Annotated in this window: 55 protein-coding genes (1 of these 55 running past the window's edge); 33 read left to right on the forward strand and 22 right to left on the reverse strand. The window is 46.3% G+C overall.

Annotated elements, in window-relative coordinates; genetic code table 11:
- From P3C17_RS15775 to P3C17_RS15785, 3 genes are all read right to left on the reverse strand, one after another.
- A partial coding sequence (locus P3C17_RS15775) for a transposase (RefSeq protein WP_300929847.1) occupies positions 1–178 on the reverse strand: 178 nt, incomplete at its 3' end.
- A gap of 132 nt (positions 179–310) precedes the next feature.
- On the reverse strand, positions 311–1,351 hold the full coding sequence (locus P3C17_RS15780; RefSeq protein ID WP_300930333.1) for a patatin-like phospholipase family protein: 1,041 nt from the start codon (positions 1,349–1,351) through the stop codon (positions 311–313).
- A gap of 24 nt (positions 1,352–1,375) precedes the next feature.
- A complete protein-coding gene (locus P3C17_RS15785; RefSeq protein WP_300930334.1) occupies positions 1,376–2,647 on the reverse strand; it encodes an anti-phage deoxyguanosine triphosphatase in 1,272 nt (423 codons plus the stop codon).
- A 135-nt stretch (positions 2,648–2,782) separates the two neighbouring features.
- Here P3C17_RS15785 and P3C17_RS21260 point away from each other — a divergent pair, with 135 nt between their 5' ends.
- The 9 genes from P3C17_RS21260 (at position 2,783) to P3C17_RS15830 (ending at position 10,150) form a co-directional block, all read left to right on the forward strand.
- Positions 2,783–3,145, forward strand: a complete 363-nt coding sequence (locus P3C17_RS21260; protein ID WP_346015672.1) for a YebG family protein — start codon at positions 2,783–2,785, stop codon at positions 3,143–3,145.
- A 357-nt stretch (positions 3,146–3,502) separates the two neighbouring features.
- Entirely contained in the window at positions 3,503–3,652 is a 150-nt protein-coding gene (locus tag P3C17_RS15795; protein ID WP_186435240.1) for a hypothetical protein, read from the forward strand.
- A gap of 489 nt (positions 3,653–4,141) precedes the next feature.
- Complete coding sequence (gene katG, locus P3C17_RS15800; RefSeq protein WP_300930335.1) at positions 4,142–6,346, forward strand: catalase/peroxidase HPI; 2,205 nt, start codon at positions 4,142–4,144, stop codon at positions 6,344–6,346.
- Between the two features lie 160 nt (positions 6,347–6,506).
- The gene (locus tag P3C17_RS15805; protein WP_300930336.1) at positions 6,507–6,743 is read left to right on the forward strand and encodes a hypothetical protein; all 237 of its coding nucleotides are present in this window, start codon (positions 6,507–6,509) and stop codon (positions 6,741–6,743) included.
- A 104-nt stretch (positions 6,744–6,847) separates the two neighbouring features.
- Complete coding sequence (locus tag P3C17_RS15810; protein ID WP_300930337.1) at positions 6,848–7,294, forward strand: hypothetical protein; 447 nt, start codon at positions 6,848–6,850, stop codon at positions 7,292–7,294.
- A gap of 1 nt (position 7,295) precedes the next feature.
- Positions 7,296–7,862 carry a DUF4256 domain-containing protein gene (locus P3C17_RS15815; RefSeq protein WP_300930338.1) on the forward strand — a complete coding sequence of 189 codons (567 nt, stop codon included), beginning with the start codon at positions 7,296–7,298 and terminating at the stop codon, positions 7,860–7,862.
- A 192-nt stretch (positions 7,863–8,054) separates the two neighbouring features.
- Positions 8,055–8,777, forward strand: a complete 723-nt coding sequence (locus P3C17_RS15820; protein WP_300930339.1) for a hypothetical protein — start codon at positions 8,055–8,057, stop codon at positions 8,775–8,777.
- A gap of 163 nt (positions 8,778–8,940) precedes the next feature.
- The gene (blaOXA, locus tag P3C17_RS15825) at positions 8,941–9,750 is read left to right on the forward strand and encodes a class D beta-lactamase (RefSeq protein ID WP_300930340.1); all 810 of its coding nucleotides are present in this window, start codon (positions 8,941–8,943) and stop codon (positions 9,748–9,750) included.
- A 10-nt stretch (positions 9,751–9,760) separates the two neighbouring features.
- Positions 9,761–10,150, forward strand: a complete 390-nt coding sequence (locus P3C17_RS15830; RefSeq protein ID WP_300930341.1) for a DUF1801 domain-containing protein — start codon at positions 9,761–9,763, stop codon at positions 10,148–10,150.
- Between the two features lie 152 nt (positions 10,151–10,302).
- Here P3C17_RS15830 and P3C17_RS15835 read toward each other — a convergent pair whose 3' ends face one another.
- The 3 genes from P3C17_RS15835 to P3C17_RS15845 are packed head-to-tail and all read right to left on the reverse strand — an operon-like array spanning position 10,303 to position 13,486.
- The gene (locus P3C17_RS15835; RefSeq protein WP_300930342.1) at positions 10,303–11,100 is read right to left on the reverse strand and encodes a gluconate 2-dehydrogenase subunit 3 family protein; all 798 of its coding nucleotides are present in this window, start codon (positions 11,098–11,100) and stop codon (positions 10,303–10,305) included.
- Positions 11,100–12,779 carry a GMC family oxidoreductase gene (locus tag P3C17_RS15840; RefSeq protein WP_300930343.1) on the reverse strand — a complete coding sequence of 560 codons (1,680 nt, stop codon included), beginning with the start codon at positions 12,777–12,779 and terminating at the stop codon, positions 11,100–11,102. The genes P3C17_RS15835 and P3C17_RS15840 overlap by 1 nt, the downstream gene beginning before the upstream one ends.
- Positions 12,779–13,486 carry a DUF1080 domain-containing protein gene (locus P3C17_RS15845; protein ID WP_300930344.1) on the reverse strand — a complete coding sequence of 236 codons (708 nt, stop codon included), beginning with the start codon at positions 13,484–13,486 and terminating at the stop codon, positions 12,779–12,781. The genes P3C17_RS15840 and P3C17_RS15845 overlap by 1 nt, the downstream gene beginning before the upstream one ends.
- A 262-nt stretch (positions 13,487–13,748) precedes the next feature.
- Between P3C17_RS15845 and P3C17_RS15850 the strand changes: the two genes are divergently transcribed.
- Positions 13,749–14,717, forward strand: coding sequence for a redoxin family protein (locus P3C17_RS15850; RefSeq protein WP_300930345.1), 969 nt, complete (start codon positions 13,749–13,751; stop codon positions 14,715–14,717).
- 55 nt (positions 14,718–14,772) lie between these two features.
- Here the strand turns inward: P3C17_RS15850 and P3C17_RS15855 are convergent, their stop codons facing one another.
- Positions 14,773–15,795 (reverse strand): alpha/beta hydrolase, encoded by a 1,023-nt coding sequence (locus P3C17_RS15855; RefSeq protein ID WP_300930346.1) that lies wholly within the window; start codon positions 15,793–15,795, stop codon positions 14,773–14,775.
- A gap of 639 nt (positions 15,796–16,434) precedes the next feature.
- On the opposite strand from P3C17_RS15855, the gene P3C17_RS15860 reads away from it, so the two are divergent.
- The 8 genes from P3C17_RS15860 to P3C17_RS15895 all read left to right on the forward strand — a co-directional run bounded on the left by P3C17_RS15860 (position 16,435) and on the right by P3C17_RS15895 (position 21,757).
- Positions 16,435–16,752 (forward strand): antibiotic biosynthesis monooxygenase, encoded by a 318-nt coding sequence (locus tag P3C17_RS15860; RefSeq protein WP_300930347.1) that lies wholly within the window; start codon positions 16,435–16,437, stop codon positions 16,750–16,752.
- A 97-nt stretch (positions 16,753–16,849) separates the two neighbouring features.
- On the forward strand, positions 16,850–17,284 hold the full coding sequence (locus P3C17_RS15865; RefSeq protein WP_300930348.1) for a hypothetical protein: 435 nt from the start codon (positions 16,850–16,852) through the stop codon (positions 17,282–17,284).
- Positions 17,247–17,726: a hypothetical protein gene (locus P3C17_RS15870; RefSeq protein WP_300930349.1), complete on the forward strand. Its 480-nt coding sequence runs from the start codon at positions 17,247–17,249 to the stop codon at positions 17,724–17,726. Before P3C17_RS15865 ends, P3C17_RS15870 begins: the two co-directional genes overlap by 38 nt.
- Before the next feature lie 499 nt (positions 17,727–18,225).
- A complete protein-coding gene (locus tag P3C17_RS15875; protein ID WP_300930350.1) occupies positions 18,226–18,618 on the forward strand; it encodes a hypothetical protein in 393 nt (130 codons plus the stop codon).
- 135 nt (positions 18,619–18,753) lie between these two features.
- A complete protein-coding gene (locus tag P3C17_RS15880) occupies positions 18,754–19,899 on the forward strand; it encodes an alpha/beta hydrolase (RefSeq protein WP_300930351.1) in 1,146 nt (381 codons plus the stop codon).
- Positions 19,900–20,033: 134 nt separating this feature from the next.
- Positions 20,034–20,291: a hypothetical protein gene (locus tag P3C17_RS15885; RefSeq protein ID WP_300930352.1), complete on the forward strand. Its 258-nt coding sequence runs from the start codon at positions 20,034–20,036 to the stop codon at positions 20,289–20,291.
- A gap of 77 nt (positions 20,292–20,368) precedes the next feature.
- The gene (locus tag P3C17_RS15890) at positions 20,369–20,587 is read left to right on the forward strand and encodes a DUF6500 family protein (protein WP_300930353.1); all 219 of its coding nucleotides are present in this window, start codon (positions 20,369–20,371) and stop codon (positions 20,585–20,587) included.
- 93 nt (positions 20,588–20,680) lie between these two features.
- Entirely contained in the window at positions 20,681–21,757 is a 1,077-nt protein-coding gene (locus P3C17_RS15895) for a serine hydrolase domain-containing protein (RefSeq protein WP_300930354.1), read from the forward strand.
- Positions 21,758–21,958: 201 nt separating this feature from the next.
- On the opposite strand, the gene P3C17_RS15900 is transcribed toward P3C17_RS15895, so the two are convergent.
- The 3 genes from P3C17_RS15900 to sbcB form a co-directional block, all read right to left on the reverse strand.
- The gene (locus tag P3C17_RS15900; RefSeq protein WP_300930355.1) at positions 21,959–22,504 is read right to left on the reverse strand and encodes a hypothetical protein; all 546 of its coding nucleotides are present in this window, start codon (positions 22,502–22,504) and stop codon (positions 21,959–21,961) included.
- A 216-nt stretch (positions 22,505–22,720) separates the two neighbouring features.
- The gene (locus tag P3C17_RS15905) at positions 22,721–23,737 is read right to left on the reverse strand and encodes a hypothetical protein (RefSeq protein WP_300930356.1); all 1,017 of its coding nucleotides are present in this window, start codon (positions 23,735–23,737) and stop codon (positions 22,721–22,723) included.
- A 240-nt stretch (positions 23,738–23,977) separates the two neighbouring features.
- Positions 23,978–25,438 (reverse strand): exodeoxyribonuclease I, encoded by a 1,461-nt coding sequence (gene sbcB / locus P3C17_RS15910; RefSeq protein ID WP_300930357.1) that lies wholly within the window; start codon positions 25,436–25,438, stop codon positions 23,978–23,980.
- Positions 25,439–25,643: 205 nt separating this feature from the next.
- Here sbcB and P3C17_RS15915 point away from each other — a divergent pair, with 205 nt between their 5' ends.
- From P3C17_RS15915 to P3C17_RS15925, 3 genes are read left to right on the forward strand one after another with little or no spacing between them, the layout of a single operon-like run.
- Entirely contained in the window at positions 25,644–26,267 is a 624-nt protein-coding gene (locus P3C17_RS15915; protein ID WP_300930358.1) for a response regulator transcription factor, read from the forward strand.
- Complete coding sequence (locus P3C17_RS15920; RefSeq protein WP_300930359.1) at positions 26,264–29,491, forward strand: transporter substrate-binding domain-containing protein; 3,228 nt, start codon at positions 26,264–26,266, stop codon at positions 29,489–29,491. Before P3C17_RS15915 ends, P3C17_RS15920 begins: the two co-directional genes overlap by 4 nt.
- Positions 29,492–30,694: an EAL domain-containing response regulator gene (locus P3C17_RS15925; protein WP_300930360.1), complete on the forward strand. Its 1,203-nt coding sequence runs from the start codon at positions 29,492–29,494 to the stop codon at positions 30,692–30,694. It begins immediately after the preceding gene.
- A 120-nt stretch (positions 30,695–30,814) separates the two neighbouring features.
- On the opposite strand, the gene P3C17_RS15930 is transcribed toward P3C17_RS15925, so the two are convergent.
- From P3C17_RS15930 to P3C17_RS15955, 6 genes are all read right to left on the reverse strand, one after another.
- Positions 30,815–31,330: a CS1 type fimbrial major subunit gene (locus tag P3C17_RS15930; RefSeq protein WP_300930361.1), complete on the reverse strand. Its 516-nt coding sequence runs from the start codon at positions 31,328–31,330 to the stop codon at positions 30,815–30,817.
- Between the two features lie 255 nt (positions 31,331–31,585).
- A complete protein-coding gene (locus tag P3C17_RS15935; RefSeq protein ID WP_300930362.1) occupies positions 31,586–32,800 on the reverse strand; it encodes a hypothetical protein in 1,215 nt (404 codons plus the stop codon).
- 8 nt (positions 32,801–32,808) lie between these two features.
- Positions 32,809–35,301, reverse strand: a complete 2,493-nt coding sequence (locus P3C17_RS15940; protein ID WP_300930363.1) for a TcfC E-set like domain-containing protein — start codon at positions 35,299–35,301, stop codon at positions 32,809–32,811.
- 145 nt (positions 35,302–35,446) lie between these two features.
- The gene (locus tag P3C17_RS15945; protein ID WP_300930364.1) at positions 35,447–35,920 is read right to left on the reverse strand and encodes a CS1 type fimbrial major subunit; all 474 of its coding nucleotides are present in this window, start codon (positions 35,918–35,920) and stop codon (positions 35,447–35,449) included.
- A gap of 1 nt (position 35,921) precedes the next feature.
- Positions 35,922–36,677 carry a hypothetical protein gene (locus P3C17_RS15950; protein ID WP_300930365.1) on the reverse strand — a complete coding sequence of 252 codons (756 nt, stop codon included), beginning with the start codon at positions 36,675–36,677 and terminating at the stop codon, positions 35,922–35,924.
- Between the two features lie 176 nt (positions 36,678–36,853).
- Complete coding sequence (locus P3C17_RS15955) at positions 36,854–37,729, reverse strand: SDR family NAD(P)-dependent oxidoreductase (RefSeq protein WP_300930366.1); 876 nt, start codon at positions 37,727–37,729, stop codon at positions 36,854–36,856.
- Between the two features lie 216 nt (positions 37,730–37,945).
- Here P3C17_RS15955 and P3C17_RS15960 point away from each other — a divergent pair, with 216 nt between their 5' ends.
- The 4 genes from P3C17_RS15960 (at position 37,946) to P3C17_RS15975 (ending at position 40,363) form a co-directional block, all read left to right on the forward strand.
- Positions 37,946–38,362 carry a hypothetical protein gene (locus tag P3C17_RS15960; protein ID WP_300930367.1) on the forward strand — a complete coding sequence of 139 codons (417 nt, stop codon included), beginning with the start codon at positions 37,946–37,948 and terminating at the stop codon, positions 38,360–38,362.
- A complete protein-coding gene (locus P3C17_RS15965; RefSeq protein WP_300930368.1) occupies positions 38,346–39,137 on the forward strand; it encodes a DUF2145 domain-containing protein in 792 nt (263 codons plus the stop codon). Before P3C17_RS15960 ends, P3C17_RS15965 begins: the two co-directional genes overlap by 17 nt.
- 121 nt (positions 39,138–39,258) lie before the next feature.
- The gene (locus P3C17_RS15970) at positions 39,259–39,855 is read left to right on the forward strand and encodes a nucleoside deaminase (RefSeq protein ID WP_300930369.1); all 597 of its coding nucleotides are present in this window, start codon (positions 39,259–39,261) and stop codon (positions 39,853–39,855) included.
- 13 nt (positions 39,856–39,868) lie between these two features.
- Positions 39,869–40,363 (forward strand): DUF1543 domain-containing protein, encoded by a 495-nt coding sequence (locus P3C17_RS15975; protein ID WP_300930370.1) that lies wholly within the window; start codon positions 39,869–39,871, stop codon positions 40,361–40,363.
- Between the two features lie 31 nt (positions 40,364–40,394).
- On the opposite strand, the gene P3C17_RS15980 is transcribed toward P3C17_RS15975, so the two are convergent.
- Entirely contained in the window at positions 40,395–42,026 is a 1,632-nt protein-coding gene (locus P3C17_RS15980) for a response regulator (RefSeq protein ID WP_300930371.1), read from the reverse strand.
- A gap of 328 nt (positions 42,027–42,354) precedes the next feature.
- Here P3C17_RS15980 and P3C17_RS15985 point away from each other — a divergent pair, with 328 nt between their 5' ends.
- The 6 genes from P3C17_RS15985 to P3C17_RS16010 all read left to right on the forward strand — a co-directional run bounded on the left by P3C17_RS15985 (position 42,355) and on the right by P3C17_RS16010 (position 49,865).
- Positions 42,355–43,311: an endonuclease gene (locus P3C17_RS15985; protein WP_300930372.1), complete on the forward strand. Its 957-nt coding sequence runs from the start codon at positions 42,355–42,357 to the stop codon at positions 43,309–43,311.
- Between the two features lie 97 nt (positions 43,312–43,408).
- Complete coding sequence (locus P3C17_RS15990; protein ID WP_300930373.1) at positions 43,409–44,443, forward strand: isoaspartyl peptidase/L-asparaginase; 1,035 nt, start codon at positions 43,409–43,411, stop codon at positions 44,441–44,443.
- 55 nt (positions 44,444–44,498) lie between these two features.
- On the forward strand, positions 44,499–44,918 hold the full coding sequence (locus tag P3C17_RS15995; protein WP_008897341.1) for a CBS domain-containing protein: 420 nt from the start codon (positions 44,499–44,501) through the stop codon (positions 44,916–44,918).
- 96 nt (positions 44,919–45,014) lie between these two features.
- Positions 45,015–48,935, forward strand: a complete 3,921-nt coding sequence (gene hrpA, locus P3C17_RS16000) for an ATP-dependent RNA helicase HrpA (protein WP_300930500.1) — start codon at positions 45,015–45,017, stop codon at positions 48,933–48,935.
- Positions 48,936–49,044: 109 nt separating this feature from the next.
- The gene (locus P3C17_RS16005; protein WP_300930374.1) at positions 49,045–49,431 is read left to right on the forward strand and encodes a response regulator; all 387 of its coding nucleotides are present in this window, start codon (positions 49,045–49,047) and stop codon (positions 49,429–49,431) included.
- Between the two features lie 134 nt (positions 49,432–49,565).
- A complete protein-coding gene (locus P3C17_RS16010) occupies positions 49,566–49,865 on the forward strand; it encodes a PilZ domain-containing protein (RefSeq protein WP_300930375.1) in 300 nt (99 codons plus the stop codon).
- A 52-nt stretch (positions 49,866–49,917) separates the two neighbouring features.
- Here the strand turns inward: P3C17_RS16010 and P3C17_RS16015 are convergent, their stop codons facing one another.
- Positions 49,918–50,496, reverse strand: coding sequence for a lysozyme inhibitor LprI family protein (locus P3C17_RS16015; protein WP_300930376.1), 579 nt, complete (start codon positions 50,494–50,496; stop codon positions 49,918–49,920).
- Between the two features lie 256 nt (positions 50,497–50,752).
- Between P3C17_RS16015 and P3C17_RS16020 the strand changes: the two genes are divergently transcribed.
- A complete protein-coding gene (locus tag P3C17_RS16020) occupies positions 50,753–51,262 on the forward strand; it encodes a hypothetical protein (protein ID WP_300930377.1) in 510 nt (169 codons plus the stop codon).
- A gap of 112 nt (positions 51,263–51,374) precedes the next feature.
- Here the strand turns inward: P3C17_RS16020 and P3C17_RS16025 are convergent, their stop codons facing one another.
- Positions 51,375–51,950 carry a YceI family protein gene (locus P3C17_RS16025; protein WP_300930378.1) on the reverse strand — a complete coding sequence of 192 codons (576 nt, stop codon included), beginning with the start codon at positions 51,948–51,950 and terminating at the stop codon, positions 51,375–51,377.
- Positions 51,951–52,017: 67 nt separating this feature from the next.
- Positions 52,018–53,208 (reverse strand): class I SAM-dependent methyltransferase, encoded by a 1,191-nt coding sequence (locus tag P3C17_RS16030; protein ID WP_300930379.1) that lies wholly within the window; start codon positions 53,206–53,208, stop codon positions 52,018–52,020.
- Positions 53,209–53,298: 90 nt separating this feature from the next.
- Here P3C17_RS16030 and P3C17_RS16035 point away from each other — a divergent pair, with 90 nt between their 5' ends.
- The gene (locus tag P3C17_RS16035) at positions 53,299–54,306 is read left to right on the forward strand and encodes an NAD(P)H-quinone oxidoreductase (protein WP_300930380.1); all 1,008 of its coding nucleotides are present in this window, start codon (positions 53,299–53,301) and stop codon (positions 54,304–54,306) included.
- A 36-nt stretch (positions 54,307–54,342) separates the two neighbouring features.
- Here the strand turns inward: P3C17_RS16035 and P3C17_RS16040 are convergent, their stop codons facing one another.
- Together P3C17_RS16040 and metG are read right to left on the reverse strand one after the other, a co-directional pair.
- Positions 54,343–55,761, reverse strand: a complete 1,419-nt coding sequence (locus tag P3C17_RS16040; protein WP_300930381.1) for an MFS transporter — start codon at positions 55,759–55,761, stop codon at positions 54,343–54,345.
- A 56-nt stretch (positions 55,762–55,817) separates the two neighbouring features.
- Positions 55,818–57,671, reverse strand: the 3' portion of a protein-coding gene (gene metG, locus P3C17_RS16045) for a methionine--tRNA ligase (RefSeq protein WP_300930382.1). The gene runs 207 nt beyond the window's last position; only the last 1,854 of its 2,061 coding nucleotides appear in the window; the start codon falls outside the window, past its right edge; its stop codon occupies positions 55,818–55,820.

Here is a 57,671-nt window from a genome sequence, read left to right on the forward strand (position 1 = left end):
CGATCTGGACATTCAGTTCCACTACTTCACAACCCAACTGAGCACTGTAAACCTGAATACAACGCCAGACTTCCTTGCCTACATTGTCTTTCAGTATTCTAAACCGGTACTTCGGCGTCCAAACAATATGGTATTGACACCGCCAGAACACATGCGATGCTTGTTGATATCTACTCATGTTAATTACCTCTTTTGACTCTGCGAAAAATCAAAACGGCAATTAGCATGGGTAGGTCTTTACAGGCAAAGCCTTTTGGATGATAACCACCTACTGAAGTAGGTGGTTTAGGGCCGAAAACAAAAGAGCGGCTTAACCTAGCCGCTCCACTTTATAGTGACCACTGCGTAAATCGTCCGCCAGCTCTTTTGAACGTTCCAGCACTGTCGCCCAATAATTCAGCCGTTGTGTATCTGTTAACTTATCGAAATCTTTGCGATCCGGAATTTTGCCGTAAGGCAAAGATTTCACCCAGGACTCTGACGGACAGAGCAGGATCATCTTATCCATCTGCGCCGCTTTAGCCCGGCGCCAGGGCAAGGATTTATCAAACCAGCCGGGGATCAGGTACGGATAAAAGTGTGGATATAAAATCAAGCCATCCTGTTGATAAGGCAGGGAAAGGTGGTAATCCAGCAAGCCTCCGTCCATATACAAACCTGCAGGTAAACCAGCTGGATCTTTCACCGGGTGCATCACCATAGGAATAGAACCTGAAGCCAATAAACTGGCTTTAAAATTATCAGGCGTCAGTGGATAAGCTTCGTGAGGCACCTGTTGCAGCAAGCTGGTATCAGAGTGGTTTTGCATCACCACTCTTTGATAGAAGCGTTGCAACAATGCGGGTTTAAGCAGATTCGCTCCGGCGGCTAACAATAAACGCCGAAGTTGCGCCGCTTTTCGTTCAGACGTTCTCACTTTCACTTCACGGGCTGCTATAAAATTCAGTTGCAGCACAGGGTTATTTAACACTTGCAGAATGCAGTCATCGGTAGGAAATACCTGATCCAACACAGCTGCTGAAGTCGAGGTAATCTGGTCAATGCTGGCTTTAGGCGGAAAACACAAACTGCTGTAGGCTTTGGCAAAACGTTCAGAGGCCGCTGCAGGGTTTTGCTGTGTGACACAAGCAAAACGCCAGGCTCCAGCTGAACTGCCCACTAAAGATAAAGGCGTGCTTCTATCTTTAAAAAACTCACCAAACAGATACTGATCTAAACCAAATAAACAAAACCATTTGGGGCCGCCGCTGGCTCCAAGCACCAGATTTATATCCTGCTGGCGCAGGCCATGTTGCTGCAAATGCTCAAAGGCTGTGGCTCCCGCCAGTACTCTTAATGTCGACACTGTCACTCAAATCGTTCCTTGCACTAAAACTTATAAAGATGCGGCGAATAATTGCTGATGCATACGCAGTGCATATTCATCTGTCATGCCTGATACATAATCGCAAATAACCCGCATTTGGCTCTGTTCGCTATCCGCCATAAGCCAGCGGTTTTTTGTATTAGCCGGTAATAAGCGTTCTGCTTCTGAACTGAAAGCTTCAAACAATGAACGCACAATTTGCTGACCTTTGTATTCACCTCGTTGCACATCGGGCGACAAAATCACGGCTTCATAGACAAAACTTTTTAACAGTTGCAGCAACTGCTGTTGTGGCTCCGGCAGCCTGGCATTGTAGCGGATTAACGGATCCTGGGTGTCCGGCAGTGGTTGATACAACTCAATGCTGGTGATCAATAAATTCACTAGCGCACCAATGGCATCTTTACGAATATGATGTTCGGGTATAAATAATTTTTGGCTGATATGCTTTAACGCGCTGGCTATCTCTGTGGGCAACTTCGCCATTTCTGGTTCAGCTAAACGACGCCAGTGTTCAATGGTGACAGTGCCCGTGACTATTGCATCTTCCAGGTCGTGCACACCGTAGGCGATATCGTCGGCCAGCTCCATAATAGAAGCGTCCAGTGATTTGTGCAGAGACTTTAAAAAAGGTGCTTTCGTCAGAGTTTCAGTAGCTTGAAAAGCACCGCGATCTGTTGCTGATAACGGGCTTAAGATCCAGTCGAGTAAGTCGCTGTCATCCTCATAAATAGCTTTGCAGGGTTTGACTGTTAAACCCTTGTTGAATTCACCCGGTGTTGGTTGCACTATCGGATATTTTAATAAACCCAATAAAGTGCGGCGGCTTAAATTCATGCCACCACTGGCGGTGTAGGGTTCCAGTTTTCCGACAATCCGCAAGGTCTGACCGTTGCCTTCAAAACCGCCAAAGTGTTGCATGCAGGCATTGAGAGCTTTTTCTCCACCATGACCAAAAGGCGGATGGCCTAAATCGTGCGCCAGACATAAGGCTTCCATCAGGCTGTCTTGCGCTAACAAAGCCCGCAGCGCCGGATCGTCCTGTTGGTAATTGAGTTGGGCTACTAAGGCCGTGCCTATTTGTGCAGCCTCTAAAGAGTGGGTCAGGCGGGTTCGGTAGAAGTCATTCTGGCCTATGCCCATAATTTGGGTTTTGGCCTGCAAGCGGCGAAAAGCAGCCGAATGCAGAATTCTGGCTCTGTCTCTTTGCCATGGCGTACGGTGATCGTTTGGTCTTTGACTATGTTCGGCAAGACGGCGTTCGGCCCACAGATGCTGCATACAAAATCCTTCTGGTTACTTACTTTATGCTACGGCAAAAGCAGAAAAGAGGCGATGCGTATTTTTTATAAATACCACTGGACAAATAAACAGTGGTTGCTGTATAAATGTTCAGTATCAAAAGCAGGAGGATTTATGGCCGTTATTATTAAATACATTGTTGAGCGCGCTGGAGTAGAAAAAATGACCTTTAGTTCAAAGCCCGAAGCAGACGCCTATGACCGGATGCTGGATATTGCTGACGAACTGTTTTTAATGCTGGGTCAAAGTGAATTGATCCCTGATGAACAACAACGCGAAGATCTGGCGCTGTATTTAGCTCAGCAAAAAGAGCTGGTGATCCAGACCTTGAATCAGAAAACCAAACACAATAAAACTCAGGTTACTGACAAAGAGCAAGTGAAAGACAAGGCAAAAGAGCAAAGTGCTGCACAAAACAGCAAAGCCGCCGTAGTGCTTGAAGAGGTAACCGAAGTTGCAGCTGATATGGCTGCTTAATTTAGCAGCAGAGCTTTGAAGTCTTCACTCAGCTGTACCTTTATTTTTTATTAGAACAGCTAATTTGTAAAACTGTTTATAAAGGGCATAACTATAAGCTAGTTATGCCTTTTTTATTGGGGGTAAATTAATTTAAGTGCATAATTAGCTGGTTTTTCAGCATTTTTAGCGGGTTTAGTTTGTTGCTATGAATACCAACTATGAAAGCCGGCTGAATACAGGTAATGAGCTTAAACTAATTTGCATTAAAAAATCTAATGTCAAAACCTAATTTATCTCGTTCGTCGTTTGATTAAATTTGCAGCATAATAACCATGTTTTCAGAAAAACACTTTCTCAAACTTAACGAGGTTGGCTATGAACAGTATCAATACCACAGTAGAAAAATCGAACGTTAGCACGACAGAGCGCAGCGTATCTTCTCTGCTGTTGGTGCGTCGCATCAATCAGTTTTTAACTCAGATTGGCCGCGCTTTAAGTTTGAGTGGCGCTGTATACACCAAATAATGGTGCTGAAGACTTGCCACAGGTTGTGCTGAGCTTGTGGTTGTAAAAAACGTAACCCCTTTAACGCGCTTAGATTGCTGCTAAGCGCGTTTTTTTTGCCTGCACAAAACACGCTGCTGGCTTTTTTTATGCACGATCTGCCTGCCATTTCTGCCTTCATTTAGTTGTCATCTGTAACTCTTAGGCTATTTTTATGAGGTCTCTGTTTGGAGCTCATATGCCGTCACATCTGAAAATGTGATTGAAGACATTGAATTTTTTCATTTGGCCTCTGGTCTGGAACAGGTAGACTAATGTTGAAGCATAAAACTAAATAGTGACAGAGTTCGTCTGATATCACTCATGTTCAGTACTAGTCTGGTCCGGTGTTTTGGATCAACACAATCTGGTCGTTATCGATAACCCGCGTGGATGTGCAGGTTCCAATTGCAGTGTTATCACCTTTTGATGGATTTATTCCATGTATACCAGCAACAATTGGAGAAAAAGATGGGAAACAACGAAAACAGCGCAGGCAAATGCCCTGTGATGCACGGTGCTTTAACCAAGTCAGCAGCTGGCGGTACTTCTAACCGCGACTGGTGGCCGAACCAACTGAATTTAAGTATTTTACATCAACACTCTTCCTTATCTGACCCTATGGATCAGCCGTTTAACTACGCACAAGCGTTTAAAAAGCTGGATCTGGCTGCAGTAAAACAAGATTTATATGCTCTGATGACTGACTCACAGGACTGGTGGCCTGCCGACTACGGTCATTACGGTCCGTTGTTTATTCGTATGGCCTGGCACAGCGCTGGTACTTACCGCACATCAGATGGCCGGGGCGGCGCATCTTCTGGCTCACAACGTTTTGCACCTTTAAACAGCTGGCCGGATAACGGTAACCTGGATAAAGCACGCCGCTTGTTATGGCCAATCAAACAAAAGTATGGCAATCAGTTGTCATGGGCCGATTTAATGATTTTGGCAGGTAACTGTGCGCTGGAATCTATGGGCTTTAAAACCTTTGGTTTTGCCGGTGGCCGTGAAGATATCTGGGCTCCGGAAGAAGATATTTACTGGGGTGTGGAAACCGAATGGCTGGGCGATAAACGGTATGAGGGTGACCGTGAATTGGAAAACCCATTAGCCGCGGTGCAAATGGGGCTTATTTATGTCAATCCTGAAGGCCCGAATGGCAATCCGGATCCAGTGGCTTCAGGCCGTGATATTCGTGAAACTTTTGCCCGTATGGCAATGGATGATGAAGAAACAGTAGCTTTAGTGGCTGGTGGTCATACTTTTGGTAAATGCCATGGCGCTGGTGATGCTTCTTTAGTAGGTGCTGAGCCTGAAGCTGCAGCTATGGAAGAAATGGGCCTGGGCTGGAAAAACGCTTTTGGTACTGGTAAAGGTGTGCATACCATTACCAGTGGCATTGAAGGCGCCTGGACTCCAACTCCTACCCAGTGGGATAACAGCTATTTCGATACCTTATTTGGTTACGACTGGAAACTGGTAAAAAGCCCGGCTGGCGCTCATCAATGGATCCCGACGGATGAGTCTGCCGCAACAGCAGTGCCTGATGCTCATGACCCATCCATACGTCATGCTCCAATGATGACGACTGCCGATCTGGCGCTGAAAATGGACCCGGCATATGAAGCTATTTCACGTCGTTTCCATCAGAATCCGCAAGAATTTGCTGATGTGTTCGCCCGGGCCTGGTTTAAGTTGACTCACCGCGATATGGGACCTTTGGCACGTTATTTAGGCCCTGAAGTACCGACTGAAGAACTGATTTGGCAAGATCCTGTGCCTGCTGTGAGCCATGAGTTGGTCAATTCTGCAGATATAGCTGCGCTGAAAAGCAAAATTCTATCTTCAGGCTTGTCTATTTCAGAACTGGTGTCAGTAGCCTGGGCTTCTGCTTCAACCTTCCGTGGTTCAGATAAACGAGGCGGTGCAAACGGTGCCCGTATTCGTTTGGCTCCACAAAAAGACTGGGCTGTAAATCAGCCTGCGCAGTTAAGTAAAGTATTAGCTGTGCTGGAGCAAATTCAGGCCTCTTTTAATAACCAGTCAGAAAGCCGTAAAGTTTCGCTGGCGGATTTGATTGTACTTGCAGGTGCAGCAGCTATAGAACAAGCCGCTAAAAATGCCGGTGTAGCTATCGACGTACCTTTTGCTCCGGGCCGTACTGATGCGACACAAGAGCAAACAGATGTTGAGTCTTTTGCTGTGATGGAGCCTGCAGCTGATGGTTTCCGTAACTATTTGAAAGGCCGTTATTCGGTCAAAGCTGAAGAGCTGTTACTGGATAAAGCTCAGTTGTTAACCTTAACTGCGCCGCAAATGACCGCTCTGATCGGTGGCCTTCGAGTGTTAAATATCAATGCCGATAAAACTCAACATGGTGTATTGACCAAACAAGCAGATACGCTGAGCACCGACTTTTTTGTCAATCTGCTGGATATGAATACCGTCTGGACTCCGGTCTCGCCAGAGGCTGAGTTGTTTGAAGGCAAAGATCGCAAAACTGGCGCTGCAAAATGGACAGCAACCAGGGTTGATCTGGTGTTTGGCTCTAACTCTCAGTTGCGTGCTTTGGCTGAAGTCTATGCTCAGCAGGATAACAAGCAGAAGTTTGTCCGTGACTTTGTTGCCGCATGGAACAAAGTCATGAACGCTGACCGCTTTGATTTAAAGTAAAAATCTGCTTTTTCAATCGGGTCTGAAACAAAGGCAGCGGTTTTCTAACCTCTGCCTTTTTACTTTTTTGAACTGAGGATTTTAGAAAAAGGGGTTGAACTGAAGAGGTTTTCCCCTTAGTTTGGACTGAATGCAAAAATGGATGAATACAGGATAAGAGATGGACTTTTTAGTGATTGACGCTGTCGCCGTTCAACCAGAATACTTTCGTATTTATGAAGAATTAATTGATATTGGGCTGTCACAGTCTGTATCAGATCTTGTGTTTGTGAAAAAACCGCACACCTTAAGTTATGCCTTTGAACAAGACGGCATATCGCTTGGCTACTATAAAATTTTGTCTACAAAAGCTGCTGCAACTCAGGGCGTTACGATTTTTACTTTGCATAAGCAATAGTTTAGGGAAGCGCAATGAGTTGAAACATTTAGCGCTCAAAGTAAGCAACATTAAAATTGCATAGCCATAGTGGCAGACAAAACTCATTAAAAATGGAGAATCAAATGCAGATTAATTTGAAAAAATGGATGTCAGTGGTTTTGCTTGGCTTTTCAGTCAGTTCTCAGGCTGGAGTTTATTCCGACGACTTATCTCGTTGTCTGGTGGAATCTTCAACAGAAAATGATAAGACTTTGCTGGTGAGATGGATGTTTACTTCGATGGCGTTGCACCCCGATGTAGCGTCCATGTCGAATGTAACTGAAGCGCAGCGTGATACTGTAAATAAAGCTGCAGCTGAAATGTTTGTACGTCTGATGACAGAAACCTGTGTGACACCAGCAAAAAAAGCCATTCAATACGAAGGTGCTGCTGCGGTAGAGCAGGGCTTTAATGCGTTTGGACAAGTTGCAGGTAAAGAATTATTTGCTAATCCCAATGTTGCGCAGGCTCTTGCTGGTTTGCATAAACACATTGATACAAAGAAATTAGAAACCGTACTGGGCTTGTAAAATGACAACACAGTTAGATGATTCGGATAATTTTGATCACTCTGCGCTGATCCAGCTACTAAAAACGCGCTTTGAAAAACACAAGAACCGCCATGCTGGTCACGATTGGGCCAAGGTTCAGGCCAGGCTGGAAGCTAATCCGGACAAACTCAAATCCCTTGCCCAAATGGAAGCGACAGGAGGCGAACCCGATGTAGTAGGGCTTGATGAGCAAAGCGGCGAGTTTATCTTTTTTGATTGCGCTGCAGAAAGCCCAAAAGGGCGCAGAAGCTTATGTTATGACCGCGAAGCTTTAGATTCCAGAAAAGAACATAAACCTGTCAGCAGCGCTATCGATATGGCTGCTGCTATGGGGATTGAACTACTGAGCGAAGATGAATACCGTTATTTACAGCAGTTTGGCCCTTTCGACTGCAAAACCTCCAGTTGGCTGGCAACGCCAGGGGATATCCGCGCTTTGGATGGCGCCATCTTTGGCGATTACCGATATGGCCGTGTATTTATCTACCACAATGGCGTTCAGTCTTATTATGCGGTGAGAGGATTCCGGGCTTCATTGCGCGTTTGAGAAAAGTGTTCGGATCCGGAATTAGCGTCCGAATACGGACGAAATTTAAGCTGTTTATCCTGTTTGTAGTCAACTAATTATTAAATTTCAATGGTTTATGTTTTGGAATGTAAATTGCTGCGATATCTGTGTATCTGCGCTGAAACGCATCACTGCATCAAATAAAACGAATTAGTAAAGGAAAACAGATTTATGAAAACAGCCTTACACTCTTGTGTTGTCATTTTTAGTTTGGCGGCTCTATGGCCCGCCGAGGCGAACAGCGATCTGCTTTTACCCACCCGTTTGATAAAAAATGAGTCGGCGTCTTTTTACACTAAACAAGATGTGTGCGACCACAGTAAAAAGACAGCACCAGACAAAAAAGCCGCTATGGTTATTGTGAAAACTCACTACTGCGACAAAAGCTCAAAAGTTTGTTTAAAAACAACGGCACTGGTTGCTGATCCGGCCAATCATTTTGTGCATGACAACTTCAGCGTCTACCAGTCCCGTTTTGAAAGCCAAAGGCGCGAGATTGTCAATTCAGGCGAAACCTCTATTCGTGACGAGTGGGAGAAAGACGACAGCGGTCCAGAGTATTACATTGTGGACGTTCAGAGCTGTAAGATTTTATTCCGGGATTATGCTTATTCTGTGTATCAGCAAGGCATGTACGAAGCCAACAGTGCTGGAACACATTTAAATTTTGAAGCCAACTACAGGGCAATGCGGCATCTGCTGCTTCAGGACGAGTCTGTGCGCAATATATTGGGCAACAAATACGAGCATCTGAACGAAACGCAAATTCGTGCTGAATTGGCGCGTTCTGAAGAAATTCGCCAACTGCATGCGCAAAAATCTCTTGCTGAGGTGTTAGATGCAGTGGATATTCAGGATATCGAAAGCGGGCTTCAGTACGAACAAAGCAAGTGATGTCCCGGAGAACAGAGATGCCAGCTTTTTGTTGCTGTTGTGCGCCACTGGTTTGCTGTTGAATAAGGGCATATGAAAAAAGGGTTGAGCAGCTTTGAATTTATTCTGACCAGCAGCATCAAAGGCAGGATCTGAGTTAACCCATTTTTTATAAGGAATCTAAGTGTCTGTTCTAAAAGTTGCTTTTTCAATCTTATCTTTAGCATCAGCGTCTTTTTGTAGTGCAGCAGAGCCAACAAAAACTGCTGACTGGCAAGCGACCTTCACTAAGTTTAATGCCAAAGGCACGCTGGTGATTTCGGATGAGCGGGCGAAACCCGCCAAACTGCTGGTATTTAATGCAGAGCGCGCCAAACAGCGCATGTCTCCGGCTTCTACTTTTAAAATCCCTCATAGCTTAATGGCGTTGGATGCCGGCGCTTTAAAAGATGAATTTCAAGTATTTCGTTGGGATGGAGTGGAACGTAGTTTCTCAGGCCATAATCAGGATCAAAACTTACGCTCAGCGATGCGCACTTCAGCGCTTTGGGTGTATGAGATATTCGCCAAACAAATTGGTGAGAAGCGGGCAGGCGAGTATCTGCAAAAAATAGATTATGGCAATGCCAATCCTTCCACAGACAAAGGCACCTACTGGGTAGATGGCAAGCTGGCGATTTCGGCAGAAGAACAAATAGCGTTTTTAAAAAAACTTTATCTGAATCAATTGCCTTTTGCTAAAGAACATCAGTTGCTCGTCAAAGATATGATGGTTAACGAAGCTGGTAAAGACTGGATCTTAAGAGCAAAAACTGGCTGGGAAGGGCGGTTTGGCTGGTGGGTAGGTTATGTGGAGTGGCCAACAGGGCCGGTGTTTTTTGCGCTGAATATAGACACGCCGGATCGAATGGCGGATCTTTATAAAAGAGAAGCCATAGTGCGGGACGTTTTGGTGTCTATGGGCGCCTTGCCAGCTGCAACTGCAACAAACTAACGGAGAGATCATGCATCCGGATATTTGTCTCTACAATCAGGCTCAGACCACTGAAGAACAATTGATTTGCCAGCTGTTGGCAGAGCAGATTGATGCGGCCTTGCCTGACGCTGAAAATAAAATCTGGCATGCACATCCGGTGTGGTTTTTAGACGGCAATCCGATAGTGGGTTATAGCAAACTCAAAGGTGGCATTCGGTTACTGTTTTGGAGTGGTCAGTCTTTTGATGAAGCTGAATTGAAGCCGGAAGGCAGCTTTAAAGCCGCTGAAAAACGTTACACCCACAGCAGTCAATTGAATACGGACGATCTACAGCGCTGGCTGGCAAAAGCCCGAGATATTCAGTGGGATTACAAAAACTTAGTGCGCCGTAAAGGCCAGCTGGAAAGGTTAAAATAAAAGCGTAGGGGCGGGTCTTGTACCCGCCCGTCTAAAATTACAATCCAATGCCAGACAGGGTTTATCCCCGCCCGTCTTACATCGCATTCCGATACCGCTGCGGGCGACCATAAAGGTCGCCCCTACGATAATTATGGCAACAAGCTGCTCCGTCAAGCCTGAATTGGATAGGCGTATTCAGTTAATCCTAAATCCGCCAATATCTTATCTAAGTGAGCATAAGCTTCTTTTGTTGGGCCAGGATAATCGCCGCCTATAGGCACATTGCCGATATAGCCTATGTCTTTTGTCCCCTCAGGCGTGCAGAAAAATGCAGCCAGAACTAAAGCGCGAAAGCGGCTGAACGCTGCGGCTATGCGCTTAAACTGGGTCGGAGTTTCGGCAGTATCAAAAGCTATGTCGTCCATAATGGCTTTTCTCTGGGTTTTATCCAGAGCAACAAAGGTCTTGTCAAAACGCATCTGAGCTTCATCGTCTATCCAGGCCAGAGCTGACAAAATAGTCACTCTGTCTTGTTGCTGACGCTCGTAAGGTGCGCTGACCCATTCATCCACCACAGCTGGCACATGCACTTCAGAAGCGCTGGGCACACTGCCTTCCCGCGGTACCAGAATATCCGACAGTACAGCCACTAAGCTCAGTTGCGCCTGAGTTAAAGTTAAAGGCCACGGCGATTCAGGTGGCAGAATTAAGTTTGGATCTTTGCCATAGCCTGTTGCTGTAACTGGGGATAACTTCAGTTTTGGCCAATGTTCAGTGCTGGCTTTTGCTGCACCTGTTCCCACATCCGTTTTGCTGACTGGCGCACTGTCGCAGCCTGTTAAAACTGCAGGTAACAAAGCGCTGGCTGCTAAGGCCATCATCAGTTTTAACGAATCGCGTCTTGTTATGCCGGATTTGTATTGCATCTCTTGCTGATCCACTGTGCTGTTGTTTTGATCTTTGGCCATCAGATCGCTCCTTGTTTTAGCTGAGCTGACAACCAGGATGAGTTGCGCATGGCCAGCGTCATAATGGTCAGGGTGCAGTTTTTGTGGGGGTTAGACGCAAAGACGCCACCATCCATCACAAAGAGATTAGGGCAGTCCCAGCTTTGGCCCCATTGATTGGTGACTGAGTCTTTTGGCGATGCGCCCATGCGGGTGGTGCCCACTTCATGAATAATTTCGCCACCTTTTAAAATGGCCTGCTCTGGAGTTGGCAATTCACTCAAAGTAACCCCCATTTCGGCAAAAATAGCTTTGGCGGTTTTCAGGCCATGTTCTACTTGTTTCAGTTCATGTTCTGACCATTTCCAATGAAAACGTGCAACAGGAATACCCCATTTGTCTTTCACTTCCGGGTCTATATCCATATAACAATGCTCGTTAGGTACCATTTCACCACGCAGGGCAAAACCAACATAAGCACCGTAATTCTGTTTCACCTGACGTTTTAACTCGATGCCATAACCTTGAAAGTTACCCGCCAGACCGGCACCTGGCTCGTTAAAGCGAGCACCAATTTCAAAGTGATAACCGCGGGGGAAATCCAGCTCTTTACGTTCCTGCGCTTTATGGCCCCACCAGGGTATAAATAAATGATTGGCGGTATGACCATCTTCGTTATAAATCGGGCGACCTTGCAGGGCCGGCACCATAGCGCCGATATTAGCACCGGTGGAGTCCATCAGGTTTTTGCCGACCTGGCCACTGGAGTTGGCCAGACCATTTGGAAAACGTGTTGATTTGGAATTTAACAACAAACGTGCTGATTCGCAGGCGCTTGCTGCCAGGATCACTACTTTGGCTTTGAGTTGGTGCACAGTAGCAGTTTTTTTATCCACATAACTGACACCTGTCACTTTGCCGTTTTCGTCGGTATCGACAGATTTCACCATCGCATCTGTGATCACCTGCAAATTGCCTGTAGCTCTGGCCATAGGAATAAGCGAAGTCGTAGTTTGAAAAGCGGCACCAATAGAGCAGCCATGACCACAAGGTGTGGCATAAAAACAAGCGGCTCTGCTATCCAGAGGCCGGGTTAATACGGCGCGATGCATAGGGGCCAGAGCAATACCTAACTTTTTGGCCGCAGCTGCAATTAAAAGCTCAGTAATACGTGGCTTAGGCGGCGGTTGTAATATGCCATCGGATGACGGTGGCATATCGTCCAACCCCGTATTAGTGCCACAAACGCCGACTAAAGCTTCGGTTTTATCGTACCAGGGCGCGATATCTTCATAGTCAAAAGGCCAGTCTGCCCCTAAACCATCACGGCTTTTACCTTTAAAGTCATGTTCACTAAAGCGTAAAGAATAGCGACCCCAGTGATTGGTGCGGCCACCTAACATACGGGCGCGCCACCATAAAAACTCAGAGTTTTCTGCTGCTGTATAAGGCTCGTCTGGCACCTGCCAGCCACCGTCTACTGTGGCGTCGTAAAAACCGAAGTCTTTATCTTTATTGCCCGCGCCCATCAAGGGAGCTTCACCGTTACGTTTAAACATAGGGGTTTCAGTTTTTGGGTCGTAATCCCGCCCAGCTTCGAGCATCAGCACTTTATGTCCTGCTTTAGTTAGCTCGAAAGCCGCCATGGAACCACCAGCGCCGGACCCAACCACCAGCACTTCAAAGTCAAAATCTTTCATTAGTTCAGCTCTTTTATTTTGATATTTTTGAACCAGACCTTATCGCCATGATCCTGTAAACCTATATGACCTGCTTTGGCTTTAGCAAAACCAGGCCAGCTGGCAAACTTGCTGTTCGCAACCAGGCTATTCCATTCATCGCTGCCTATGGTCACTTTTGCCGTTTGTACGTCGTTTTGCCAAACAGTTAAAGCGGAATTCTTCAAACGAATTTTAGTAGTGTTCCACTCACCGGCTTTTTTATGCGAAGCCACAGGGGAGGCAATCATGTCGTACAAGGAGCCGGAGAGGTGAGTGTCGAGTTTATTATCCGGGTGGCGTTCGTTATCCAGAATTTGAATTTCCGGCGCGTGGGAGTAGATGTATTTGCCTTTTTCATCAGCCAGAATAAGAATGCCGCTGTTGCCGACTTCTGCAACTTTCCAATCGAGTGTCAGCTCAAAGTTTTTGTAACTTTTTTTACTGATCAAGTCACCACCACCGCCAGCTGTCAGCGCGATAGAAGCATCTTCAATTTTCCACTTCTCGTTTACTGTGGGCTGTTTAAAGGTGCGCCACTGCGACATATCAGCACCATTAAACAACAACTGCCAGCCTTCTGCTTGTTCCTGTTCTGTAAGTTGATTGTCGGCGGCGAATGAGGGCAGGCTCATAGCAGAAATAGCAATAAATGCTGCTAAGGCTTTATTTTTTATAGATAAAATCAAGTTGTCACTCCTGTTGTCTGTTCAACGCTCTGCTGGCATTATTTTTTGATTCAGTTTGCTGTAATCGGTTTCATTGTTGCTCTATAAAAGCAATGATCTGCCATAGAAAGCAAGCTCTGTTTTTATTTTTTGAGTTGCAACTGCTAATGCATGCGCTGAGTTGAAGCTGTGCTTAGCAAGCAGAAAAAGTTGTCGCAAATATACAAGGCAAAAGCTGCAGCGAGTGTCAGACTTTGTAAAGTTGTTTTTAAGGAGAGTTCTGATGCCTAAGTTAATTCGTTTCATGCTGCCTGTGCTGGTGTGTCTGGCCTTTTCCGGTTGGGCCCAATCTGACTATAAAAAATTGCCTGACAATAAAAAATTGCCTGACAATAAAATGCTGCCTGACTATAAAACAGTGCAGTTGCAACAATTTAAAACCCTTCAGCCTTTTACATTAGCCAGTCTCGACCAAAACAAACCCACTTATATCAAGTTTTGGGCTAGTTGGTGCCAGCCTTGTATGGAGCAAATGCCGCATTTTGAAAAGCTATATCAAGACTATGGCRACAAAGTGAATTTTGTGGCGGTGAATATCAATATCAACGAAAAACGTCAGGAAATCAGCAAGCTGCAGCAGCGCTTTGGGCTCACTATRCCCATTTATCTGGATCAGCAAGGGCAGTTGGCGTTGGCCATGGGTTTAGTGGGCACACCTTATTCGGTGCTGTTAAACCCTAAAGGTGAAAAGCTGTACAGCTCCCATGAATCAGACTCTGCATTGGATGGATTTATCAGTCGATTGGCGCAAGGCCAGCAGTTGCCTGCAGAAACTGCCACATCGGATATGACTGCAGCAGCCCAACAAAAGCTGTTAGCCAATTATCAAACCGGTGAGCAGCTGGTGTTTTTTACCGCCACCTGGTGCGATTGGTATCTGGCTGAATCCAGACCTGAAATGGCAAAACAGTGTAAGGGTGCTCAGGCTGGTTTAAATCAACTGGCGGCTTTGTTGCCACAAAAAAATTGGAGTGGGGTGGTCAACCATTTATGGACAGACGACAAAGCTCTGGCTGAATTCAATACCTTGTATCAGATGAAAGTTCCCTTTCAGATCGACAGTTATGGTGTGTTATTTCAACACTTTAATGTTCGCAGTATTCCTGTGCTGCTGAAACTAAAAGATGGCAAAAAGGTGGCCGAGATCAGCGATTTTTCAAACCCGCAGCACGTAGTCAAGCAGCTGCAGTAAGATTTTTCGGGTTAATGAAGTGGCACTATTTCAGTGCCACTCTTATGTTGAGTATTTAGTGAAAGACAGAATCAAGAAACTTAATCATGTCATCCAAAGTGGGGGTGGCTAAGTCTTTAAAGCAGCCCTTGGTATAGTCGTTACAACCGCTATCGAGAAAACCGTGGCCTTTGCCTTGATAAATTTTGAACTCCACCTGCTGTCCTGCAGCTTTAAGCAAACTGACATAACCACTCGCAACTTCAGGTGTGGTCAGGTCATCTTCACTGCCGACCAGTACAAACTGAGGCGGTAGTTTGTAGCCCGCTTCTGGTAACAGATAAAGAGGCGATACAGCTTTGTAATACTGTTCATGGCTATCAACAGTAATACCAGCACCAAATAAGCCGCGTGGACTGGCGTTGCCCCATTTCCAGAACGGGTTTTGCGCAGTTTCAAAACCGCCTTTTGCGCTTTCGAGTAAATCAAAAGCGGTGTAACTTAGGATCACCGCCTGCACTTTGGCACCATCGGCAGCTGCCACTTGTTCAGCCGTTTTGCCTTTGGGCAGATAGCTTGGAGTGAACTTCTGGCTTTGTGGCGTAAAACCTTTTGAATCCAAAGAGCGGCCTGCCAGCATCACCATAGAAGCTAAATGACCACCAGCACTGTCGCCAGTCACAGCAATTTTAGCCGGGTCGCCGCCGTAGTTTTGAATATGATCTTTCACCCAAAGCACTGCACCCAACGCATCTTCCACTATCTCGTTGACTGTGGTGCTGTTGTTATTATCACCCAGCAGCCGGTAGTTCATATTGACCACCACCAGATCAGCGTTGCTTGCCATATACAAGGCCATATCGTTCATTATGCTTTTGTTATTCACCAGCCAGCCGCCGCCATGAAAAATCACCAGTACTGGCAAAGGCTTAGCCGCTTTTTGCGGGCTGTAGATATCAGTCGTCAGCGAAAAGTCTTTTACTTTAGCCCACTCAATATCTTGATGTAGTTTCACTTCATGCTGTGCCAAAACCTGCTGGCTAAAAAGTGAAGCAATAAAAAAGACGATATAAAAAACAGCAACTTGCCCCTTGCGCATAAAAACTCCTGTTTATATTGTCGGCGGTTTGCACCGCCAGTATTTGAATATTGGGTTAGGGTTTTATAGAAACACGATTTTATGGCTGATACCAAGGCAATTCGGCGCAACAGGCTTTTGTGCGAAAAAACGTTAAGCGGATAAATAAATTGTGAAAGGGCTTCGCCTAATTAGGCTGGGCGCTTGGATTGCGAAATAGTGCAAGGAGCACATTAAGCTAACTGAAATAAAAAAATACTGTAGGGGTCGGGCTTGCCCGACCCGCATCTCTATCTTAGAAAACGTGAATCTTAATGTAGGTAGCGTGCCAATTGCTGACTTTCGCTGCACATATGGACGAATACACAGTGTTATTTGCTTTATCAAAAAAACAGGCACGTTTTGACCAATTAAACAGGCACATTTATTTGTTGCTGAATAAAGAAAAAGACTCTAATTTAGAAACTTAAAGTGGTCCAGCTTAAAAATAACAGGCAAGAAAGAAGTAATACTATGCCAGCACGCTTTTGGCAGGATTGCGCGGTAGTTATTTAGAATTCATGTTTTTTATCAATAGATTAACGCAGGTCGGTTATCTGGTAAAACCAGAGAAAGCGTGCCGGCACAATATACAAATGTTAAATACCACATGGAGTTCAGATGTCACCGATAGCGACTACCCCGATACCACCTTACTATGCTGTCATTTTTACTTCACTGCGGACAGATGGTGATAATGGTTATGGTGATATGGCAACCAAAATGGTTCAGCTGGCATCTGAGCAACCGGGATTCATCGGTATCGAGTCTGCTAGGGAAGATGTAGGTATAACTGTTTCATATTGGCGAGATATTGAGTCTATCAAGCAATGGAAAGCAAATACTGAGCATTTAATAGCTCTGAAGTTAGGTCGCGAACAATGGTATACCAGTTTTAAAACAAGGATTGCCAAAGTTGAGCGAGACTATGGTATTTAACAAGGCCAGTCAGCAACGCTCCCGTTGGTCGCAGGACCTCAAACCCGCTGTGCGGTTTTTCGGCCGCTGCTGGCGGCGTTAGGTGCAAGGAGTAGCATTGAAACCTGAGATTTCTATAGAAAAAGTATGGTTCGATGATGATGTGATTGAATTAAAAATTTCAGTCTGTAACGGACGATCGCTATTCACTAACAAAGTTTATGTCGGGAATCATCAAATTTTAGAGTTAGTTAATGCACTTAATGCTTTTAGAACCCATTATTACGGTGGTTTAAAAGACATATTGCTGGGTACGTTTGGCCGTGAATACGCCAATGGTGCTTTTTCTGCGAGGCTTCACTTTCCTAAGCCGGGTGCTTTGTACATAGCAACTCATCAGCAATCTGAATACTTTGAGTTCAAGGGGCAGGAAGAGGCAAGCGAAGCGAAAATGTACTTAAAAACGGAGCCTGTGCTATTAGATGACTTTATTCAAGAGCTAAAGGGGTTAGGCAATGGTATTAATGATGCTGCAAAGCTCGTTTGCACCTAACAATCCGCGTCATTCAGGGCCGGCGGCCCTTGCGACGTTAGCGCGCATGCGCGGGGCGTTAGGTGCTATGAAGAATAAGATACCTCTTATCGTCTTTTGGGGCTTAGTTTTAAGTCTTTTTTTCTATTGGTTATCAACTCAGAATAAAATGGATACATTCACTCTGCAGTTGCAGGGAATGGAGCACCTAGGGATCAAAAGCGTAATTGTTAAAGGGCCAGATTTCACAACAGCCTTTTATTCTGTTCCTGAAAGCTGGGATTCAATTGAAGGGCTAAGAATTGATATAGATAGCCTTAGTCAAGAAGGAACAGCTGATTTAACAATTAATACACTGGATGGTGAGCTTCTAGCTCTCTCCGACATGCCTTTTAAGGTAGGTGAGACAAATTACATTACGGAACACAATAGCGAGTTACGGTATGTTAAAGCACATTGGTAGTCGCGACACGCACCTAACAAGCAAATCTTATCGCCAGCAAACAGCGCTGGCAGCGACGTCAACCCGCTGCGCGGATTTCCGCGCTAAATTTGGGCGTTATGAGTAAGGAGTGAAAGGCCTTCATTGAGATAATTGTATCGGCAATCATGGTGATGATCGTCGTCGAGGTAATATCGGCGCTTTTAGCTCCAGCAGTGGAAGTAGTAGCTCTTTTATTATTACTTTTCGCTGAGGCGGTATTTTGGTTGATTTTACTCGTGGTAGAACTAATCGTTGCCTTGGTCCGTTGGCGAAACCCCAAAATACCTAGCAAACCCCGATTTAACGGCCTGCGAAGCAAATTAAAGTCATCCTTAACTAATTGGCACAAAAAACGTGAAAACCAAAAATTGCACAAGTAAAACTCATAACAAGTTGCTGTTGTCGCGTTACACGCTGGGACTGCATACGCTGCGCTTCGGCAGCCCCAAAGCAAAGCTTTATAAATCAGGAGATATGTGTGCACGCCGAACCATGGAAAGGCCTTAAAGAACATCCAAGTCAGAACAGATTTTTAGCTAATCTTTCATACTCGTATGGATTGCTTACAATTCAAATAGAATACAGAAAGCTGGAAAGTTCTTATGTCGTTATGTTTAGAGCACCTACTTTGTTCAGGGTCATGGATGAAGGTGATCTTTTGAGATTTCAGAGCCAGTTTGAAGGGCCAGTATTTGCTAGCAGTTTCATATTTGAGTTGTTTGACACAGAGTTAATCAATTTTTGTTATGAAGAGAGAGATCGCTCAATGGACAAAGGGAAATATCGCCATTTTGCGGTTGTCTCAGACGATGATTTCGTTGACATAGTTACATACGATGATGAACCGACAATCACCGCGATTGATTTATAATAAGCCGTGTCATTTGCAGCCTGCGGCTGCGGCGACGCTCACAAGTTCGCGCGCATGCGCGGGGCGTTATGCCGCAAGGCAGGAGCAGCTACGTAAATCGAGGCGAAATCACAATCGCATCAGGATAAATTTTGGATGGAGTTGATCGATACACGAGGAGAAAAGATTGTGAGGAACATGATTATTGCCTTTATTGTAATTGTCCTTAGTGCCTGCACCATTGAGCAAGAACAAGAGAAGACAACACCAGAAGTCCGTTTTACACCGGGCACTACCATGGATTTCACATTTGACTCTAACGGTTTGACTTTATCCGGTATCTTCGACACTCCTGCCAAAAAAGTGAGCGAGGCGTTAATCATATTCGTACATGGCTACGGTGGGTCAGATATCCGTGGACGGAACTCTTATGCTGACCTGCGTCAGCGATTTAATGAGATCGGTATTGCCACAGCAGTCTGGGATAAACCCGGCCAGGGGCAAAGCGAAGGTGCGTTCGATATTAACCAATCCGTGTTTAGCAGTGCTGAGGAAGTACTGGATGCGGCGAGCTATCTTCGTCAGATCAACGCTCCTGGATCCGATCGAATCGGTATTTGGGGGATAAGCCGTGCCGGCTGGATCGCGCCCATTGCGTTGTCACAGGATTCAAATATCAATTTCTGGATATCGGTTAGCGGTACGACTGCAGAAGACAATTTTTCTTATTTACTGTTGTCAAATTTACCTCATGAAGGTGACACTGTTGAGCAAGCTGAAAAGTTGGCGGAAGAATGGCGCGCTGGATGTAATATCTTTCGCACTGGCGGGAGCTATGATCTTTATCAGAGCGCCACTCAACAGCTACGCGCGAATGAGTACATCAAGCAAATGCGCGGCAAATGGCAAAGCCGCGCACAGTATGAAGCGCAACAACTAGGCTGCAATGCCGGCACCTGTGCGAATATCGATGACGACATGTGCTCCTACGTCTTTATCAAGAACTTTGAAGCTATGCTATCTTCTCTGGAAGTCGACACGTTAGCGATATTCGGTGAGCGGGATTTGAATGTTGATTGGCGAAAGACCTCCAAACTTTACCAAACCACCATCGGGCAGAACCCGAAAGCTTCGCTGTTAATCGCGTCATTTGAAGATGCTGATCATAACCTCCATGTTTCTGAGACTGGAAGCATTCGCGAAATGCAGAATATGAACAGTCCTCTAAAGAGTGACGGATATTACGATGTGCAACTAAAATGGCTTTTAGAAACCGTTTTGGAAAGCCGTTCGTCCAATTGATATCGTTAGGGTGTTCTGAGGTGGTCGGGCTGGATGCTGATATCGCTTGAACGGAGTGTCAGAAGCCTGGCGCATAACAAGGCCGCGTAACGGCGGTGTTATGTGTAGATAGCAAAAACTAAGCGGGAAATGGAATGGAAGATGAATTAAATAGCATCAGGAAAGAATTGATAAGGACCCAAATCATTGGTGCACCTGGCATGATATTGATTGGACTTGGTTTGTATGGCGCCTTTGGTGCAAAGGGCAATGCTTTTCACCCGTTTCTCAATGATCTAAACAACTGCTATACCATTCTTGCAATTGGCGGTGCTATAGCGGTATGGGAAGCCATAAAAGTAGCGAAGCTTACCAAAAGACAATCAAAACTAAACAAGCAGCAAAACACATAACTAGCCGCAGCAAGAGTTCCCGTCGTGTCTGCCCCAGTGCGGGGGGAAATGCCCAATCCTGCTAAAGAGATAATGACTTGAGAGAACAACTTAGAAAAAAAATCATTGAAGTTTGTGATCAGAAAATGGATAAGAAGGGAGCTGATGTGGGCCTATCCTTTTATGCGTTTTTTAAAAACAAAAACGATCAGCCCGAGGTTCTTATGGAAGCTGCCACATGGTGGATTGAAGTTCATAAATTAGATCATTTTGAAAAAGCTAGTAAAATCAAACGTATGGTGCTATCTGGTGTTTAGCTATGCCAGTCAGGCACTGCCAGGTGATAACTTTTAATCACGTTGAGTTCAGGCCTTTTCGGTTTATGTTGCCCCGTTTAAGTTGGATACAAAATGAAAACTTTTAGTCTGTTTGCCTCGCTCTACTTATTATCCGCGTGCGTCTGGGCACAAACTTCAGCTATTGATATCCATGCCGCAGTTGATACTCAACTGCGCACTAATGAACAAAAACATGGAATTCCCGCGCAGGCCGTGCTTGTGCTGCACAACAGCGATATTCTGTATCGCAATGCCACTGGCACTACAGCGATCGATGGCAGCACATTGGTCACGCCGAAGACGGTTTTCCCTGTCTATTCAGTCAGCAAACTATTCGCCATGACCCTCGTTATGCAATTACAGCAGGAAGGAAAGCTGGATATTTCTGCTCCAGCCTCCCGTTATGTCGACAATCTGCCGCAGTCCTGGCGTAACATCCGTATCGATCAGTTTCTAAACCATGTCTCGGGCGTGCCTGAATATTTCGACAGTAATGATTTTTCGCGGCCGTTTCCACCCAGCCTGGAAGCCGTTTTTATGAACTTAAAAGATGTGCCTGTATCTGCACCAGGCGAGCGAACGCGCTACACCAATACCAACAACCTGGTGATAGCGGCTGTCCTTGAGTCTGTTACGCGGACGCCATACCGCACACTGGTGCGCCAGCGCATTATTGAAGCGCTTGACCTTCAGGAGACCTGGCTTAAGCTCGCCGATGTGCCCAAGGCTCGCCTTGTTGAAAGCTACAGGGCGAAGGAGGGCAAGCATGTGCCTGATCTGACGATCGCCTGGCCGGATTACAGCATCGCGCACGGAGGTGCTTACATGACTTTGGACGATGCAGGCAAATTTATGTCCGCCGTAGCGCAAGGTCTTCTTGTTTCAAAGGCGGAGCTAAAGCGTCTCTGGCAGCCTTATCAGTTCGCTAACGGTGATGTTGGCTTTTTTGCAGCCGGTTGGGACTATGGTATATCAGGTCGCTGGCACCAGGTTGGCCACGACGGTGGTACCAAGGTACGGGTGCGCATCCTGTTCGATAAGGATCTCAATGATCATTACATTGTCGTCTATCTGACGAACGGCAATAAAGATGGTGTCTGGTCGAGCACGCTCGTCGATTCGGTCCAGACGCTGATAGTGCCTAAATAGCGGTGCCATGACAAAGTTGAGACCCCACCATTGAGTTCAATCGAACTGGCGTCATTAGGGGCGAGCTTCGCCGGGCAAGGCCCATGGCCGCGTCGCTTAGCAAGCAACTTTTGGGCAGGCCTCAATATGATGTGCCACTATGCAAGACCTGACACTGAGGGGTTCTTTTTTGCAGCAAAGTGGGCTACCTGACCCATGCTGTTACATTGTCAAAACATCCTTTACAAAGTCTGGAGCAGTGCGGTAGCTGCGAGGACCATAATTCAGGTGGCTTCCTTCAGCAGTCCAGCCTCCCAATACACCGCCAATATTCTGCTCCCCCAAATCCATGGTTTTTTCATATGTGTAATAAGAGAAGGTTGCACCTTGTTTTTTCATCAAAACAAAATAGCAGTTTGGGAAATCATAGGGTTCAGGAAATGTGATCAGAACGGCATCATGTTCAGCCAGCTCTGTAACCACTATGTTGTTGGCGTATTCTGGGTTGATAACTTCGGAGGCCACTTCCATAAACCTTGTGACATCGCCATTTTTCAAATCTGAAAAAAATGCACCATCAGACTCGTAAAGCCATTGAGCGATGAGTTTGTGTTGAAAAAAATAAATACTTTTTGAAATCTGCGGTTCGTTTTGATTGGTTTGATTTGGAGCCGATGCTTTTGTACTTTGTTGTGTCGCGCATCCTGAAACACACAGAATCAGGCCAAATACAACTGACGCCAGCAAACCTTTCTGAGATACTTTCATATAGTTGCCTTTTATCCTTCACTTTAAGCAGTCTTTTTAAAACTGATGCGCAGCTTGCGGCATTGAACAATAGAAATCGTTAATTTTTTAGCAAATTTTAGTTTAAATAACATGTACTTCGATGTGGTTTCTATCGATTATGGTTAGTCGTCTTATGAACGTCAATTTACCAAAGCACCATCCTGAATCGGTAGCGGAGCAGTTGCAGGATAAAACCTAGTCCCCGCCATCCTTTTTCTTCTCCGGCGCTGGCAGGGTAGTTTTTTGTTTTACTTCTTCGGTTAACTCTTTTAGTAGTTCATCAGCCGGGGCTCGGGTTTCGTCTACTTTTTTATTGGCTTTATCTTTGGCCCACTGTTTAGCTTCTTTTTCTAAAGTGGCTTTGTCTTTGATGGTGTTGAAAGGTTTCTTTTGATTGGCGTCGGCACGGGCTTTGGCCTCTTCAGCGTATTTTTTCGCTGCTTTTAATTCTTCTGCTGATTTGCCGGTAAATTGCTTAAACATATCTTCTTCAGTCAGCATGGCTTCTTGTTTCATTTCGGTAAAACGTTGTTTTGGCTGACTTAATAGATCGGCTTTGCCTTCTTCCACTTTTTGTCTGATTTCTTCCAGCGGATCCATGGCTTTTTGCTTCAGGTTTTCTTCCAGCGCATTTTGCACTGAACCGCCTGCTAAACCTGTTTCAACAAAACCAGTTTGTTCTTCTGACAAACCTAAACCCTGGCCTATTTTGCCAGCAGCTGCGGCAACAGCTTTTTGTTTTAATTTTTCCGGGCTGGTGTAGTCGACCAGCTCTTTTGGCCAGCTGGGTATAACTTTTCCTGCAGCACCTTCAACAACCTGATGGAAAATCTCGGTTTTTCCGCCAGACACTAACAAAATAGCCATTTGGTTGTGATCAGAGTTCCAGACAAAACCTGCTTTTTCGGCCAGATGAGGCAAAGGCGAGTGTTCTGATACCACAAAAAACAATGGGCCTTGTTGCTGTATGGCTGTGGCTGTGTTTAATAAAGTGACTGCGGTGCGGTAATTACTTTCCCCCATTAATGCCACCATAGGGTCGCGGATCAGCGGGTTTTCAAACAGGTTTACATCCAGCGGGTTAAAGCCAACCAAAGGGCGCATTAATTCACCAAGAAGCTGGGCCTGCGAGGTCATTAATAAGGCTGGTGCGATACAACCTGTTAATAACACACTACACAGCATCACTTTGATTTTTGACCACAACTTCATTACAGGCTCCGCACCCAACAACCAGATTGGTTAATTAATGTGCGCAGGCTAACAGAAATGGGCTGTTAAACATAGATAGCTGACTGGCAGCTGAACAAAAATAGTTTATAGCCACTGTACTTGAAGCCGCAGCTTTGTTGACTGCACGATTTCGGCCAACATAGATGTAGAGAGATAGACGGGCGACCCTAAAGGTCGCCCCTAGGTTTTAGTCCTACCGCAGTATCAACCAGCCTGAGTTTATAAACTTTGAGCGTATTGAAATAATGCCTTGAGGATATTCATTTTTTTCACATCATCACCGGCCTCATGAGCCAGATTTTCCAGCGCTAAACCAAATTCTTCAAAAGTTAAATTAGGTTTATCCAGGCCATGCGTTAGTTTGTCGCTGCGATACCTTTGCCAGCGTTGTTGCTCCTGATCGGTCAGGCTTTGTGGGTAGTTGCGGGCGCGGTATAAAAACAGCAATTGATTTAATCTGTCTTCACTAAAAAGCACTGGGTTGGAGGCCAGTTGGTCGGCGCTCATCAAATGCAGCTGTTCCATCCGTTGTTTATCTTCGTTGGAGACAAAGCCGTTATAGAGCTGATAATCCGGATTGGTTTCCACGCTGTAGTCTGTCGGCAGTTGATACAGCTCCATCACCTTGGGCTGAATAGCAGAGCGGTTTTGCCGTAACCAGTCCAGATGCTTCAGGCAGGCGGCTCTGTCTATGCCCAAATCGGCGGCACGTTGCTCTGATAAGGTTTTAGCAGGGGACAACACAGGGCACTTATTGATATGAATCAGCTTTAAGCCAAGCCGCTGTTGGTCTTCATCTAAATCAGCGGTTTTGGTATACAAAAGTTGCTGCAAGCAAGCTAAATCCAGCTCCAGCAAAGGTTTAGGGTCGGCTTGCAGGTTGTAGCAAATCACGGCGTTTTTATTGCTTGGATGCGGCGCTAAAGGCACTATCCAGCTCACACAACCCTGAATAGCAGGGAAGCGGCCCGACACATGCACCAGAGGCGTTAAATTCACCAAATCAAACAACTTACTCACTTCAGTTTTTTTGCGTAAATCCAGCAGGTACTGAAACAACTTCGGCTGTTTTTCTTTCACCAGTTTGGCAATGGCGATAGTGGCGTACACATCAGACAAAGCGTCGTGTGCGCGTTGATGCGATAAGCCATTGGCTTTGGTTAAATCTTCTAATTTAAAGCTTGGGCTGCCATCGGCTTTTTCCGGCCAGACAATACCTTCAGGGCGCAGCGCATAACAAGCACGTACTATGTCGATTAAATCCCATCTGCTGTTGCCATGTTGCCATTCGCGGCCGTAAGGCTCGTAAAAGTTACGGTACAGGCTGTAACGCGTGACTTCATCATCAAAACGTAAGCTGTTGTACCCAAGCACACAAGTATTCGGCTGGCTGAAACGCTCTAAAATACGGCGGCAGAATTCGGTTTCAGGTAAACCTTTTTGATTACACTGCTGTGGCGTCAGGCCAGTGATCAACGCTGCTACCGGATGAGGCAAATAATCGTTCGCCAACTGGCAATACCACATATCGGGTTCGCCAATGGGGTTTAAATCTAAATCGGTGCGAATACCACCAAACTGGGCCGGACGGTCTTTTTTTGGATCCGCACCCCAGGTTTCATAGTCATAAAAATAAAAGCTGGGCTCTGGTGTAGCCTGCAATGTCGATGATTGGCTCAAAACAGTGGCATCCATAAATGCGAAAACAAAGAGCGGGCAGTGTAGCACTGGTAGCGAAAGGCGTCGATTGGGTTGCTATGTTGAGAGCAAAATCAGATTAATCCGATGGGCTTAACAGACTGATCTGCTTAGGCTATTCGGTCCGTAATTGCCTATGCTGTGAATGCTTAATTTGTAACCCTGAATCTAATGGCCGGAGTAAAGCATGTTACCCATTTCTGTCGCTGTGGTAGACGATCATCCGTTTTTACGTTTGGCGGTAAAAGCTGTGCTGGAGCGGCATAACTTTGAGGTGCTGGCAGAAGCGGATAACGGCATAGACGCTATTCAACTGATGAAAAATACCCCATGTCAGCTGATGATCCTGGATTTGGATATTCCACAAATGAGTGGGCTTGAAGTGATACGCCGGGTTAACCAGCGTTACCCGGAGACCCGTATTCTGGTGCTGACAGCGCAGGAGCCATCTGTCTATGCGGTGCGCTGCATTGAAGCCGGGGCTTATGGCATAGTCTCTAAAGCACAGCCGCTGGAAGAATTAGCAGAAGCGGCGCGTTTGGTGCTGAAAGGTAAAAAAGTATTCCCGCAACCAGAGCTTTATGGCGAAAAGCTGGCAAGCTCTGAGGCGGCTTTATTGGCCAGCTTAAGTAACAGAGAACTGCAAATCGTTGAGCTGTTGTGTAAAGGCCATGCCAATAAAGACATTGCTGAAACCATGTCGATTAGCCATAAAACCGTTAGTACCCACAAAACCAATATCCTTGGCAAATTGAACTTAGGCTCGTCGATGGAGCTGTTTGATTTTGCCAAAAGGCATAATTTGTTATGAGGTTATGGCTTGGTCTTGTTTTATTAGTCTGCCCCTTACTATTGTGTTCATGGGCTTTGCAGGCGCAGCAATTGCAGCTGTTTTCCCGCAGCACTGCCACAGTGCAGGTGGAACAAACAGGGGCTGAACAGCAGTGGTTGATGGCAAAAACGCAGCTGGTGTTTGGTGCGCTGGAAGACGAACATCCGCCTTTTGTCATTAAAACCAATGGCAAAGATTTTGAAGGTATTACAGCTGATTATCTGGGGCTGATTAGCGAAGCTTTGGCCTTGCCGGTGGAAATTCGCAGCTTTGCCACTAAAGCAGAGTTGATAGCCGCAGTGCGCGCAGGCACTATCGATTTTTACAGTTACGCCCGCATGAACGAACTGGATGTCGCTGATATTGTCGCGACAGAGCCTTATGCAGACGATATTCCTGTACTGGTGACCACTGCTCATCAGCAGTCAGTGGATAAATTAATTGCTAAGCACAAGCCCAGGCTGGCCTTTTCCAAACACTATTTAACAACAGATCGGCTACAGCAAAGCTTTCCTGACGCCGATTTGGTGCCATACGACAATTTAACTCAGGCGATAGAAGCTGTGGCTTTAGGTCATGCCGATTTGTATTTGGGCAATGTGATCAGCGCTCATTATTTAATTCACACCGGCCATTTTTCAGAGCTGAATATCAGCAACTTTACGCCTTTGACTTCTGGGCATTTTAATTTTTATGCCTCCACGCAACAGCCTGAACTGTTGGCGTTGTTGAATAAAGTCATTGCTGCTGTGCCTCATACTGAGCAGCAACAAATTTTGCAGCGCTGGAGTGCAGGTCGGGCGCTTTATATGTTGGCCGAGCGTATTGAATTATCCCAGGCCGAGCACAGTTATATTGAACGCAACACGCCTGTTCGTCTGGTGCATATACTGGGCGATACCCCGTTTTTAATGGGCTCAAAGGACTTAACGCAAGGCGTTGGCATTTTAAGGTCGTTAACTGAAGCCATCAGTGCCAAAACCGGTTTGGAGTTTGAGTGGGTGCCTGCGCGGTCTTTAACTGAAATGCTGCAACTGCTAAAAGAGGGAAAAGCTGATCTGTCGGCTATTCTGGCGCCTAATGCAGAGCGCGCAGAGTTTTTGAATTTTAGCCGGCCTTATCTGGTGACCTCTTATGCGCTGTTAACCCGCTCAGATGCGTCTATGTCACAGCTGCGGTTGGAGCAAATGGCTGGCAAAACTTTAGCTATTCAGAAACATCATGCAATAGAGCCGTATCTGCGCTCTACCTATCCGGATCTAAAACTGAAGTATGTTGAGAACTTGCAGCAAAGCGTGGATGCCGTATTAAAGGGGCAGGCTGATGCTTTGGCAGAAAATCTGGTGATAGCACGATTTTATGCTGAATACAGTTATAAAAACCAACTGCAAATCAGCTCCAGCTTTATGCCTTCAGGCGCACGTTTTACCCTGGCGGTATCAAAACAACAACCAGAGCTTTTCAGCATTTTGGATAAAACTCTGCTGAGTATTCCGCCGGATCAACTGGCGCTGTTGTCGGATTGGTCAGTGAATACTGTAGCACCAAACTTTTGGCAGACGTATCGCCAACAGCTTATGCTGGCTGCTGCTGCTTTTGTGCTGATTGTGTTGGCGTTTTTATTCTGGAATTTCTATTTACGCCGCCAGGTGCGGGAGCGCCAGCTATTGCTTGAACAAGTGGAACAAGCCAAAGAGCAGGCCCTTGAGGCCAGCAAAGCCAAAAGCTTTTTCCTCTCGACCATGAGTCATGAAATACGTACTCCGCTGCACGCCATTATTGGTACTTTGGAGCTGGCGAAACGTCAGGCTGATGACAAGCAGTGGGATTTTACCGCCATAGATATTGCCTACGATTCAGCTCAGGGTTTAAAAGAGTTGATTGGCGATATTCTGGATATAGCCAAAATTGAAGCAGGCCAGTTTGAAGTTAAACCCCAGTGGCTGCAGTTACAGGATGAAACCAAGCGGCTGTATCAGGTCTTTGTTGGTATGGCCAAAAGCAAAGGTTTGTATCTGAATTACAAAATGGACCTGGCATTCGAGCGGTATCAGGTAGAGCTGGATCCTCTGTTGTTTAAACAATTGCTGTCGAATCTGCTCAGCAATGCCATCAAATTTACGCCGCAGGGTGGGGTAGAACTGAGTTTAACTTTGCTGGAGCAGCAAGAAGAACAACTGCTGGTGCAGCTTTGTATCAAAGATACTGGTGTCGGCTTAACTCCTGAACAAAGCGCAAAAGTGCTGAAACCTTTTGCACAGCTGGCAAACTCAGAGCGGGTGTCAGGTGAACGCGGCACAGGTTTAGGCCTGAGTATTTGCCAGACCATAGTGCAGCTTATGCAGGGTAGGCTTTCTATTCAGAGTGAAAAAGATCAGGGCACCGAAATTCAGATTGAGTTGCAACTGCCTTGTAGGGCTGCAGTGCATAGTGAACATAACGAAATTACAACTGCGCCAACCACAGAGCAGCAACATCAGCCCTTAAAGCTTTTGGTGGTGGACGATCATCAGGTCAACCGCATGTTATTACAGCGCCAGTTAAGTTATTTAGGTCATCAGGTGTGGCAGGCGGCGGATGGCGTAGAAGCACTAGAGCTTTTACAGCAACAACCGGTGGATTTGGTGCTGACTGATTGCAATATGCCACGGATGGATGGCTATCAGCTGGCTTTAGCTATACATGAGGACCTGGCCTTACAGCATGTGGCTGTAGTGGGACTAACGGCCAGAGCTCAGTCCGATGAAATAGCCCGCTGTATCGCAGCAGGTATGAATGACTGCTTATTTAAACCTATCAGTATCAATGAATTACAACAAAGTATTCAGAAGTACGCCAAAGGCAAAGCGGCTTTTGATATAGACGCTTTGTTTGCCTTGGCTGGGCCGGATCCTGCCTTTGCCCGCCAGATGCTGTCCACCTTATGTCAAAGCAATAGTGACGACATAGAACAGCTGAAACTGCTACTGCAACAATCGGATTGGGACGCGCTGAAACGACTGGCGCATAAAATCAAAGGTGCTGCAGTGTTAGTGCAGGCAGAGCAGTTACTGGATAGCTGTGAAAAGATGGAGAAAGCCACAGAGCAGCAGATCACCAGTGCCAGTTTACGTGTGCTGGCCGCCTTAAAAGTATTTAACCGCGAAGCACAGCTATGGTGCGACAACAGCCAGAAGGAGTTGGCCTCAAACGAGGAAAACTAAATGCAAAACCCCAATGTATTAGTAGTAGAAGATTGTGCGGCGCAGCAATTGTATGCCGGACAGTTATTAAAACAGCTGAAGATCCAGCACATCAGTTACGCATCCGATGGTGAGCTGGCTCTTCAGTTGTTACAGAAGCAGCAACAACAAACAGATGTGATGCTGATTGATTTGGACATGCCGCAAATGAATGGTGTGGAGTTATTAAGACGTATAGCAAAACAGCGGTTATGTCAGGCTGTGATTATCACCAGCGCCAAAGATGCCTTGTTACTCAATAGTGTGGCCACTATGGCCGAGGCAGACGGTTTGCAGGTGCTTGGCACTTTGGCAAAGCCGCTAAATAAAGAGCTGTTGAGTTTATGTTTAAGCCGGCGTAAAGCCGAGGTTTGGCCTGCTGATTTTGAGAGAAAAACTCCGGTGTTTGATCAGAAGCTGCTGCGGGAAGCCATCAGTGAGCAGCAATTTTCGCTTTGTTATCAGCCGATAGCAGATATGAGTTCAGGCCAGATTGTAGCTGTAGAGGCGTTAGCCCGCTGGAGTCAACCAGAACTTGGCATGGTAAGGCCTGATGTTTTTATCGCAGCTGCAGAGCAGTGGGGGCTGATTAACGAACTGACCCGGCAGTTATTGGATCAGGCTTTGGGTCAACTGCAAAGGTGGCACGAGTTAGGGCTTGTTGTGCAGCTGTCTTTTAACCTATCGCCCTTGTCCTTATCAGATACAGCTTTTGTCCAGCAATTGCAGCATAAAGTGCGACAGGCAGGTATCAAATCACAACTAATCTGCTTTGAAGTGACTGAAACCCAGGATTTTACTCAGGTCTCTGCCGCCATCGAGGCCTTGGYCAATTTACGTCTGGCAGGGTTTTCTGTTGCTATAGACGACTACGGCACAGGCTTTGCCAACGTCCAGCAGTTATCCCGTATACCAGCCACCCGGTTAAAGCTGGACCGCAGTTTAACCGACGGCGTATCAGAGCGGCCACAACAGAGGCTGGTGCTGGAAAACACCATTCAACTGGCGCATAAGCTGGGCTTAAGCTTGATAGCGGAAGGGGTCGAGCGACTGGCCGATGCGATGGTATTAAAACGCTGCGGTATCAATCTGGTGCAGGGTTATTTGTACCATAAGCCTTTAACGGCGAACGACTGTACGGCTGCTGTACTTTGCAATAGCGTGGAGCAGCAGGAGGCGAGTTGAGCGGGCTGATTTAGAGTGATCAGGGACGATCACACTGTGGGACTATGTAGTCTGAAATTGAATGAAAAAAGGCAGGTAAATTATCTACCTGCCAAGGCACCGGTTGGGGTTGAGGATGATTTATGAAGCCGGAGCTGGCTCTGGCTCTGCTGTTGGCAGCGGCGTTTCAAAAGATAAACTCACTACACCTGAATAGTTATCCGGCGTATAGCTGGTTGTAGCAACTGGCGCTATGGTCATATTCACTACCTGACCTGCAGCAGCTTGGGTTGCACCTACTACATCAGCAGCAGTGGTTGATAGCGTTACACCATTGACAGCAACAGCTAAATTGATGGTATTAGAGAAAGTGCTGCCTATGAGGGTTGAGCTGGTCACCGCAGCCTGAATTGCGCCAGTGGTGCTGCCCATATGCAGTTGTTTTTGAATGGGTGTTAGCACGTTATTAAAGGTGTTCCATTCCATACGCTGTGGTGCAGTAAAAACGTCGTCCCCTGGTAATGCATTCACAAAAAATTCAGTGGACGGTACATCGGCCACTATAGTAATTTGTTTTTGCTCGGTCTGGGCTGCAAAGCTGGACGCAGAAAGACTTAACAGCATGGCTGAGGCAAAGAGAGTAGTTACATTTTTCATCGGCATAAGCTCCTGTGATCAAAAGTAATGCAGCCCTCGCGGTACTGCGCAATGATGAGCAACTCACCATAGTTGCTATCTTAAGTGGGGCAGTCAGGTCGTTCTATCGGACTAATCTGAAAATAGCGCCGGGATAAAAATGTTCTGTAAAAATGGCAGAAGCAACATTCAGGATCAGAGCTAGTACATCAGAGCTAGTACATCAGAGCTAGTACATCAGAGCTAGTACATCAGAGCCTAGGCTGCTGATCCTGTCTAATCAGGTAACTGGGATTCAATCACCAAAGTGACATCTCCTTTGTATAAATCGCCTCTGTAGCCGCTTAGCATCTCTGTTAACGCAGTTTGCTGTACTTCAAAATGCAGCTCTCCTGCACCGTTCAGTACAGTGGAATTGGCTTTAAACAGCAGTTGATTGGCCTGGCCTTGTCGTAACTGGACCCTATTGACTGCAGTGCCATTTTGTTGTGCCAGTTGTCTTGGCAAACTTAAGCTGGATTTCACTGGCACCAAATGGTTTTGTTTGGTGTTTTTCAGTGCACAGTCTTGACCCTTTTGGTGCTCGCATTGCAGATAGACTGCAATAGGCACTGAGTTCCATAACCGAAAAGGGATGTCCTGATAAACACGGTCCGGTACGCGGCCTGTGGTTAAATACTGAGTCCAGCCCGCAGCAGGCTGAAGTACGGCCTGTTCGCTGCCCGCCGGGAAACGAAATAAGGATTGATGGCCGACGCTGAGTTCAAAGTTAATCACCACTTCGTTTTCATCGTAGCTGCCATCACCAAAATCAAAATCGCCATTAGGTCCTACACTAAACACCAGTTTGCCTCTGTAAATGCCGTTATCCATTTTTAGCGGATCCGGTGTATTTAGGCGGTATTTAAAAATTAAATGCCGTTGAGTGATGCCATAACTGCCTGAGTATTGGCTTCGTAGCGCTCTGGTGCATTGGCCGCCGTTTTGTTGTGCCGCCGCATTGATATTCCATAAAAAGGCTGTGTCTGTTGCTCCGTTGACGGAATTAAATCCGCTTCTGCCACAGGATGAGCCTGTGTCCGGAAAATTTAAATCTTCACTGAGCTGAAACAGGTGAGGTTGATTGTTAGAGTTACGCCGGTAAATACCTCCTATATCGGTTAAGGTAAAAGTTAAATTAGCTGAACTGCCATTTTCCTGTTGCACAGTCACGTTTCGGCTGCCCGGAAAACGCAGATACACTTGCTCACGTGGGTTCGCACTGCGGCGCACAGTACGGTCGATAAAAGTATTTAACTGCAGAATTTTATTCTGGCCCCAGTGGCCGCACCAATAACCACGGCATTCAGTGATATCCGTAAAGTCGATATTCTGCTGTCCATTAGCGCCAGGCCTGTATTCAGCATGAATAGTGGTTTCATAAGCTTGTGCCGGCAAAATGCAAAGCGCTGCTAACAGCGCACAACGAGACATGAAAGCTGTAAAATTCATAGTAGACCTCATTCAGGTGARACAATCTGTGGTTCTGGCTGGGGTGCCGGTTGCGTAGACTGCTTTGCCATCTGACCTGGATCCGGCTGACAGAACAAATCGCCAACAAACCATAAGTCCTGCTGTTGTTGCCCTGTGTCGGACGGCAGTTCAAAATGACAAAGCGGTTCGCCTTGTTGCAGCACATCCAGTGTTGGCGCGGATTGACGCATGGCTAAGGTAAAAAATCCGCTGTTTTCTGTGACAGTGCGACTGGAGTGATTCAGCACATGGTGCCCGCCCAGAGCTTTCCCGTCTGAGTCGAGCAGACGGCCTATTACAGTCAGCGTTTTGTAAGCCGACAGCTTCAGATAATCCACGCCACCTTTATTCAGGTGATACCGCTGCACTGATTGTGACAGGCTGACATAAGCTGAGTCTGAGTTGGCAAAGTCGAAGCTGACAGTACCAGGCGTATAAGCAGCAACTGGCACCACATTAGAGCCTGGTTTCAGTACCACAGTCTGACCGGCCGAGTCATGCGCCATCAGCTCCAAATCATCCTGATCCGACTCCAAATCAACAATCAGGCTGGCCCCTTGATAGGCGTTTGCGCTGCTGGCAGCCAATCCGTCAGCATTCGCGACCACAGTACTGGTCAGGTTTAAGCCTGAACTGAATTTGCCGTCAAAAGAGGATCTGGACATATACAGATCGCTGTTCAGGTATTGGTTTTGTATGGCCGCATAGCTGTTTAAACCCACGCCATAGCTGTCAAAGTTGGAACTTAAGCCAATGCTTTTAATGCTGCTATTTTCGATTTGCTTACGCCAGCCTAATTCTGCGGTGTTTTCTTTGCTGCCATCGCGTGAGGTTCTGTTACCCAAAGCGCCATAAAACTGCGAAGACTGCTGGCCAAAGTTGATGTTCAGGCTGAGTTCTATGCCGGTATTGCGTTTTTGTGTCTGATCCGAAAGCGCAGGCCTGTTAAAGGCACTAACACGCCAGGTGCTGTCGGTATCCATAAACTTATGGCTGTATTGCCAACTGATGTCTGCTCCTGTGCCTCTGTGTGCCTGGTGTGACAGCCTGAGCGAAGCATTTTGGCTGGCACTAATTCTTTGCTGCCAGCTCAGAGCCGTGGTTTGTTGTGAAACCGCTATTTTGTTTTGAGTGTTTTTGCTGTACTGATGGCTGAGCACCAGATTACCGCTGTCAAAGCCATAGATAAGCTGGGTATCCAGGCCATAACCTTTGCCCTGGCTGTGATAATAATTCGCCAGCAGTTTGCTGCGATCCGACAGGCTGTGATCAACAGAGCCACCAAGCTGAATAGCCTTATCAATATACTGAGTGCCCAGGCCAACAACAGTGGATGCATTGAGCAGGTAATTCAGTGTGGCGCCCGCTGTTAAATCCCCTTCAAAAGCTGATTCTGTGCTGTTAAACAGCTGAGTCTGGCGGCCGACAAACAGGTTGTATCGAAGCGTCTCAGAACTATCCCCCCAGTTGCTGGCTTTATAAATCATGGCTTGGGATTCAGAGATCAGTTGCCCATCCTGTACTAGCCGCAATTGCACTTCATAAATTCCGCCGGGTAAAACTTTAGTGTCTATCGCCTGCAAACCTGCCTGCACTTGCTGGCTATTGATCAGAAACCCATTACGATAAACTTCCACAATAGCCGGCCTATCGGCTGTGACGTACACAGGCACTGTGCTGGGGTATTGTTGGTCTGTGACCAGGGTGTCGGAGGAACTCAGCATCAGCCCCAGCATATTTTCGCCGCCTGAACCGCGGCCAGGTCGCAAGCTTAAGCCCTGAGGATCATTGGCAAAGTATCCGGCACGAACAGAATAACCTTGTAGTTCACGCTGGCTGTAAAGCTGGCTTACACCATAGTAGGTGTTGTTGCCTGCAACGCCGCTTTTTGAGATTTGAGCTCCGCTGTGATGAGTCCAGTTGCCTGTGCTGGCAACGGCCTCAAGATGGTAATAGCTGGAGGACGCAGAGTTTTCGATATTCATCAGATTCAGCTGATTTTGAATAATAACGCCACTGCTGCCACCTTCAGGCAAGGATTGATACTTTTGCGCTGTGTTTTGCTGTTCGACATCAGGAGTCAGAATAGACAAAAGGGAGTCGGACAGGCTGTAATCCAGTGCCAGCCAGGGTTCTTTGCAGCCAGTGCAAGGGCCTAAAGCCACTTTGTTGCTGAGTTCTTGTTGCCAGAAACTCCGTTCTGAATCGGTATAAGGGCTGTTGTAGGCATCGGTAAAACTTAGCAACTGCACTTTGTCGTCTTCTGTTAAGACCAACAGAGCATCACCCAGATACTTGCTGTTCAGCTCGACTCTGACCGCCAGCGGCACATTAAATAAGTGCGAAGCAAAATCAGCCGGTAGTTGTTCGGCTTGTTGTAACACAGGAATAGCAGACTGTACCGTCTGGCCAAAAGCTGAAGTTGCCAGCAGGATGCAGGTTATGCAGATAGCAATGTGCTTGAGTGAAAAGGCTGGCAATCACAGTTCCCCCCGTTAGTTGAGTGCTGTATATGCTAAGCAGGCAAGGGCGGTCAGACTATCGGACTAATCTGAGTTTTACCTTAGGTTGTGGATAGTGTGCCTGAGTGGTTTGGTTGTTGGCTTAAAGCTCATGGCATCGACTTTATGGCATTGAGGTTTCAAAGAGTAAATTCACCACCCCCTGATAAGTACCGGCTCTGTAGCGGCCGCTTGAAGGGGGCAATGCCATAATCAGCATATCCAGTTGTTGGCCTGCACTGGCTTGTTGGGCATTTAATACAATTTGAGCTGTAGTACTTAACAGACTGTTATTCAATTGTACTTTGAGTGGAATTTGCTCTGAGCCATAACTTAATAAAGGTGGCGCTAACAAACGCGCTGAAACAGCACCTAAACGGCTTTGGATATAGAGCTGTTTTTGTATCGGCAACAGTTGTTGCTGATAGCTATCCCATTGCATCCGTTGGGTTTGATTCAGCCAGGGATCGGATTCCGGAGTGTTGATCTGAAAATCCGGATTAGGCAGTTGCAAGGAGACGGTTACCTTGTGTTCAAAGCGCTCTGTAGCAAATAGCAGAGGACAGACAAAAAGCATCAGCAGCAGAAGGGGGCGCATATCAAAACTCCTGCATCTTTTTCATATCACCTTCCTGCAACTCAAAGCGGTAATGGCGGCCAGCGTCTTTGTGCAGAGTTTTAGTTTTACCCGGCAGAATATGCTCCAGTATAGGTTTGTCGCAGTTGGTATTACCGGCGTCACACTGAGCCAGTTTATCCAGCTTAATGGTGGTATTGCCGTTATTACGGATGATAATTTTGTCGTTGTAAGCTGTGATTTGGGTGTCAAATAACTCTTGTGCCGGGTGTACAAAGACGATGGTGCCATAACCTGCCAGCAGGTTAAAACCCGCCTGCAACGAGCTGTTGTAGTCAGCGCTTTCTTCGGCGCTTAAGTTAAAGTTATCGTTGATATCCGGCAATACAGGAATATAACGCACTCGAAAGTAACGCTCCTTATCACGTGGGCCAACAAACAATAAACGGGCCGACTGAATGCCCGAAGCAGGAATAATCAAACGGGCAGGGCTGACAATTAAGGTGTCGGCGTTTTGGCTGTCGCCTAAAATCTCTCCGGCTTCCACTTCTTTGGCGACACCTTTTTCGTCATAAACAATCTCATGCACTGTCACCCGCACAAAAGCTGTGGCGTCCCCAGCGTTATAAATACGTTTGAGTTCAGTACTTTGTTTTCCACTAATATAGTCGTGCAAAGTACCGACATTGATATTAGGGGCGGCCGCGTAGCTGACTGAAGCCGTCAGGCCAATAAGTACTGTGAGTGTTTTGAGCAGAGTGAATAGTCTGTAGTGCATTTCAGGTCGCTCCTTAGGATCAGTTAACCTGGCGGAATACTAAAAAATATTTCCCACCAGTAAGGCGCGTTAATCTAAAGGTTGGCAGATTGGTTGTGGATCGGACTTGTCTGATTTTAGCTGTGATGAAGTGTCAGAGTGACGAGCCCTCAGGCGAGGGCCCGTAGCAGATGAACTCAGATATCTGTCGACATAGATAAGGCTTTATAGTCGTTCAACTCCTGCAAGCGGCGTTGATAGGCTGTCGTTAAATAGTCTATAGAGTCAGACCCTGCGGCATATCGCAGCGGCAGGATGTCAGTCTTTGCCAGTTGTACCAAGACTTGACCCAATTTGGCCGGATCGCCGGCCTGTTGATGGCTGACTTTGCTGTAAGCCTGCTCCAGCGCTGTGGAGTAGTCCTGATAATCCGCTACTTTTTCAGTGCCATATTGCACTGAGCTGCTGTCGAGAAAGTCAGTGCGAAAGAAACCTGGCTCAACAATATTCACTTCTATGCCCAAGCCTTTGACTTCAAGCGCCAGAGATTCAGTAAAACCCTCTACCGCAAACTTAGTGGCACAATAGACAGAAGCAGCATCAAAACCTAAAGCACCGCCAATAGAGGACAGGTTGAAGATGCGGCCACTGCGCTGCGCGCGCATCAGGGGTAATACGGCGCGGGTGACATTCATCAGACCAAATACATTAGTGGCAAACTGACGTTCTACATCGGCTTGTGGAATTTCCTCAAATACACCCAACTGGCCGTAGCCTGCATTATTCACCAGTACATCAATACGGCCAAAATGTTTACTAGTCGCCTCTACTGCGTCCAAAGCCTGAGTTATATCTGTTACATCCAGAGCTAAAGCCAAAACTTTGTCTGAATCACTAAACTTTTGTCTGAGCTGCTCGAGATTCCGGCCAGTAACCACAACACAATCCCCCGCAGCCAGCGCAGCTTTGGCAATTTCAGCGCCTATACCCCGGTTTGCACCCGTGATAAACCAGACTTTTTCCTGTATTTCTTCCTGTACTTCAGCTGTTGAATTTAAATTCAGAGTAGACATAACGTTGCTCCTGTTTAGCCTGTTGATTAGCGGTGATTCGCTATGGGTTTAGCTTGGCAGCCGTTGGCACAAGAGCGGTAGAACGAAAGTTGAGCACTATTGCCTATTACTATAAAAAACGTAAAGCTCAATGCAACTTAAAAGCTCGTTGAAACTGCCAGCAATTTAAGGCAGTCTTGATAGTGAATTTATGCATGGATTAAAGGAAATAACCCGATGAAATCAGTAGTTGTTTTTGCTTCACTTTTGTTTGTCGCCGCTCCAGAGGTTTTTGCCCAGGATTGTGGTGGCTCTTGTAATGGCTCAAACGCTTCAGCGACTATGTCTGAAGGTGTGGGGTTGGTGCTGGCAGGTTCTTTATCTGCGGTTGCGGCTTCAGGTCAACTGGTGGTCGAAGGCGTAGAAAAAACTGTTGAAGGTATGATTGTTGTAATCAAAGGTTCAGGCAAAGCAGCCAGCGCTACAGTGAAGCTTTCAGGCAAAGCGGTAAAAGGATTAAGTATTGCTGTGGGCGAAGCAGTGGAGCTGACCGCTTTAAGCACCGGTTATATGCTGTATTACAGCGGAAAAGCTATTGCCTTTATTCCTACTGAGGTAGGTAAAGCGTTGATTGAAAATGCAAAAGCTAAATAATTTCAAAGCCATCGCAACAGCCTTATTGTTCTCTTTGTCTGCGGCTGTACACGCAGGGCAAAGCTGTGAAGGCAGTGAAATTGAACCGCTGGAGCTGATGAACTCGCTGGAACTGGCATTAAAAACTCAAACCGCCTTGCAGCAGGCCGGGGCGGAAACAGCTGTTATAGCCAGAGTAGGGCAGGATTTATCTCAATATGGATTACGATACAGTCATCTGGGGTTAGCTCAAAAGCAAAGTGATGGCCGTTACATTGTATTGCATGAATTGAATGAATGTGGCTCTGAGCAGTCCGATCTTTACGTGGAAGGATTAGGTAATTTCTTCCTCGACGATGTACATGCTTTTGAAGTACTTATTTTATTGCCACCGGCTGAGGTTCAGCAGAAATTAAATACCTTGATGCAAGGTTCACAGGCAAGACAAGTACATCATAAAAAGTACAGTATGTTGTCTTACGCTTTTGCCACTGATTATCAGAACTCTAACCAATGGGGGCTGGAATTACTGGCGCATGCGCTGAGCGAGAAGCCGCTGACGGACAGAGCATCAGTGCAGCAGTGGTTAAAGCAACAAAGTTATCAGCCTGGAGTAATTAAAGTCGATCCACTTAAACGACTGGGAGCCTCTGTGTTTAAAGCCAATGTCAGTTTTGATGATCACCCGCTTAAAAACCGGCTCAAAGGCCAGTATCAGGTGGTAACAGTGGAGTCTGTAGAACAATTTTTGCTGCAGCAACAACCAAAGACCCAGCGCATGGTTCTGACACAATAAACCTCAGTAAGCCACTGTTTTAGTCTAAAACCGTGGCTCTATCCAATTTTTTACTTGTAGCCCAGCTGATATAAAGGTAAAAAGTCGGCCTAATTTTTGATGACGCGCGACAGGAAAAATCATGAAAGAGCGTATTGGTTTTATTCACCAGCCGGGTAGTGCTGTGACTGTGGAATTACCAGACTGGGTGGCTGCTTTTGTCGACTGGCACAAAACCTATACTAACGATGACGAGAAAATGGCGTTAGCCATTGAGTTATCAAAACAAAACGTTGAACGTGGCACGGGCGGCCCTTTTGGTACTGCTATTTTTGATCGTGCCTCAGGTCAGCTGTTAGGCGTTGGGGTTAACCGTGTGGTGCCTTTAACCAATTCGACCTTACATGGCGAAACGGTAGCTATTATGATGGCCGAAAAAGCTCTGGGTACTTTTACTTTGGCCACAGACAGTGGCCGTGAGCTGTTTACCTCCTGCGAGCCTTGCGCTATGTGTATGGGCGCAGTGCTGTGGAGTGGTGTCAATCGTATGGTCTGTGCCGGAGCAGCCGAAGATGCTCGTGCTATTGGTTTTGACGAAGGCCCGGTGTTTGAGCAGTCGTATCAGTATTTAGAAAATGCCGGTATGGAAGTAGTGCGTCAGTTTAAACGCTCTGATGCTAAAGCTGTGCTGGATTATTATAAAAATTCCGGTGGCCGCATTTATAACGGCCGGGATTAAAAAGGATTTTTTAATGTTATTTGTAGTGATGTTGGGTGGCAAACACCCCAAAGCAAAAATTGAAGTGCACGATGTAGCTTTTGTTACTGGCGATAGCATTGAAGACTGCTATCCGCAGTTACGCGAGCAATGGTTTGGCACTATGGCGGGTATGCATATCGATTCCTGGATGCAGGTTGATGGCGTCGAAGGTTATCAGTTGCATTTTACCGATCAGGCTCCGGCTGCCGATGAACTGCGGTTGTTTTTTATCAATTTAGGCGGCTATACGCCGGGCACTTTTGGTGAAGATCATCATTATTTACTGGTCACAGCCAAAGACAAAGTCGAAGCCAAACAAAAGGGCAAAGCTTATCTGCCTAAAGGCTGGGATAAACCTCATACCGATGCAGTAGTGGATGTTGACGATTGCATAGCTATTGATCAGGTATGTGGTCGCTATGTACGGCTGGTCCCGGCTGAGCACAAAGAAACAGTCTATCAGTCGGATTATATTATTTTGGGTTAATCAGCAAGGTCAGAGCTAAAGCTCCGACCTTTTACAACGGCACCGCAGACAAGCCAGGCTGGGTTTTCCTTAAAGTCATCACGTACTTTTCAAAACGTTCCTGTTCAGTTTTATCCAGCTGATTTTGTCGCAGCACACGAGCCGCGTTGCGGGCGTAGTTGATGGCTTCGCCTGTGACCCCTGCGCTTTTACTCATCGCCTGTAACAAATTCAGCGCTATCACCGGGTTGGTTGGCATAAAGTCGAAGGTTTCACAAAAGAGCATTACAGCACGGCCATACTGGCCCATACGGTAGGCATCTGTAGCTTCGGTATTAATTTGTTTGATCTGCTGCTTTAAGCTTTCGTGTTTGTCCTGTTCCAGTTGCAACATAATACGCTGAGTCTCAGTCAGAAAATCATCGTCGTACAACATGGTTTTTAGACGGTCGATGCACAGCTGGCTGGAGTACAAATCGCCTAGCTCAAAATAAGCTTTGGCAGCGTCCATGCAGCTGTCGATGGTCAGATCGTCCAGCGGTAAATCCTGAATTTGTTGCATCAGTTCGCGACCTTCTTTGATGGCGCCACGACAACTGCTCATACGACTGCGTAAGATCACGGTTTCCCGCTTCAAAGCATCGACGTTAAATCGTTTATGCAAAGCGTCTAATAATTTCCCTGCATTTTGCAGAATGACAGCTTTATCCAGCACTGATGCGCCTTTGGCTTGATCCACTAAAGCGCGGGCATGGTTCAGATAATTGTCAGCGGTATCGTCAACAGAGTGGCGGGCCCCCTGAACTATTTTTCCGGCAATACGGGCTGCTATATCGGTATGACCCAAAATGACGCATAAATTACTTAGGGTCTTTTGTCGGCTGACATTTTTGGGAGATAAGGTAGCGGCTTTTGTTAAGGTTTCAAAGGCCAGTTGATAGCGGCCGTGCCGCACGTACAAGCGGGATAACCAATCCAAGGCTTCCACTTTGGTATCACCAAACTGAGTCAAATCAGCCAGTTCCAGCTCAGTATCTTCCCAGCGTTCCAGATAAAAACAGCTTAAGGCATGACCCAGACGAGCCCAGCTGTAGGCTTTTTGTTGCAAAACTTTTTGGTAAAACACTTCCGCTTTCTCGTACTGGCCTAACTTCAGCAGCAGTTCGCCTTTCAGGCGCATGGCTTGCAGTGCGTAATCGGGTTTGGTACGGATCACCAAATCACATTCTCGCGACGCTTCGGCATAGTCTTGCTCAAACAGGCGGAAAAATACTTTACGTAATTCAATGCGGTGCCTGATGGCTCTGCATATGCGCTCTTCTAAAGCCGGAGCAGTAAAAGGTTTCAGCAAATAGTCATCAGGTTGCAGTTCAATCACTCCGTGCACAATCTGGCTTTGAGCTTCGGCACTAATGACAATAAAACAGCAGAGTGGGGCCAGCAGTTGTTGTTTTTTCAACGCTTCAAATAACTGATAACCGTCTTTGCAATCACCGAGATTGAAGTCACACAAAATAAAATCAAAGGGCATTTCTATACACTTATGCATAGCTTCGCCTGCGTCTTTGGCTACATGAATAGCCTCAAACCCCATTTGTTGTAACATTCCTTTTACGGTGGCCCGGACGGGCGCACAGTCATCAATGACCAAGACTTTTTTGCAACGAAAAAATGACTGGTCCATAGCGTTTTAACTCTTATTATGCGTTTATCTGCTGATTTATAGCGACGAAATTATGGGCCGCATACTAAATAGCCAAAATGCTTTTGTAAAGTATGTTTTTTATATGTTAATTAGCATTAATCGCTGCTTCAGTTTAAAGACAGCAGAAATATCCTATAACTCATCATGTTAGCCTGAAGCATCACAAAATGAATTATTTTGTATTGAAGAAAAGATCCACGAATATGGTCAGCTGATAGCTTATATCGGAACTTAAATGTCTGATTTGCTCGGTTCGTACTTGTGGCATAATAAAACCGTTCTGTAGGCAGTTTAAGGTTGTACCTCTTTGTTTAAATTCATATTTTCTTTTGCTTTTGTTGTTGTTTGGGCCGTGGCTGCTGCGCCTGCTAACTTTGATTCCGCCAAAAAACTAGCCAGCCGTATATATGCACCTGAAAAACAAGAGTTTTATTGTGGATGCGATATCCGTTGGCAAGCAGGTAAAGGCATTCCCGATCTGAACGCCTGTGGTTATCAAATTCGGAAAAATGGCCCACGCGCCAGTCGCATTGAATGGGAGCATGTGATGCCAGCCCAGCAATTCGGTTCCCCTTTGACTTGTTGGAAAAACGGCGGGCGAGAGCAGTGCGGCAAAACAGATAGCTTGTTTAAACAAATGGAAGCCGATTTATTTAACCTCAAACCTGCGATAGGCGAAGTAAACGGCGACAGAGCGCATTACCGTTTTGCTATGTTGCCACCTCAAGCACCACAATATGGCTCCTGTGAAGTGAAAGTCGACTTTAAAAACCGGCAAGTAGAACCAAGACCACAAATTCGTGGCGACATAGCCCGCATTCATTTTTATATGGCCGACAAATACAACATTCATTTATCCAAAGCCCAGCAACAGCTTTTTATGGCCTGGCATCAGCAGGACCCTGTTGATGACACTGAACTTAAGCTGCAGCAACGTATTGCTCAGCATATGGGCCATGGCAATGATTTTGTCACAGGAAAAAAAGTCTGGCAGCTGAATTACAAAGCCTCGGCTTTTGGCCTGAATAAACAAGCTCAGGCCAGTCAAATTGCCGTTGTAACGCCAGTTCAGACCGAGCAAGCCTCTGGTCAGGTGCTAGGCAATAAACGCAGCAAGTTGTATCACTTAAGTCATTGCAGTGGTTATCGTCAGGTGTCCGAGCGCAATCAACAATGGTTTGACACAGAGCAGCAGGCGCGCAATGCTGGTTTTAAGCGGGCCGGAAATTGCAGTGCAGAAGCTTCGATAGGCGCCGAAGACTAAACCCTTATTCTGGCAAAACCAACGCAGAGCAACTTGCATCGCTGAGGTAGTTCGCGGTACAACCTTGGGTAATACGTTTATTGATCAGGGATTTTTTATGCGCCGCTCCATTTCATTGTTAGCCTTATGCTGTTTTTCCGCTTTGGCTTCTGCCAACCAGGCTACAACTCCAATCGCTATAGTGATCCACGGTGGTGCCGGCACCATCAATAAAAGCCAGATGACAGAGGCTCAGGAACAGGCCTATCACGCCACATTAAAACATGCGGTGGACACAGGCTATGCCGTGCTGGAAAAAGGTGGCAGCAGTGTCGATGCGGTTACGGCAGCTGTGCTGATTATGGAAGATTCTCCACTGTTTAATGCCGGCAAAGGCGCTGTGTATACCTATGACGAAGGTCACGAGCTGGATGCCTCCATTATGCGTGGCGATAACCTGATGGCTGGTGCTGCTTCGGGTTTAACTCACGTGAAAAACCCTGTGCTATTAGCCCGCGCTGTGATGGAAAAGTCTGAGCATGTGATGCTCTCCGGTGCTGGTGCTGAGCAATTTGCTAAAGAGCAGGGGCTGGAGTTGGTTGAAAACTCCTATTTTGATACAGAGTTTCGTTATGAAGCTTTGAAAAAAGCCAAACAAAGTATGCAGAAAGTGCCTCATCAGGCACAAAACTACCGCTTAACTGCGCCATGGCAAGCTGAATGGAATATGGGCACAGTTGGCGCTGTGGCTATGGATCGCAGTGGTTTGTTAACAGCTGCTACTTCTACTGGTGGCATGACGGCCAAACGTTATGGTCGTATTGGTGATGCACCTATTATTGGTGCTGGTAACTTTGCTGACAATGCCAGTTGTGCAGTGTCGGCCACTGGCCATGGTGAGTTTTTTATCCGTTATCGTGTGGCTTCAGATATCTGTGCCAGGGTGAAATATCAGGGCATCAGTGCTGATAAAGCGGCCGACCAGGTGATACAGCAAGAATTAGCCAAAGTAGGTGGTACTGGTGGTGTGATCTTGATTGATCACAAAGGTAAAGTAGGCTGGAGCTTTAATACCGAAGGCATGTACAGAGCCAAAAAAACCGAAGGCGAGGCCACAATTACTGAAATTTTTAAAGAGAGTTCAGCCAAGTAGCTTGCGCTGGTCTAAGCTTAAGCTGCTGGGAAAATACGACACTTTTGAGGGGCTTATGGACTTATTAAAAATTTCCGATCATATGAATCGTCACCCTGTGACCTTTACCGAAGAGATGTCAGTGGAAGAGGCGGTCAATAAACTGATCCTCGCTGAACAATTGGGTGGACCTGTGATCAACAAAGAAAAAAAGGTCATTGGTTTTGTCTCTGAGCAGGATTGCCTGTCCAGAATGTTATCCGGCACTTATCATTTGCAGCAGGCCGCTTCAGTCAAAGATGTGATGCGCAGAGAAGTGCTTACCGTGAAGTCTTACCACGGCATAGTGGATTTAGCGCAAACCATGCTGATGTCCAAACCTAAGGTTTATCCTGTGGTGGATGACGATGGTTATCTGTTGGGGGTGATTAGCAGAACTGATGTACTTCGTGCCATCGATCTTGAATTGCATTCCCATTACAAAGCGGTCAGTTGACGTATTTCCAGTAAAAGCACCGTTTTAAGCGGTGCTTTTACTGGATCTGAAGCCCCTGAACTTGGTAGCATGTCGCCCCTATCTCTTGAGGGCCTTGTGTTGACCGACTCTACTGTTAAAGCTGCTATTGCTACCAACGACGCTGAAATTTCTGTTGCCGCGCTTGCTAAAGCCATTCCCAATTCGTTATCCAAAGATCAGCACCGTTTTCGCCAGTCTTTACACAACATTAAAAAGCAGCAGGATGAGAGCAAACAGCAGCAGTTAATGCAGCAGCTGTCGGTAAAAATCGCCACTTCGATGCAGTTACGCGCTCAGCGTCTTGCCGCAATGCCGACTATTGAATATCCGGCTGAATTGCCTGTTGTTGGTAAAAAAGACGACATTAAAGCCGCTATTGCCAAACACCAGGTGGTGATTATTGCCGGTGAAACTGGTTCGGGTAAAACCACCCAAATTCCAAAAATCTGTTTAGAGTTAGGCCGCGGTGTGGCTGGCATGATAGGCCATACCCAGCCACGACGTTTAGCCGCTCGTAGTGTCTCTGCACGTTTAGCCGAAGAGCTGAAATGCCCGGTCGGGCAGCAGGTGGGCTATAAAATCCGTTTTGGCGATCACACTGCGCCAACTACCTTAGTCAAACTGATGACAGATGGTGTGCTGCTGGCTGAAATTCAGCAGGACAGATTTTTAAATCAATACGACACCATCATCATCGATGAAGCGCACGAACGCAGTTTAAATATCGACTTTTTATTGGGTTATTTAAAGCAGCTGTTGCCGCGCCGCCCTGATTTAAAAGTGATTATTACCTCGGCCACCATAGATCCAGAGCGTTTTTCCAAGCATTTTTTTGATGCGCCTATTATCGAAGTCTCAGGCCGTACTTATCCGGTGGAAACCCGTTACCGGCCTTTGGCCGAAAACGACGATAAAGATGCCGATCAGCTGCAATCTATTTTTGATGCAGTCGAAGAGCTGTACCGCGAGCCACCTGGCGACATTCTGATTTTCTTAAACGGCGAGCGCGAAATTCGTGATACCGCTGATGCGCTGGAAAAGTTAAAACTACCTCATACTGAAATACTGCCGCTGTACGCGCGTTTAAGTGCGGCTGAGCAAAATCTGATCTTCCAAAATCATGTTGGTCGCCGCATCGTTTTGTCGACCAACGTGGCTGAAACTTCGTTAACAGTGCCAGGTATCCGTTATGTGATAGACCCTGGCACAGTGCGGATTTCGCGTTATAGCTACCGTTCTAAAGTACAACAGCTGCCGATTGAAGCCGTCAGTCAAGCCAGCGCTAATCAGCGTAAAGGCCGTTGTGGTCGTGTGGCTGCGGGTATCTGTATTCGGTTATACAGCGAAGAAGATTTTAATGGCAGACCAGAGTTTACCGATCCGGAGATTCTGCGCACCAACTTAGCCTCTGTTATTTTGCAAATGTTGGCGTTGGGTTTAGGCGATATTCAGGCCTTCCCGTTTTTAGAGCGGCCAGATAGCCGTTTTATTAACGACGGTATTAAGCTGTTGGAAGAGTTGGGCGCAGTCAAGCCTCAGTCCAATAGCCATAGTTTGCAAATGACAGACTTAGGCCGGCAAATCAGCCGTTTACCCGTCGATCCTCGTTTAGCCCGTATGGTCTTTGCGGCGACAGAACACAGCTGTTTGCAGGAAGTGCTGGTGATTGTATCGGCTTTGTCTATTCAGGACCCACGCGAACGACCTTTGGATAAACAGCAAAAAGCAGATGAATTGCATGGCCGTTTTGCCGATCCGGATTCAGATTTCAGCGCCTGGCTCAAACTTTGGGCCTACCTGCAAGAGAAGCAAGACGAGCTGACCAATAACCAGTTCCGCCGTTTATGTAAACAAGAGCTGTTGAACTACCTGCGTGTGCGCGAATGGCAGGATTTATTTGGCCAGCTCAGCCAAATCTGCAGCGAGCAGCAATGGAGCCTGAATTCGCAGGTTGCATCCTACGAGCAAATTCACAGTGCTTTACTGACAGGTTTATTAGGCCAAATTGGTAGCCGCGACAGCGACGCCGATTATATGGGCCCACGCCAAAGCCGCTTTTTTGTGTTTCCTGGCAGCAGCTTATTTAAACGTAAACCTAAATGGGTGATGGCAGCAGAATTGGTTGAAACCTCCAAGCTCTACGCCCGTGCAGTAGCCAAAATTGAGCCTGAATGGGTTGAACCTGCTGCTATGCATTTAGTTACCCGTAGCTACAGCGAGCCGCACTGGGAAAAGAAAAAAGGTGCTGTAGTGGCGTATGAACAGGTGTCTTTGTATGGCCTGATCATTGTCGGTAAACGCCCTGTGCTGTATAGCAAAATAGATCCTGCCACTTGTCATAACATTTTTATCCGCAGTGCTTTGGTGGAGCAGGATTTAGGCCTGAATGAAAGCTTTTTAGCCCATAACCAAAAGCTGATTGAGCAGGTGACAGAGCTGGAAGAAAAAGCCCGACGCCGCGATATTCTGGTGGATGAAGAGACTTTAGCGGCTTTTTATGCTGAAAAAATTCCGCTTTGGGCCAATAACAGAGTGGATTTTGCTAAATGGTGGAAAGAAGCCAAAGCCAAAGATGCCAAATTGCTGCATCTGGATTTAGAACAGCTGTATAAACGTGACGCCTCCGAAGTCACTGCCGACAAATTCCCAGAATTTTGGCGTCAGGGTAATTTAACTTTGCCGCTGGATTATCATTTTTCACCGGGCGCACCGGATGATGGTGTAAGTCTGGTGGTGCCTTTGTCGTTATTAAATCAGCTGGAAGAGCAGGGTTTTGACTGGCTGATCCCTGGCCTTCGACATGATTTACTGGTCGCACTGATTAAATGCCTGCCCAAACAATACCGACGCAACTTTGTACCAGCGCCGAATTACGCCGATGCCTTATTACAAAGCATTAAACCTGAAGACGGGCCTTTGCTGGATGTGGTCAGCAACAGATTAAAACGTATGTCGGGTGTGACTATTCCGGATGATGCCTGGGAGCTTTCAGGTATTGAAACCCATCTGAAGTTTAACTTTAAGATAGTGGATGACAAAGGCAACACCTTAAAACAAGGCCGCTCTTTAGCGCTGTTAAAACAAGAGCTGCAAGGCAAGGTACAACAGAGTTTAAGTCAGGTAGCAGAGCGAGGCATAGAGCAGGATAAGCTCACCCAATGGTCTTTTGGTCAGTTGCCACGTGAATACATCAAAATGCAGGCTGGTTATCAAATCAAAGCCTATCCGGCTTTGGTGGATAACAAAGATTCGGTATCTATTAAGTTATTGGATAACGCCGAACAAGCAGCTGAACAAAGCAAACTGGGCTTGCGCCGGTTGGTGCTGTTAAACGTACCATCACCTGTCAAATACCTGCAGGAATCCCTGCCGAATAAAGCCAAACTCGGTTTGTACTTTAATCCTTTTGGTAAAGTGCTGGAGCTGATAGACGACTGTATTGCTGCTGGTGTGGATCAATTGATCAGTGAGCAGCCCTGGCCTGAAACCGAAGCTGATTTTACTGCTGTCAAAGAGAAGATCCGTGCAGAGCTGGGTGAAACAGTGCTTCGTATCGCACTGAAAGTAGAGCAGATTTTAACGCAAGGCCATGAAATTCAGAAAAAGCTCAAAGGTAAAGTTGAGTTAAAACATGTGCAAGGCCAGGGCGAAATCAAACAACATCTCGACTCTTTGCTGTTTAAAGGCTTTGTCAGTACTCATGGTGCGACGCGTTTGGATGCTATTTTGCGTTATTTACAGGCGTTGCAAAAACGTCAGGAAAAACTGCCAGTCGATCCAAACCGCGACAGATTAATGTCACACGAATACCAAAAAGCAGCAGACGCCTATCAGAATTTACTGGGAAAATTTGCCGGCCGCAGTATTCCGGAGCCGGTGCTGGCGATACGCTGGATGCTGGAGGAACTTAAAGTGTCGTTACATGCTCAAACTTTAGGAACACCTTATCCTGTATCGGTAAAACGTATTTTGCAGGCCGTTGCAGAGTTAAAGTAAAGTAAATTTTTAGAAAAAATTTGGCTGTTTTTTGGCAAATCGCTAAATACGCCATACACTTAGTTCAGACGCATCGATGCGTTGGAATGGAGACACAAGGATGCAGACAATGGAACTGAAGCCAAAAAAAGTCATGATAGTGGACGACGAAGACTTTATGTTTCGTCTGCTCGAACTGGCTTTGTCACCTTTTTACCAACTGTCTTATGCCAAAAGTGGGGTTGAAGCTTTACAACTGGTACTGCAACAACAACCTGATCTGGTGATGATGGATATCTGTATGCCGGGTTTAGATGGACTGGACACTTGCCGGTTGTTAAAAAATGCCCCTGAAACTGGTCACATCCCAATTCTAATGATGTCGGGCCTGGATACTCCACGCGATGAAATGATAGCGATGGATGCTGGAGCCGACGCTTTTGTCAGCAAACCTATCAGCGCTAAACATATTCAGATGCTGGTGGATGATTTACTCTGCAGTCATTTGCATAAGTAAGCTGAATAAAAGTCTTTACAGCGGCTTGTGGCCGATCTATAAAAGATATCAATTAAAAAACTAAGACCCAAAGTAAGTGGAGTTGCGGCAAAGCAGCTATGGCTTCATATACGCAGGGGAGGCAGTAAAAGTTTATGTTAGGCCACAGCGATAAACGCAACTACTACCGAATGATGGTAAACGCTCAGGTGCAGTTAATGATTAACGATCCTGAATCAGGCCGGGTAATTAACGCCATTTGCCGCGATTTAAGCGCCACCGGCATGTCGCTGGAAATAGACGAACCTCTTGAAATGGGCATTATGCTCTATATCAAAATGGAAAGTTCCAACCCCAGTTTCCCGCCTTTATCGGCCCACGCTAAAGTGATGCGCTGCGCTCAGGAGCAGGAAGATTGCTACCAGTTGGGCGTTCAGATCATAGAACTGAATTAAAGCTTTTGTACCTGCTCTAGTCGAGATACAAAAGCCTTAAGTAACAGCTGCGTTATTTTGTTTTACAGCTCATCAGCGGCGCTTCATAACCCCACTGCACAGTGAAAACTCCGTTTTGCTCTGACAGTTTTTCATTTCTCCCGACATAGCTATGGTTCTCCTGCTGATACATTAAAGAGACCTGATCACCATAATCAGCAATTAAAGTAGCTGGTGTCGTTGGGTAATAACGCACTGACATTTCATTGGCCGGATTATTCTCACAGCTAAGTAGTAATTTTTTACTAGCAGGGAGCAGTTCATAACGCGCCTGTAACTCGGCTATGCGCTGGGTATAAAGCTCTGCAGCACAAGCTCTTTTGTCCTCTTCTTTCCAGCAATCGGCTTTACCTTTCACCCAACCGCGCTGTTCTGCTTTTAACAAAGGCGGCTTTTCATTCACTGCTTTTAGCAAAGCCTGCTGATACACCTCTGCCAATTGTTGATCTTGCTTTAGTAGCTCAGGTTCTGAACAAATTAGTTGGTCAACAGTGCCTAAGTCTTTGGCCTGGCAGTTGATTTGGTTGTCTGCTGTGGCTGCCTGAAGTTGGGTTGTGGCGAGCAGGGTGGTTATGATTAGTAAAAGTTTCATATTCCTATCCTTTTGAATTTGTTGTGTTAACAGTGTCAGGGAATGGGGGTAATTTCAAGGTGAGCTAATAGTAATTATGCTGTTGCTAAACGAATAGTTTACCTTCTGCAAAAATTCTGGTCATTCAGCTTTACATAGTTGCTTTTGACCTTGTATTTTGGATTACTTAGTACAGTTATTCAGTAAGTTAAGAACAATCAGAAGCTTGTATTGTTAGCCAGTTCAGTAATACATTTGTATGCAGGAAGGAAGAAAAATGTCTAAGGCTATATCCCATAAAACAGACTTGTTTCTGACCTTGCTGATCCTCGTACTGTTTATAGCCAGTGACCTAGCGTGTTTCTATTACTTTGTACCGGATGAAAGTTATTCCCGCGCTTTTACTATTAAAATACTAATTTTAATATCAGTGATGTCCCTTGATAAATTGCACTCGACGGACAGTAATAATCCCAATGATGATGCCTATTTTTACCAAATTCCTGTGTTTGCATTTTGTGTTTGGATCATTATTGTTTCAATTTTAATTGCTGGTCAGCTAAGTATCTGGCTTTTCCTCGTGGCCTTAGTTTCCTTATTATTTCTATTTTTTATTTTTTTATCTTTGGACAAGGATTTTCAGGTTATCAGCAAAAGTTATTCACACTGTTACTTCAGGTTAATCAAACTTGCAATCAGAGCAATGTTTTATGCATTGCTGTTTTTTGTGTTGTACCTGATATTTAACTTTGGTGGTGATTGGCCATTAAAGTTTATGTTGTTTTGACCCCGCTACATTCGGTTCATGCCAAATAAAACTTATGTAATGAACAATAGAGATCAAAACAGCCACCAAAAAGGTGGCTGTTTAATCAGTCAATCACGCTAATCCAAAAAACCTACTTCACCAACACAAGGCTAAAAGTAGTGGGTACCATTGGGCTGATGCTGTTCAGGCCTGCCAGTTCACGTAGTTTTTCTACGCCAGCGTTTAATTCAAACTTGTTCACGTCCAGCATAATTGGCGCAACAGTGGTGACTACCAATTGGCTGTCTGACACTTTGGTCACTTTTACTTTAGCCATCAGGCTTTGGGTTTGAGTGAGTAAGGTCAAGTCCAATGCTTGATCCACAACAACGCTGTCACCGGTTTTTAAGCCAGTTAACACTTTGCTGTCGACTTTGCCTTTGGCATTAATAGTGGCGTATTGTTTGGCCGCTAACACATGCTCCAGGATACGTTCGTTACGAATTGGAATGATGGTGTCTATGCTCATGACCGGGATAGCCACTGAAAATTCGCCTGCCGACGTCAGCTTGCCTGTTAACTCTTTAAAGCTGTGGGTTTCAGCCACAACGTCATTTTTCACAGATACAAAATTCAGGCTGGATTGTTGGCTGTTCACAGACCAGTCGGCTGCAGCGGAAAAACTCAGGGCTGCCGCCACTACTAAAGCTAACTTTTTCATCGTCATCGAACACTCCTTTTGTGATGATCTCGGAACAAAATCCCGAGCTCAGAATACTTTTTTAAAATACGGTTCAAAATACCTTACAAACCAAACCTTTCAGATAATGACCTTCAGGGTAGAAGCTGGCAATAGGGTGGTCGCTGGACTGACTGAGTTTCTCGATAAACAAACAATCTTTGTTCGCATCGAGCGCAGCGTCGGCCACTATTTTCTGAAACAGCATTTCTTCCATTAAGCCTGAGCAACTGAAGGTCAGCAACAAACCACCTGGTTTCACCAACTGCATCGCCACACGGTTGATGTCTTTGTAACCACGGGCCGCTTGCATCAGTTGGGCTTTGCTGTCGGCAAATTTTGGTGGGTCTAAAATCACCATATCAAACAACTTGCCTTGCTCTTTGTATTCACGCAATAGTTTAAACACGTCCTGTTTGACGTTGTTGGTTTTATCCAGTTCCATGTCATTTAGCACTAAATTACGTTCTGCAGTTTTTAAGGCTAAATCCGACATATCGACGTTAGTCACATGCTCTGCACCGCCTTTTAAGCAGGATAAAGCAAAAGTGCCAGTGTAGCTGAAGCAGTTCAGTACGGTTTTGCCTTTCGCCAGACGGCCAGCAGCTGCGCGTGAATCGCGTTGATCCAGATAAAAACCTGTTTTGTGGCCGTTGATCACATCCACCAGAATTTTCATGCCGTTTTCCAGAATGACCACTTCGCCGCTTTCACGAGGCAAATGCAACCAGCCTGTAACTGGTTTTAAACCTTCTTTTTTACGCACATCCACGTCTGAGCGCTCGTAAATGCTGACATCAGGAAAAGTTTGCTTTAAGGCTTCAACAATGAATTCACGGTTTGCATCGGCACCAGCGGATAACAACTGACAGACCAGCACATCAGCGTATAAATCAACAGTAACACCTGGTAAACCGTCAGATTCAGCAGCTACTATACGTAAACCGTTGGTTTGCGTTAGGTCGTACATATCTTTGCGCACAGACCAGGCGCGCTGAATACGGCGGGTGAAAAAGGCCTGATCGATCTGTTCTTTTTCGTTGAAGGTCCAGGCGCGCACGCGAATTTGTGAGTCGGCTGAATATGCGCCACGGCATAACCATTTACCATCGTGGGTGAGTACATCTACAGTTTCGCCCGATTCTGGTTTACCTTTGACATGCAATACCGCTTTAGAAAATACCCAAGGGTGGCGGCGTCTTAAGGATTTTTCGCGTTCGGGTTGTAAAATGATACTGTGAGACATAGGTCAACTCTGTAGATGGGCAAGGGGCGCTATTTTAGTGAAGAGCGCGCAAAAGCTAAAGCAAAACTATTAAAAGGACTCGCTAAATTGATGCAAAACCATGCAATACCCAGTCAGATGACCGCTATTGAGGTCATGAACCCCGGCACTCAAAGCCAATTGCTGCAGGTCACAGTGGCGGTGCCTGAACTAAAAGCAGGGCAAGTGCTGGTTAAAGTGGCCGCTGCAGGTATCAACAGGGCTGATTTGTTGCAGCGCACTGGCTTATATCCGCCACCTCCAGGCGAATCCAATACCTTGGGCTTGGAAGTTGCGGGCACTGTGGTGGCTGTGGCTGATGATGTGTCAAAAGACTGGCTGGATGAGGCTGTATTTGGCTTAGTGCCAGGCGGTGGTTATGCCCAGTATGTGGCTATGCACTCTGAGCATTTAATTAAAAAACCAGCAGCTTTAGGGATGGCCGAAGCGGCAGCCTGCGCCGAAGTTTTTTTAACTGCCTTTCAAGCCATGCGTGTCGTAGGGCACTTGCCGGATCAAGGTGCTTTATTGGTGCATGCTGGTGCCAGCGGTGTTGGCACTGCAGCCATACAGTTGGGCAAAGCTTCAGGTTGTTTTGTTGCTGTCACTGTAGGTTCAGATGAAAAAGCCAAAGCCTGTTTAGCCTTAGGGGCAGATTTTGCTGTGAACTATAAAACTCATGATTTTTCTGTGGAGTTAAAAGCCGCGCGGCCACAAGGTTTTGATTTGATTATCGACCCTGTCGCAGGCGATTACATAGTTGAAGATATTCAGCTGTTGGCGCTGGATGGTCAGATCATTGTGCTTTCTATGCTTGGCGGTCGTATGACGCCAGAGCTGGACTTAGGCCTGATGCTGAAAAAACGAGGCCAGCTGTTGTGTTCAACACTTAGAAACCGGACGGATGGCTACAAAGCGGCATTGATCAGTGATTTTAATCAGCAGTTTGGTAAGGCGTTAGCTGAAGGTAAAATTAAGCCTGTGCTGGCGCAAAGTATGGACTGGTCGGAAGCGGACAAAGCGCATCAGTTGTTGGCCTCGAACGCTGTAGTCGGCAAACTGGTTCTGACACTGTTTTAATTCTGTGGGTGTAGACTTTAAAAACAACAAACCGGCCTAAGCCGGTTTGTTCGCTTCTGGAGTTTGGTTTTTATCTGCCTCCGCTTCGGCTACTGCTTCCACTTCAACAGTTTCAGTGTCTGCAGCAGCTTCGGTTTCACTCTCCATACTGCTCAACTCCTGATCTGCAGTTGGCAAGTCGGCTTCATGCAGGTGAGGTTGTACCATTTGCTCCTGCACCATTTGCTCATCAACCCGTGGATCTAAAGCGGCAGCTAAAGGGGAAGAAACTAAGTCGCCGGACGCCATCACATAATCTTGCGACACTTCGGTATTCTGTTGTTTCTGCTGGTAATTGACATGAGTTAAACGTAAAAACAGCAGCAATGTACAAAGCGCCATAAAACCATACAACATGCTGTTACCCACCAGTTGCATAAAAGTGGACGCTATTAAAGGCCCGATACAAGCGCCCATACCAAAGGTCAGCAAAATAGTGGCTGATAAAGCGACTCTATGTTCCTGCTCCACATTCTGATTGGCCAAAGCTGTTGCCAGTGGATACAAGGTAAAGGCCAGAATGCCAAAGGCAAAAGTGAAGATAAGCTGCAAAATACCGCTTAACGGCAATATGGCAATACAAAGCACCACTATGCCTAACAACACTGTATTGGTACGAATTAAGCGGCTACGTTTGATTTTGTCTGATAAACGGCCCATAGGCCACTGAGCTACTAAACCTGCGACCACAGTGGTTGCCATATAAGCCGCCACTTGTTCTGTACTGGCGCCGCTATGGGCTATATAAGCCGGAGCCAGACCGTAAAAGGAACCTACAATCACACCCGCCATCGCAATAGTGGTGAGCGACTGCGGTACTTTTTGCCAGAACAGTTTTATTTTCAGCGGAGCAGGCTGTAAAGGGGCAGGGTGAATACGGCGTGTTAAGGCCAAAGGCACAATACAAAGCGCAAAACACATAGCCACAATAAGCAGAGGTTTCAGTGTCAGTTCAGGGCTTAAACTAATGGCCAGTTGGCCCAGCACTAAACCTAAATAAGAGACAATCATATAACTGGCAAAGACTGTGCCGCGGTTTTTGCTGTCAGCCTGCTCGTTTAGCCAGCTTTCCAGCACCATGTACATGCACATCATGCCCATACCTACCATCAGGCGCAGCACCAGCCAAATAGCTAAATCGTCTATCAGAGCATGACCTAAAGCGCTAGCTGTGGTAATACCGGCGCTGGCAACAAAAGCGCGGATATGACCCACCCGGGCTATTAAACGGTGACCAATTTTTGAGCCTGCAACTAAACCCAGATAATAAGCTGACATCATGCCGCCTATCCAGATTTGCGCGGCCGAGTCTGCGGCAAGGCGCAAGCCTAAATAAGTCGTCAGTACCCCAGAGGCGAGTACCATCAATAAAGTGGCAAAATATAAAGAAGAAAACGAACGCAGAATGTTAGACATGCTTTTCCTTGTCACAAAAAAGGGCAGGCGATTTACATCGGACCCGCCCGTATTTTTTATTTAACGCGCATTCCTGGTGTCGAACCATCATCCGGGGTTAGTAGGAAAATATCACTGCCACCAGGGCCGGCTGCCATCACCATGCCTTCTGACATACCAAAACGCATTTTACGTGGTGCTAAGTTCGCAACCATGACGGTCAGACGACCTATCAATTGCTCTGGCTGGTACGCTGATTTAATGCCAGCAAACACCTGACGTTGTTCGTTGCCTAAATCCAGTTGCAGTTTCACCAGCTTGTCAGCGCCTTCTACATGTTCGGCGTTGATAATGCGGGCGACACGCAAATCCAGCTTGGCAAAGTCATCAATGGTGATGGTTTCGCCAATAGGCTCGATAGCGCCATCTGCTGCAACGATAGCGGCCGGAGCGGCTTTAGTTTCAGCGGCTTTTGGCGCTACAGCAGCTGTAGGCTGTAAATTATCTTTTGAACCTTCGACCATAGCCTCTACCTTTGTCATCTCTACACGTTGCATCAATGGCTTAAACACGTTGATGCTGTGATTGGTTAAAGCGGTCTGATAAGTCGACCAGCTTAATTCGTCGTTTAAAAACAGTTCCACTTCTTTGGCCATAGCCGGCAGCACTGGTTTTAAGTAATGCATCAGTACGCGGAACAGGTTAATGCCCATGGAGCAAACCAAATGTGCTTCGGTTAAGGTCGCTTCATTTTTTGCCAGCACCCAAGGCGCTTTGGCGTCTATATACTGGTTGGCTTTATCGGCCAGCGCCATAATTTCACGGATAGCGCGGGCAAATTCACGTTTCTCAAAGCTTTCGGCAATGGTTTCGCCTGCAGCTGTGAACTCAGCTAATAATGCAGGTTCTGCAATGTCTGCTGTTAAGGTGCCATCGAATTTTTTGCTGATAAAGCTGGCGCAGCGGCTGGCGATATTGACCACTTTACCTACTAAATCTGCATTCACTTTCTGCGCAAAATCTTCCAGATTTAAATCCAGATCGGTGATGTTACTGGTGAGCTTAGATGCAAAGTAGTAACGCAGGTACTCCGGGTTTAAATGCTCCAGATAAGTACGGGCTTTGATAAAGGTGCCACGTGACTTGGACATTTTTGCGCCGTTGACAGTAACAAAACCGTGAGCGTAAACAGAAGTAGGTTTACGGTAACCTGCACCATCTAACATAGCTGGCCAGAACAGGCTGTGGAAATAGATAATGTCTTTGCCGATAAAGTGGTAAATCTCAGCATCTGAGTCTTTTTGCCAGAATTGGTCAAAGTTAACGCCAGTTTTATCACAGTAGTTTTTAAAGCTGGCTAAGTAGCCGATAGGAGCGTCTAACCATACATAAAAAAACTTGCCAGGAGCGCCTGGAATTTCAAAACCAAAATAAGGTGCGTCGCGGCTGATATCCCATTGTTGCAGGCCTTCAGTAAACCATTCCTGCAGTTTGTTCGCCATTTCGTCCTGCAGTGAACCACTGCGGGTCCAGTCTTTCAGCATTTGCTCAAAAGCAGGCAGGTCGAAGAAATAGTGTTCGCTGTCTTTTAAAACCGGAGTTGCACCTGAAACCACTGAACGTGGGTTTTTAAGTTCAGTAGGGCTGTAGGTTGCGCCACAGGAATCACAGCTATCGCCGTTTTGATCCAAAGCACCACATTTAGGGCAGTCGCCTTTGACAAAACGGTCCGGCAGGAACATTTGTTTTTCCGGGTCAAACAACTGGCTGATGGTTTTACGCTTGATATAACCACCTTGGTCCAGCTTGGTATAGATATCGCTGGCAAACTGGCGGTTTTCTTCACTGTGCGTACTGTGATAGTTATCAAAACCTATTAAAAACTCTGCAAAGTCAGCCTGATGCTCTTGCGAGGTTTGGGCAATCATCTG

This window comes from Rheinheimera sp. 1928-s, assembly GCF_029269265.1.
GTDB lineage: Bacteria > Pseudomonadota > Gammaproteobacteria > Enterobacterales > Alteromonadaceae > Pararheinheimera.

Excerpts from the sequence above, each read along its gene's own strand:
- P3C17_RS15920 (WP_300930359.1), top strand. The coding sequence starts at position 26,264 with ATGAGGTTATGGCTTGGTCTTGTTTTATTAGTCTGCCCCTTACTATTG.
- P3C17_RS15915 (WP_300930358.1), top strand. The coding sequence starts at position 25,644 with ATGTTACCCATTTCTGTCGCTGTGGTAGACGATCATCCGTTTTTACGT.
- P3C17_RS15995 (WP_008897341.1), top strand. The coding sequence starts at position 44,499 with ATGGACTTATTAAAAATTTCCGATCATATGAATCGTCACCCTGTGACC.
- P3C17_RS15960 (WP_300930367.1), top strand. The coding sequence starts at position 37,946 with ATGAAATCAGTAGTTGTTTTTGCTTCACTTTTGTTTGTCGCCGCTCCA.
- P3C17_RS16010 (WP_300930375.1), top strand. The coding sequence starts at position 49,566 with ATGTTAGGCCACAGCGATAAACGCAACTACTACCGAATGATGGTAAAC.
- P3C17_RS15945 (WP_300930364.1), bottom strand. The coding sequence starts at position 35,920 with ATGCGCCCCCTTCTGCTGCTGATGCTTTTTGTCTGTCCTCTGCTATTT.
- P3C17_RS15970 (WP_300930369.1), top strand. The coding sequence starts at position 39,259 with ATGAAAGAGCGTATTGGTTTTATTCACCAGCCGGGTAGTGCTGTGACT.
- P3C17_RS15855 (WP_300930346.1), bottom strand. The coding sequence starts at position 15,795 with ATGCGCAAGGGGCAAGTTGCTGTTTTTTATATCGTCTTTTTTATTGCT.
- P3C17_RS15870 (WP_300930349.1), top strand. The coding sequence starts at position 17,247 with ATGGTATTAATGATGCTGCAAAGCTCGTTTGCACCTAACAATCCGCGT.
- P3C17_RS16025 (WP_300930378.1), bottom strand. The coding sequence starts at position 51,950 with ATGACGATGAAAAAGTTAGCTTTAGTAGTGGCGGCAGCCCTGAGTTTT.
- P3C17_RS15785 (WP_300930334.1), bottom strand. The coding sequence starts at position 2,647 with ATGCAGCATCTGTGGGCCGAACGCCGTCTTGCCGAACATAGTCAAAGA.
- P3C17_RS15830 (WP_300930341.1), top strand. The coding sequence starts at position 9,761 with ATGCATCCGGATATTTGTCTCTACAATCAGGCTCAGACCACTGAAGAA.
- P3C17_RS15930 (WP_300930361.1), bottom strand. The coding sequence starts at position 31,330 with ATGAAAAATGTAACTACTCTCTTTGCCTCAGCCATGCTGTTAAGTCTT.
- P3C17_RS15805 (WP_300930336.1), top strand. The coding sequence starts at position 6,507 with ATGGACTTTTTAGTGATTGACGCTGTCGCCGTTCAACCAGAATACTTT.
- P3C17_RS16040 (WP_300930381.1), bottom strand. The coding sequence starts at position 55,761 with ATGTCTAACATTCTGCGTTCGTTTTCTTCTTTATATTTTGCCACTTTA.
- P3C17_RS15975 (WP_300930370.1), top strand. The coding sequence starts at position 39,869 with ATGTTATTTGTAGTGATGTTGGGTGGCAAACACCCCAAAGCAAAAATT.
- P3C17_RS16020 (WP_300930377.1), top strand. The coding sequence starts at position 50,753 with ATGTCTAAGGCTATATCCCATAAAACAGACTTGTTTCTGACCTTGCTG.
- P3C17_RS16005 (WP_300930374.1), top strand. The coding sequence starts at position 49,045 with ATGGAACTGAAGCCAAAAAAAGTCATGATAGTGGACGACGAAGACTTT.
- P3C17_RS16035 (WP_300930380.1), top strand. The coding sequence starts at position 53,299 with ATGCAAAACCATGCAATACCCAGTCAGATGACCGCTATTGAGGTCATG.
- P3C17_RS15840 (WP_300930343.1), bottom strand. The coding sequence starts at position 12,779 with ATGAAAGATTTTGACTTTGAAGTGCTGGTGGTTGGGTCCGGCGCTGGT.
- P3C17_RS15935 (WP_300930362.1), bottom strand. The coding sequence starts at position 32,800 with ATGAATTTTACAGCTTTCATGTCTCGTTGTGCGCTGTTAGCAGCGCTT.
- P3C17_RS15990 (WP_300930373.1), top strand. The coding sequence starts at position 43,409 with ATGCGCCGCTCCATTTCATTGTTAGCCTTATGCTGTTTTTCCGCTTTG.
- P3C17_RS21260 (WP_346015672.1), top strand. The coding sequence starts at position 2,783 with ATGGCCGTTATTATTAAATACATTGTTGAGCGCGCTGGAGTAGAAAAA.
- P3C17_RS15955 (WP_300930366.1), bottom strand. The coding sequence starts at position 37,729 with ATGTCTACTCTGAATTTAAATTCAACAGCTGAAGTACAGGAAGAAATA.
- P3C17_RS15835 (WP_300930342.1), bottom strand. The coding sequence starts at position 11,100 with ATGGCCAAAGATCAAAACAACAGCACAGTGGATCAGCAAGAGATGCAA.
- P3C17_RS15795 (WP_186435240.1), top strand. The coding sequence starts at position 3,503 with ATGAACAGTATCAATACCACAGTAGAAAAATCGAACGTTAGCACGACA.
- P3C17_RS15860 (WP_300930347.1), top strand. The coding sequence starts at position 16,435 with ATGTCACCGATAGCGACTACCCCGATACCACCTTACTATGCTGTCATT.
- P3C17_RS16015 (WP_300930376.1), bottom strand. The coding sequence starts at position 50,496 with ATGAAACTTTTACTAATCATAACCACCCTGCTCGCCACAACCCAACTT.
- P3C17_RS15885 (WP_300930352.1), top strand. The coding sequence starts at position 20,034 with ATGGAAGATGAATTAAATAGCATCAGGAAAGAATTGATAAGGACCCAA.
- P3C17_RS15895 (WP_300930354.1), top strand. The coding sequence starts at position 20,681 with ATGAAAACTTTTAGTCTGTTTGCCTCGCTCTACTTATTATCCGCGTGC.
- P3C17_RS15905 (WP_300930356.1), bottom strand. The coding sequence starts at position 23,737 with ATGAAGTTGTGGTCAAAAATCAAAGTGATGCTGTGTAGTGTGTTATTA.
- P3C17_RS15880 (WP_300930351.1), top strand. The coding sequence starts at position 18,754 with ATGGAGTTGATCGATACACGAGGAGAAAAGATTGTGAGGAACATGATT.
- P3C17_RS16030 (WP_300930379.1), bottom strand. The coding sequence starts at position 53,208 with ATGTCTCACAGTATCATTTTACAACCCGAACGCGAAAAATCCTTAAGA.
- katG (WP_300930335.1), top strand. The coding sequence starts at position 4,142 with ATGGGAAACAACGAAAACAGCGCAGGCAAATGCCCTGTGATGCACGGT.
- P3C17_RS15810 (WP_300930337.1), top strand. The coding sequence starts at position 6,848 with ATGCAGATTAATTTGAAAAAATGGATGTCAGTGGTTTTGCTTGGCTTT.
- P3C17_RS15980 (WP_300930371.1), bottom strand. The coding sequence starts at position 42,026 with ATGGACCAGTCATTTTTTCGTTGCAAAAAAGTCTTGGTCATTGATGAC.
- P3C17_RS15965 (WP_300930368.1), top strand. The coding sequence starts at position 38,346 with ATGCAAAAGCTAAATAATTTCAAAGCCATCGCAACAGCCTTATTGTTC.
- P3C17_RS15815 (WP_300930338.1), top strand. The coding sequence starts at position 7,296 with ATGACAACACAGTTAGATGATTCGGATAATTTTGATCACTCTGCGCTG.
- P3C17_RS15900 (WP_300930355.1), bottom strand. The coding sequence starts at position 22,504 with ATGAAAGTATCTCAGAAAGGTTTGCTGGCGTCAGTTGTATTTGGCCTG.
- P3C17_RS15950 (WP_300930365.1), bottom strand. The coding sequence starts at position 36,677 with ATGCACTACAGACTATTCACTCTGCTCAAAACACTCACAGTACTTATT.
- P3C17_RS15820 (WP_300930339.1), top strand. The coding sequence starts at position 8,055 with ATGAAAACAGCCTTACACTCTTGTGTTGTCATTTTTAGTTTGGCGGCT.